Here is a 48,191-nt window from a genome sequence, read left to right as displayed (position 1 = left end):
GAACTCAAGGCTGCTTTTTCGTTTACACCAACTCCGATTGTTTCCTTAACAGTTTTTCCAATACATAACACGTACTTACATTATACTCCTCACCAATGCAAACCTCAATTTATTCTCCATCCTTTTTCCCGTTATTAAGCTTCGGGCAGTAAAATGCCTTTACTTCCACCCCATCTTCCTCCGACTCAATTTCCACATAATAATCCCGGATAAAGTATCCCGCATTATGCTCCTGAATGGCGTACAGCTCCAATGTCTGAAAATCCACCAGTACCAGATCACGGGGCTTGGGTTTTTGCGTTTCCTCACAGAATACCTCCATGCTTTCCACCAGCTTATCCAGGCATTCCTGACACAGATGGTTCTGTACTTTTTTCACATCGAAGATACTATCTTCCCCGTAATCCACCGATACTTCGGAAATCCCGTAATCCGACATCTGCTCCGTATGGAAAAAGCAGCCGCCTTCTCCTGTCCCGGTATAACCCATATGCCCGTTTCCCTGCGGGCCGGTAAGATTCCCGTCCTCATCATGATTCCGGATATGCATATCCATCACATACCAGTGATTGGTACAGATCACTCCCAGATCGTCAAACTTCCGGAAATAATCCATCATACTCCGTTCATCGCTTCCACACAGCCAGCACTGTTTTGGATCTTTCAGCTTGCTTTCTACTGATTCAGGCACCTTTCTTTCTACCGGGTGATATTCCTGCTCCTGTGTTTTTTCAAGATAACCTGTCAGATCCAGCCGGCTGATTCCCAGTCCGATCAGAATTCCTGACGCACATGCCAATAATCCCACATATCCCTTTTTCATATTATAGTCATCCTTTAAGAATTAGTTTTATAATGCTTTTAGGATTACTATATCAAATCTTGCAATCACTTTCATCATAAATCGCATATTTTTATGTGTTTTATTGCATATACAGCTTTCAAAAAAACTGCCTGCGGCAATTTCGCAGACAGCTTCTATTTCATCATCTCTTCAATTATCACATCCAGCATCCGAAGCACGCTTTCCTGCTTCTTCGGTGTGAGCCTTTCCAGCTTTCCTTCCACTACAGAAGTATGTTCCATTCTGGTAAGAGGAATCACTTCCTTCAGCACTTCATTCGGTTCCGCACCTAATACATTCAACAGCTTTACAAATGTTTCCATCGTAGGTGTTTTCACTTCCCGCTCAATCGCACCCAGATGGTTGGTACTGATATCCACCAGTTCAGCCAGTCTCTCCTGCGTAATTCCTGCCTCTTCCCTGTACCTGCGGATTGCCTTTCCCATTCCTTTCACACGCACACCTCCTCCTTCCAGTATTCACTAACGCTTAAAGCATTAGTCATGTAAATCCAGTATAATTGGTTGCAAATCACGCTTACAGTATCCATAAGGATTGCATTTATAACGCTTTTAGCGTTGGTCACATTTTTGGCACTCCATCGTCTGTAACTGGCACAGTCCTGCGATTGTAGCGGTAATTTACCCATGTTAAAATTGATATTGTCAAAATTATATGCAGAACGAAACGCAGCACTGCCGTATGGGAAGCCTCTCCTGCGGCAAATAAGCTGCGTTTTTTCTGTAAGATAGGAGGATCTTTACAATTTCATACTTTGATTTAGGACGCAGCCTGCATTGACCGGGCTGCGTCCTTTCTTGAGGCAGGAAAACCATAAGCAAAGGCAGGGGAGGTAATTCTCCTGCCGCTCTTATAAAAAGGAGGTACTTTTACGTGAAACACAAACTGAAAAACGCTCCGCCGGACACAAAACGGCATGTCAATTATGGCAGATGCCTGTATGCTGCATTTCTGGCTGTCACAGTCCTCTGCGGATACACACAGCCGGTTTTTGCCGCTACCATCTGGACCAAAGCCAATGAGATCATGAAGGATGTCTATAACCAGATTATCCTCATTTCCACCATTGCTGCAGTCGTAACGGCATCGGTTGCCCTTCTGATGATGAATTTTTCCAAAAGCGGAAAAACCGTGGACGAATCACGTGCATGGCTCAAGCGTATCGTCATTACCTGGGCGATCTTAAACGGGCTTGGCTTTATCATGGCTTACATCACCCCGTTCTTTGCAGGCGGAAAATGGAACGGATAGACGAAAGGAGATGCCACTATGGGAATACTTGACGGAATCGTGGAATGGATTGCCGAACAGGTCATGAACATTCTGGATCTGATCACCACTTCAGTCCTCGGTGCTCTGGGCTGTTCCATGGATACGTTTCTTCGCTACTTTCCTGCTGCCGAGACCATGTATCAGGTCTTTCTGGCACTGGGCATCGGGCTGATCCTCTTAAACTGGGTATGGCAGCTCTTTAAAAATTACTTTATGGGAGCCGGTATCGAAGCGGAAGATCCCATTAAGCTGTCCATCCGTTCCTTCCTCTTTATCTTTCTCACCTTCTATGCGAAAGATATTGTGGATCTGCTCCTGAAGATTTCAGGAACACCGTACAACTGGATTCTGACGGAAGACCTGCCGCCTTTAAAATTTGCGGATTTTAACTCCGTAGTCACAGTCATCCTGGGAGTCTGTGCAAATGGGGCGGTAGCCATCATTGCACTGATTCTGGTACTGATTCTGGCGTGGAACTACATCAAACTGCTCTTTGAAGCGGCAGAACGCTATATTCTTCTGGGGGTACTGGTCTACACAGCCCCGGCAGCTTTTTCCATGGGTGCCAGCCAGTCAACCGGAAATATCTTCAAAAGCTGGTGCCGGATGCTTGGCGGCCAGTTCTTTTTGCTTCTGATGAATGCGTGGTGCCTGCGGCTGTTTACTTCTATGGTCGGCACCTTCCTTGCCAATCCGTTATCCCTATAAGAAAGGAGGACCAAAATGAAACTTAGAAAGAAACTCATACCATTCCTGGTACTAACTGCCTGTCTGGTACTGTTTTGCTCCATGCCGGTCTTTGCAGCGGAGCTTACGGAAGCAGACGTGGAAGCGGCAGTTGCCAGTCAGGGAAAGGAAGCGGTAACCGGAAATGTCTTCGTCTGGTTCCTGTGTGCCATTGCCTTTTTAAAGGTATCCCAGAAAATTGATTCTTTTCTGGCATCGCTTGGCATCAATGTCGGCAATACCGGAGGAAACATGATGGCTGAACTTCTGATTGCAGGACGGAGCCTGACCGGTTCCATGCGTTCCCATGGTGGTGGCGGCTACCACAAAGCCTCTTCTCCCGGAAGTGCGGCTGTCGCAGGAAGCTTCCTATCCGGCGGGCTTGCCGGGGCAGTGGGAAGACAGGTACAAAGAGAAGCGGTCAATTCCGCAACCGGTTATACCGAACACAGCAGTATCGGAAACATGCTCTACCAGTCATCCCTGAACAAAGGCGGAGACTTTGCCAATCAGGTCATCAGCAACATTGCACAGGGAAATTACGGTCAGGTAGGTTCCATCAAGGGAGCAGACGCACAGAAAGCCTTTACTTCCTATATGGGCATCAATCCGGGCGGCGGTTCTTCCTATGATAATGTAGAAATCGGTGGCGGAAGGATCACCGGTACCGAAACCGGAAGCTCCGGAAACCGGGATTTTGCCCTGTACCATGCCGACCAGTATGCAGCTCCTACTCAGGGCTCCTACTCTACGGTACAGTCCGTGGATGGTTCCACCTGGTACAAGCAGTATGCACAGGATACGGTCGAAAAAACACCATATACTTCCGGCAGCGGCAAAGTAGCCTACAATGAATCCATTGTCCAGAAACTGCCGCCAGCCCCACAGCGAAAGGAGCGTATGTAACATGCCAAAAACAGCCTTGATGGGCAGTCCTCTTGCTGTCATCGGTACAGTATTCCGGCACAGGCGCACCCTTGCGAAAACTGGAGCAGCCGTCGGCGGTGTACTGATGCTTCCCATTCTGTTCCTTGTCATGCTTCCGGGACTCGTCTTCGGAGACCTCTCTGAAAATACCGGAGCACTGACCAGCAACACGGTAATCAGTGAAAATATCCGGGCTTCCAATCAGGCAATCGTGGAGGTGCTTCAGGAAAGCCATGATGCACTGCTTGCTAAGATCAATGCGGAAATTGCCAGACTCCCGGAAGGAGATACTGCCTCTATCAGCGATCCTTACGCTTCCAGTATCATCGTAAATGCGAACCAGCTCATCGCACAGTTTTGTGCCAGCCAGGATGACTATAAAAATATAAATATCAGCAAACTCAAAAGCCTGATCCGGGAAAACGAGGACGGGCTTTTTTCTTATGACGTTACTTCAGAAACGGCCACGGTGGAAGTTCCGGCGGAAGAGGAAAATGCACCACCCAGAAAGGTTACTTTTACCCGCCATACCTACACGGTCAGCTATGCCGGAGATGCCTACTTTGCAGATCACGTCTTTCATCTGACCGATAAGCAGAAAAAAACGGCAGACAGTTATGTGGAAAACCTGACCATGTTCTTTGGCGGCTCCGCTTCCGGTCTTGCCATGGCGGTAGGTGTCAGCGATGAGGTGCTGGCTTACCGGGCTACCATCCAGCAGGTCGCACAGAAATACGGCATGGAAGCTTATGTGGAACTCCTCATGGCAGTCATGATGCAGGAAAGCGGCGGGCGTGGAAGCGATCCCATGCAGGCGGCAGAAGGCGGCTTTAATAAGAAATACCCCCATGTCCCCAACGGCATCACCGATCCTGCTTATTCCATCGAATGTGGGATTCAGGAATTAAAGTATGCACTGGATAAAGCAGGATGTACCGGACCTACCGACCTGGACCGCATCAAGCTGGCGCTTCAGGGTTACAATTACGGCTCCGGCTATATCGACTGGGCAATGGAACGTGACGGCGGTTATACCAAAGAAAACGCCATTGCTTATTCGGATATGATGTGTGCCCGTCCGAACTGGCATTATGACCGGTATGGGGACAAGGAATATGTGGAGCATGTTCTCCGGTATTATCAGATTACCAATACCGGCGGAAGCTATCCGGCAAACGGAATGCAGATTCCGCACTATCTCCAGACCGATTACGGGAACATTCCTTATGGCGGCGGCTCCATCGCATCTTCCGGCTGCGGGCCTACCAGCTTTGCCATGATCGCCAGCTACCTGACCGGGAATACCATTACCCCTCCGGATGCGGTGGCATGGTGCGGGAATTCCTATTACAAGCCGGGAGTTGGAACCTACTGGAGCTACTTTCAGGCTGCAGCCAGTCATTTCGGCTGTGGCAGCGTCACACAGACCAGCAATGCCAATACGGTACTTCAGGCACTCTCCGAAGGCTGTCCGGTCATCTCCTCTCAGCGGGCAGGACTTTTCACCAGCGGCGGACACTTCATCGTACTCCGAGGTGTTACGGCAAACGGCAAGGTACTGGTCAATGATCCCAATGACAGTGACGCAAAGAACTATATTAACCGTGAATTTGATATGATGTCGGAAATCCATGCTACGGCAAATGCCTACTGGATCTTCGACAAAAAATAAAGGAGCCATTATGAACAGAACAAAAGTGATTCTTTCCATTTTTCTGATGCTGTTTCTGCTGCTTGCCGGACTGGTTCTCCCCAGTTTCTGGAAAAGCCAGAAAAAAGAAGCTTCCGGAAACAAAGGCAGGGAACCGGCAAAGGAAACAACAGAAACAAATTCTGATACCCCCATGCCGGAATATCTGGATTTTGATGCTTTAAAAGCATTTTTCTCCGACAGCCAGATTGCTTCTCTCAAAGGGCAGTTTCCTGTCTACCTAAAAGAGTATGTCAAAAAAGAACAGACAAGCATCACCTTCCTGCCGGAAAAAACCAGCTACCCTACCGAAACAACCGTCTGCCTGATGTTTTCACTTTCCGATCAGGATACGCTTCCGGTTACCTACCACACCCCGACGGGTGTGTTTTTATTTGGAGAAGACGGGGTACAGGTCTCTGCAGATACGACTGTTTACGAAAAGCAAACCGATGATTCCCTGCCGTCCCTGACTTCGCAGGACATTGAACACCTGCAGGAAGGCGGGTATCCGGATACTTCTGACAGCCCGGAAGCTCCGGACACAGAATCCGGCAGTGCCTCTGTGCCTTCCGAAGATGCGAAAGATACGAAAAAGGAGGTGCAGCCATGACACAGCCAGAAGAAACACCGGTTTCCTTTATCCCTTCCAACTTCATTGAGAAAGGCAAGATCCTAAACGGAACTTTTGACATCCGCAATGCCATAGAAAGCATTGTTCTTTCCCTGGCAATCGGTATCCCTGTTTTCCACCTGCCGCTGTCCCTGACTGCCCGCATCATCATTCTCTGCATGACCGCACTTCCAGCGGCAATGGTAGCCCTGATTGGAATCGGCGGGGAGAGCATCACTGCCTTTTTGATGAATGCCCTGCGTTTTGTAGTGAACCGCAGGGTAATCTGGAGGTCCGACAGTCTTCCGGAAGGAAAGCCACGCAGGAAACCACGTTTCAAAGAGCCAAAGACAAAGAAACACCGGAAAGCAGAAAAAATGGCAGAGCCTTCCAAAGTAATGGCATCGGCTCCCCCACAGTCTGAACCGGACGCACCAGCTCCGCCAAAAAGTAAAAAAAAAGAACACCGGCAGTTTGATACCTCCACCAAGCGGGGCATCAAAAAACAGGCAAAGGAAGATATCCGTTATCTGAAGTGGGAGCAGAAAGAAGCCAGCCGACAGAAAAAAGAGGCGGCGAAACAGATAAAAATACAGAAAAAAACGGAAGCCCGGAGACGAAAGGAGGAAGAAAAACGGGCAGTTTCCGAAAAGCGGGCTGCAAAAAAAGAGCAGAAAAAAAAGGTGGTTTCCAAGGAGGACACCTCATCTGCCACGTCAAAACCCGTTTCCCGGAAAAAGCGAAAGAAAGACCAGACCTTGGAGGATTATCTTCCGGTGGAAAAAATCGCAAACGGAATCGTCTATACCACAGACGGACGGTACGTGAAGATCCTGGAGATTGAACCAATCAACTTTCTGCTTCGAAGTGCCAGGGAACAGCAGGGCATTATCTACAGCTTTATCAGTTACTTAAAGATCAGCCCTGTCAAACTCCAGATCAAGATGATCTCCAAAAAAGCAGACATCAATAAGCATCTGGAGCAGTCCCAGCTGGAGCTGGAGCGGGAAACCGATCCCCACTGTCAGGAACTGCAGCGTGACTACATCCAGTTTGTCCAGAACTTAAGTTCCAGAGAAGCAGTATCCAGACGGTTCTTTCTGATCTTTGAATATGAACCATTCAACGCAAACCGAAAGGAAGAGGAACGGGAAATCCTTGCTGCTCTTGAGACAGCCTCCCAGACCGCCAAAACCTTTCTATACCAGTGCGGGAATGAAGTGGTCTCCCATGACAATGAGGATGAATTTACTACGGATGTTCTCTACACCCTTTTAAACCGTACCCTTTGTACGGAGGTTCCGCTTTCGAACCGGATCAGCACTGTACTGTCCGCCTATACAAAGGAAAATCGCATGGAGGAACTGGATCACATCCGGATCAACGAGTTTCTCGCACCGGAAAGTGTGGATTTCAAGCACTCCCATTATGTGCAGATCAATGGGCTTTACCATTCCTACCTGCTTGTGCCGTCTGACGGCTACAAAAACCGGGTAACTCCCGGATGGCTGTCACTCCTTGTCAATGCCGGGGAAGGGATTGATATTGATTTCTTTCTCCAGAAACAGCCAAAGGACAAGATTCAGCAGCGTCTCGGTCAGCAGATCCGTATCAACCGTTCCAAATTAAAGGATGCGTCCGATACCAACACTGATTATGACGATCTGGATTCTGCCATCCGCTCCGGATATTTTCTGAAGCAGGGACTTGCCAACAACGAAGATTTCTATTACATGAATCTTCTCATCACCATTACTGCTTCCACGTTGGAAGAACTGCAGTGGCGGATTCAGGAAATGAAAAAGCTCCTGATCTCGCAGGATATGAACTTACACTCCTGCTACTTTTTACAGGAGCAGGGATTTTTATCCTCTCTGCCGCTGGCAAATCTGGACAAGAAGCTTTTTAAGCTGTCCAAGCGGAACGTACTGACTTCCGGGGCGGCAAGCTGCTATCCCTTCGTCAGCTACAGTATCTGCGATGATAACGGAATCCTCTTTGGGGTAAACAAGCATAACAATTCCCTGGTCATTGCGGATATCTTTGATTCCAGGCAGTACAAGAACAGCAACATCTGTATCTTAGGCTGTTCGGGAGCAGGAAAGACCTTCACCATGCAGACCATGGCACTAAGGATGCGAAGAAAAGGCATCCAGGTGTTCATCATCGCTCCGCTAAAGGGACACGAATTTTACCGGGCTGCAAGGAATGTCGGCGGAGAATTTATCCAGATCTCTCCTGCCAGTAAGAACTGTATCAACATCATGGAAATCCGGAAGGTAGACAATTCTGTAAATGAACTGCTGGACGGACCGACACTGGATGCCTCCGCACTGGCAGGCAAGATCCAAAGGCTTCACATCTTCTTCAGTCTGCTGATCCCGGATATGTCCCATGAGGAGAAGCAGCTTCTGGATGAAGCCCTAATCAAAACCTATGCCAGAAAAGGGATTACACATAAAAATGAATCCCTGACAGATCCGCAGCATCCGGAGCAGTACAAAAAGATGCCCATTCTGGAGGATGTCTACAATGTCCTGCTGGAAAGCGAGGATACCAAACGTCTGGCTCATATCCTGAACCGCCTGGTTCACGGTTCTGCTTCTTCCTTTAACCAGCAGACCAATGTGGACCTGACCAATAAATATACGGTACTGGATATCTCCGAACTGACCGGTTCCAGCGATCTTTTAACGGTCGGCATGTTCGTTGCCCTGGATTATGTCTGGGATAAAGCGAAGGAAAACCGTACCGAAGAGAAAGCCATCTTTGTCGATGAGGTCTGGCAGCTCATCGGTGCATCCAGCAACCGGCTTGCAGCGGAATTCGTACTGGAGATTGCCAAGATCATCCGTGCTTACTCCGGAGCCGGCATCTTTGCCACACAGGATTTAAACGACTTCTTTGCTCTGGATGACGGGAAGTACGGCAAGGGTATCATCAATAACTGCAAGACCAAGATTATCCTGAACATGGAGGATGAAGAGGCACAGCGGGTGAAGACTATCCTGCATCTATCGGAAACAGAAGTAATGAACATCACCCATTTCCAGCGGGGCAACGGTCTGATCTCAACCAACAACAATAACATCACTGTGGAATTTAAGGCTTCCAATCTGGAAAAGGAGCTGATTACCACAGATCGGCAGGAGCTTCTGGAAATCCTTGCGAAACAGAAGAAACAGGCTGTGTAACTTTTGGCAGCACTGACGCTGCCCTTTTCATTTGAACTTCAAGAAGGAGGAGACTTATGTTACAGACATACAAATCCTATACCAGACGGACGCTGGCTATGCTGCTGGCAGTCCTTGTCGCAGTCGGCGCATTGTTTTCCGGCAGTTTTCCGGTTCATGCAGCCGACGGCACCATCAGCTATAAGGCAGGTGCCAATATCCCTTACGGCAGCTATTTTACCTCCCGCATGAGCTTTGACGGGAGCAATACTGCCTACTGCGTGGAACCACTGAAGAAAACACCTTCCTCTGGTTCCTATTCCTATGACCTTTTAAGCCAGAACTCCCCGCTCAGAAAAGCGCTCTACTACTTAAACGGCGGTTACGGCTACGATAAAGTCGTCAAGGATAAATATTTCAGTGGCTGGAGTGATGATAACAGCTATGTCATCGGACATCTGGTTGTCGCTTACATCTATGCCGGTAATTCCGCTGACACCGGAGCTTTCCATGGCGCCCCGCAGTCCTATATTGATAAAGCACTGGAAGTAGCCAGTGCCATTCAGGGACTTCCGAACCCGCCGGAAGGCTTCCGGGCATTCATCGTTCCGGGACAGGGCAGCCAGACCATTGCCGGAAGCTGGTATCAGGTTCCAAACGGCTGGATCGAACTGAAAAAATCTTCTGCCAACGGAAGCGTATCGGACGGGAATCCGAATTACAGCTTAAAGGGTGCTGTGTATGGGATCTATCAGGGTGAGAAGCTCATCCAGAAACTGACCACTGATGAAAACGGGTATGCCAGATCCGGCGAACTGGAGGAAGGCGATTATACCATAAAAGAGCTCTCTGCTTCCAAAGGCTACATTGTAGACACCAAAGCTCACAAAGTCACCGTAAAAGCAGAACAGACTTCTGCTGCAAACGTAACAGATATTCCGCAGAATAATCCCATGAATCTGGTGCTTGAAAAGCTGGATGCCGAAACAAAGAAAGCCTCCCCACAGGGAGCAGCTTCCCTTGCAAACGCAGAATTTACAGTCAAGTTCTATACCGAGCAGTCTGACAGTGATCCTGCGGAAGCTGGAAAGAAACCGGCACGTACCTGGGTATTAAAAACAGATGTTTCCGGAAAGATGCATTTTACCAAAGATTCCTTTGTAAGCGGCGATGCCTTTTACTATACCAGTGATGGCAAGACCGTCTGTCTTCCGCTCGGTACCATAACGGTACAGGAAAGCAAAGCCCCTGCCGGATACCAGCTCAATCCAACTGTCTTCGTACAGAAAATTACAGGTGACGGTAAGCAGGAAATGGTTTCGGTATACCAGTCTTCTACCATAGAAGAATCTGTCATCCGTGGCGGAGTGAAGATCCAGAAACGTGACAGCGAGACCGGAGAAGCAAAACCGCAGGGTTCTGCCACTTTGGAAGGTACTGTCTTTGCGATCACTACGTTAAATGAAAATCCGGTATTAGTAGACGGAACATCCTACACGAAAGATCAGGTTGTCCTTACACTTACTGCCGATAAATCCGGTTCTGCTGCAACTGCAAAAGATGCTCTCCCATTCGGACATTACCGTGTGGATGAAACAACTGCACCTTCCGGTTATCTGAACAGCGGAAAGATCTCTGTAGAATTTGACATCACAGAACAGGGAAAAATCGTGGAACTGACTGCAAAAGACAATTCCATCTCCAATCAGGTCATCCGCGGGGATCTGGAATTTGTCAAGATTGCTGACGGCAGCCAGAACCGTCTGGCAAATGTGCCATTTAAGATCACTTCCAAAACAACAGGCGAAAGCCATGTGATTGTGACAGATGCCAACGGTTATGCCAGCACTTCCTCCAAATGGAACAAACATACCGCAAATACCAACCGGGGTGAGTCTTCGGAAGACGGCATCTGGTTCGGCACCTCCAAACCGGATGATTCCAAAGGCGCTCTCATTTACGATACTTACACTCTGGCGGAACAGCGTTGTGATTCCAACAAAGGCATGGATCTTTTAACCTTTGAAGTCAAGGTTTATAAGGATTCTGTTCTGATACAGGTTGGAACTCTGACCGATGATGCCATTGAGATCGGCACGACTGCTCTGGATGCCGAGACCGGTACACACATGAGCCAGCCGGCAAAAGAAGTGGCCATTGAAGACGTTGTGGAATACGAAGGACTGAAAAAGGGCCAGAAATACAAACTGACTGGAACCTTAATGGATAAAAAAACCGGGGAACCAATCCTTGTGGATGAAAAACCGGTGATTTCTGAAACTGAATTTACTGCAAAGAAATCCTCCGGCTCCGTCAAAGTAACCTTTACCTTTGATGCAACTTCCTTAAAGGGAAAAACAACCGTTGTCTTCGAGGAATTATATCAGGATGAGATGCAGCTTGCAGTCCATACCGACATCAACGATGAAGACCAGACCATCTATTTCCCGGAAATCAAGACTACTGCGAAAGATGCGGACACGAACTCCAATATTTCCTGTGCAAAGGAAGAAATCACGCTGGTGGATACGGTTTCCTTTAAGGGGCTGGTTCCTAACCAGAAATATGAAGTGACTGGAACTCTGATAGATAAAGAAACAAAGAAACCAGTCGAAGCAGACGGAAAACCGGTGACAGCAAAAGCATCCTTCAAGCCAAAAGAATCCGCTGGTACGGTAGATGTTACCTTTACCTTTGATGCCAGCTCCTTAAAAGGGAAAACAGTAGTTGTCTTTGAATCCCTGGCTTACAAAGACAAGGAAGTTGCCGTACACACAGACATTGCGGATGAAGGACAGACTATTTACTTCCCGGAAATCAAAACCACTGCAACAGATGCTGCTTCCGGCACACACTATGCAAAACCGGAAAAAGAACTGACGCTTACAGACCTTGTGGAATACAAAAACCTGATCCCAGGCAAAGAGTACAAGCTGACAGGAACACTCATGGATGCGGAAACCGAAAAACCTTTCGATGTGGATGGCAAAGCTGTGACTGCAGAAACAAGTTTCACTCCGGAAGAAGCTAACGGCAGCGTAGAGCTTTCCTTTACCTTTGATGCCTCTGCACTTTCCGGAAAAACGCTCGTGGCATTTGAAACAATGACTTTTGAAGATCACGAAGTAGCGGTACATGCGGACATCAAAGATGCCAACCAGACCATCTACTTCCCGGAAATCAAAACCACAGCCAAAGACGGCAGTGACGGGGATCAGGATGTCTCTGCTTCCAAGGAAGCGACTATCGTAGATACGGTCACTTATCATGGTCTGATGCCTGGATCTGAGTACAAAGTCATCGGAACCCTGATGAATAAGGAAACCGGAGAGGCTTTGTTAAAAGACGGAAAACCAGTTACCGCTCAGGCAGAATTTAAAGCAGAAAAAGCTGGCGGCTCTGTGGAAGTTACCTTTACCTTCGACGCTTCTGCTCTTGCCGGACAGGATGTGGTTGTCTTTGAAAAGCTCTACTATACAGACGGAAAAACCGAGCATGAGATTGCTTCCCATGAGGATCTGAAGGATGAAGGTCAGACCGTACACATGACGGAGCTTCCGAAAGAACCGGAGACGCCTCCGGTAGCTCCGCCTGTAAAGACCGGCGATGAGACGCCGCTTCTCCTGTATGCCGGAATCGCCATAGCTGCACTTGCAGGTGCAAGTGTCCTGGGCATCGTTTACTTCAAACGCAAAAAGAAACATCAGTAACTCATAACGAAGACTCCTGCAGGCAGCTCCCACATGGAACTGCCTGCTTCTTTAGTAGGTGATGAATATGAAACACCCCCACTGCAAGACAGATGCCAAGCACATCCGTCATTTTCTGAACCTCTGTGAAGGGAACTGGCACTCCTGTATCTACGTCTGGTGCCGCACTTGTAACGCACAGGAAAGCTGTGAGAACTCTGGCTTTTTATTCCATCCGGATGAAACGGGAAGCCCCTGCATCCTCCCTCTTTCAGATGCAGCGCTTTTGTTTCCCCGGATACCGGAGCCAACCGAATGTACCGGAAGCATGAGCATTGCTGCTTTTACAGAGCTTTATCTGCCCTATCTGGCCGCTCAGAAGCTGCCTTTAAAGCCATGTCCCATTCCGGCACTGCTCCGGCTTCAGGAGAACCAGCAATATGACTGGTAACAAAAAGTTGCACTTTCAGGCTCTTATACGTACAGGATATGTAAAGAAAGGAGGCACTGCCTATGTTAAACGTAATTTCAATCATCCAATGTATCGATCAGGTCTTTACGAACCTGATATTTATTCCCATGATTTTTGTCCTGTATGTGAAATTCCGTCCGAAAAAGCCATGGACCAGAAGGCGCAGGAACACTTACCTGCTCTGTCTGGTACTGATCAGCTTATTCCTGCTACGGATTTTCTGTGAGAAGTTCATCTTTACACCGGTTAATTATCCACGTTTCACAGACAGCGGCTTATTCCCGCTCATCCGAGCAATTTTCTATCCCGGCATCTGAAAAATGGGGATTCGTGCCATTTAGTCCGAATCTGGGATCAGTATCCGCTTGCGTCCTATGGGAATTCATCACCTGCTTACTTACAATATAAGTATACAGTACGTACTGGTTATTCACGTACACGTTACGTATCGTGTATGTACAAGCGAGGTGAAAACAGATGAAGAAACCAAAAATCATCCGCTGCCCTTACTGCGGCGGAACAGCAATATTAAGAGATGCATCCTTTGTATATGGAACGCATTCTCATGGCGGACAGGTTTATGTCTGCTCCCACTATCCATCCTGCAATTCCTATGTCGGGGTACATCCGGGAACCAAGATACCAAAAGGAACGCTCGCCAACCGGGAGCTTCGTCAAAAGCGGATTCAGGCACATCGAATTTTCGATCAGATCTGGCAACAGGGCATCCTTTCCAAACCGGAAGCATATCGCTGGGTGGCAGATAAGTTCTGTCTGACAGATAAGCAGGCTCACATCGGACAGTTCAGCAACTATATGTGCGACCAGCTCATTCGGGAATCCGCAGATGTTTTAAAGAACAACCATATTCCCTTCCGCCTCCGGGCAGCCAGCTGAAAGGCGGTGATTGATGATGACCTTACCACTAAATAAAAAGCAAAAACAACTGGTGGAAAAATCCATGGATCTGGTTCCGATCATGATTCGTTCCATGACCCGCACCGCTGCCTATGTAACTGAGGAAGAACAACAGGAATTATGTCAGATTGGATATCTGGCTTTGTGCCGGTCGGCTGTCGGATTTGAGGAAGGAAGATCATTCCAGCCTTATGCCAAAACTATCATCCGTCATGCCATCTTTGACTACTGGCGGAAAATTGCCCGTGACCGCTCCATGCTCTGTTCTCTGGACGAAGCATCATCTGAAGATGAACATCTCCATTATCGTGATTTGTTTTCCTACGAGGATACACAAACAACTCACCCGGAAAAGGACACAAACCAGACCTTGCTTCTTGAGCATTTAACCCAGCTTGGCACCGGACAGTCCTCAACTATTCAGAAGGGAATTGTAGCCCTCTATCTGCAACAGCAGGGATATACCAGCTTTGACTTGGCAAAACACTACCAAGTACCAGCCAATCGTGTACGGGCATGGCAGAGCAAAGCACGGAAACTATTACAGCAGGATGATGCACTCTATGCACTTCTGACTTAACCTTGAAGGAGGGAACTTTTATGCTGACACTTTATACTGCTGTCGGAACCTTAAAATTTCAAAAAACGACAGGCGGAAAATCCATTCCTCTTGTAATCAACGATGGACAAGAATATGGACTATCGGATGACGAGCTGCTGCTCTGGAGCTGTCTTGCCTTCCAGATTCTGACGCTCCATGAACTCCAGGATGCCTATACCCTGCGCCAGATACAGAAAGAAGGTCCGAAAGGCTTATCCTTCCAACACTATCTGAACCGACTTTCCTTACGCGGTCTGGTTGTAAGCGGAATTGGACTGACAGGGGTGGATGCCTTATATCGCCTTCTCGGCAGTCTGACCATTATTCCCTTGAAGGATACCTTTCCCATCCGGCTCTTTGGCTGCGTTCAGCTTTATCTGGAAGGAACTATTGGTGCAAAAGAGTTTGGCAGATATTTAAAGAAGAAACCCTCTTCACCGATGGAAGATACCATTCTGAAGCTGGCTGATAAGGTATCCCTCACGACCGCTGAGCTTGTCACAAGTATGGAGCAGGAAAAAGTAATCCACAACGAATCGGATATTATGGATGAGTTATACACAGAACCGGAGACAACTTACCAAACACTTGTGGATGATGTCCAGATTCACCATACCCAGTATCCAGTGCTGCAGGCTATTGCTAATTTGTACCTGAATAAACAAATCACATTTCATACATGTTAAAGGAAGGAACCTTATGCCAAAACCATTTTTCACAAAGCTGGTTGCCATCAGTGCAATCGGCTTTTTCTGTGTACTTTTTGGGTGCATCTTCGGGATCGCCACCCATGACCGGCTCTTTATCCTCATGAGCCTCCTCATCGGAATCTGCAGCATCTTGCGTGCACTCAGTTTCTACCACCTGATCCATACACATGCTTATCTGTCACTGGACGTAAGCTGCACGAAACGGGAACAGACACTCTTCGGGAAAAACCAGCAATATTGGTTTGCCAGTGATAACGGAAAGGAATACGCCTTCTCACTGGAAAAGAATATCAAACTCCTAGAGGGACATCGGTATCGGCTGTACTTCCGGAAACCACAGCAGGGAACAGGGCAATCGATGCCATGTGCCGGAGATATTCTCGGATATGAAGAACTCACCGATCAACTGCCGGAACTTCCGGATACATCCGTTTAGATAGAAAATGAGCCGCCCGTACTGCATCACCCCTACAGTTCTGGCGGCTCATTTTATTATAAATAACCTCTCTTATTTCTATCAAACAATAGTGTTTGTATCCGCTTCAATGCCATGAGCATTTGCTCCGGGAATGTCTTAGTTAAACTTGAAAGAATTAGATTTTCATTCTCATTACACAAATATTATTAGATAACCAATTCAGAAATATCAATGCTCGTTTTATAGTTTTGTTTTACTCCGCCAGGAGAAGTAATAAAAATCGTAGCATATTCCCCATTTTCATAAAGGGTAATTTCTTTTATATCTTTTTCTTCATCTTGGTTCGTAGTATCGCAATAAAATTTTATGGTATATTTAGGGTTCATACCTATGCTTTTTTCTGTCTCTTTCCATGATTTTATATTTAAAGCAGAAATAACCTTGTCTATATTATGCTTATCATCATACTTTACCAGCAATTCCTTATTTGCGGCATCATATATCTCTATAACTTTTACACCTTTTACATAATTGTCCATTCTCTGCCTTTTTCCGCCCCGCCAGATACCTGTGCCAGTATTTCAGCTCTGCATACTCTGTGATCCGTTTCATGTAGACTGCATCATAAGCTCCGCCTACAGCACCAACCACCGGAATTCCCTGTAAGAACTTCATATACAGAAGCTCTTTTGACAAAGCGCCCGCCGTTTGTTCGATCTGCTCCTTATCCTGATACTCTTCCGGCAGTATTCCGTTTCTGATAAATTCATTTACTTTCCCGTCAATCTCACAAAGTGTATCCCCATAGGATACTGCTCCCCGGATCAATAATAAGATAAAATATTTTTCTTCCCTGCTTTCATAGCTGTATCCATACTGCAGAGCAGTCTCATAAATATTCTTTAAAATCATCCCTGTAAATACCGGAATATCCGGCAGACCGATTCCCAATACGCCCATCCCGATTCCAGACACACCGGATAGCAGTAAATTCTTTGTTCCCGTATCTCTTGCCTTTTTAGAAAAAGAGCGGAGGGATTTGGAATTCTGCTTTACATCCGCCATATACTGCCGCACCTGATAATCCTGCTCCAGTTTTGTCCGCTGATACGTCTTTTCAATAACCCCGGTTCCTTTCTCGAAAATCAGAGCAAATGCCTTCGCAAAAGCGGTATCCAATGTTTTCTGAAGTTTCGGCGGTATCTTTTCCTCCAGTTTCTGATTCAGAATGCTCTCCCTTTTCTCTGAACGCTTCTGAAGGAATCTCTGCTCCTGTACTTCCAGCTTTTCCCACTCCTTCTGAAGCGGTGTCCTTTTATCAAATAATCGCATCTTAATACACCTCCGCACCAAACGGCATCAATGCCAGTTTCGCCAGTTTAAACTGCTGTAAACCAAACGGGATTCCGATAATCGTCACACATAAAGCTGTACCCAACGCCAGATGCTCCAGTGCAAGAGGCAGACCGGATACAATCAGCCAGATGATATTCAAAAGGAACGAACCAGCTCCGCCACCATACTGCACCTCTTTTCCAAAGGGGAAAAAACTAAGCGCCGCAAATTTAAAACACTGCATCCCCACCGGAATCCCCACAACGGTAATACACCAGAGACAACCTGCCAGACACCAGCTCAGCCCACTGACTGCGCCGCCAAACACAAACCACAACACATTTCCCAGGCATCCCATATGCTACACCTCCCCATTCATCCGATTTTTCACATCAGCAAGTATCTTTTCTATCCGGTTGATGGCATCATCCACCTGTTCTCTTGCATCTGCAATCTTGCTCTGCACCATATAATCTGCCACCAGCCCGTCCAGAAAGAAATCCGCAAAGGAAAGGAAGCTGCCGATTTCCATGCGCAGATCCAAGGAAACCTGCACATCTCTTAATTCTCTCTGAAAACGCTGAATATCGCTTTTCGCCTGTTCCATCAACGCAGCTGCGTCATTCATTTTAGAATGCTTCACAAAGTCACTGATAAAGCCTCCTCCAAGCATATCAAAAATGCCCCAGTTTCTCGCACTTCCCAACTTATCCCTTGCTGCGTAAAGGCTCTGAAGCGCCCGCTCCCCTGCCTGTACTGCTTCCTGCATTTCCCGTTTCATCATTTCGTTACTCATCGTTTATCCTCTCTTTCTTTTTAGCAGACTATTGCGGCAGATTTTCTATATTTCATAATAAAAAAAGACTCCTATCATGACCTCTGCCACAATAAAAGTCTTGCTATCTCATTTGCTACGGGTATCTCTCGATACCGGTTGTCGGTTACAAAACCACCTCTTTCAAGGCGTTCAGCTACTCCCTTTTTTGCTTGAGATGAATATAACATATTGGAAATAATTTGTCAAATCATGCATTTTTCTTTTCCAACCGTTCCGCTTCTCTGGCAAATACATGCGAGATATCAAACAGTTCCGGTACATCTGATATGGTACACACATTCACACAATAATTGAGCCATGGAAATTCTTTTGTCATCTGATAAATAACTGCCATGGCTTTTGCTTCTGACATTGCTTCCACCGAATGATATCCCGATCCCTGAATATGCTCAAATCCGTTTGCTTCAAAAAAGTCCCTTACATCCGCATATGCATTATGCCAGTCACCTTTCGGATAATATTCCTTTAGTGCTTGTGTATTCAGGTCAAAATTGATGCCTTTCCTCTGTAAGCTGTCCATCTGTTAGTTCCTTATAAAGTCTGTAATCAGGTTCTCCTTTTCTGTTCCGTTATACCAGAAACACTCTAACAAATTCTCTGCAATTCCTACGGAGTTTTTCAACTGAAAGATTGCTGCCCAGAATCTTCCATAGTCCTGCTTGCGTCCCCGGTCAAGATAAATCCTGCTTCCAAGGGCTTTGACTGCACAGCTTAAATCCTCCTGCTCAAAAATCTGATCTGCCTGTTCACACATCTGATTTACCGTTTCCGGAGCGAGCTTGCTTGTATCAAATTTAAGTTCTACTTTATACATTATACTCATCCTTTCATACAACAAATGACTGAGTGACTCTTCTCTTTCTACTGTAATTCTACCATGAAACCTATATAAAGTCATTCCCCATTTTCACTTGCTTTAATATAAATTTTTCCTTTTATTTTGGAAACACAATCTCCACACAGAACTCATTCCCTTCTATCCGGGCGCTGATTTTCCCATCCATACGAAGTACCAGCTCTTTCGCAATTGATAAGCCGAGACCGCTGGAAGTCTTACTGCGTGCTTCATCCGCTTTATAAAACCGTTCAAACACCTGATCTACATTTATTTTTTCCACATGACATACTTGATTTTTTATCTGTATCCGGATGTTGTTTTCAACTTCTTCCAGTGAAATACTGATTTTCTTCTCCCCGTGATCCAGTCCGTTTTTTATGATATTCTGAAAAATTCTCTGGATTCCCTGTTCATTTCCGTTCATAAACAGCAGTTTATCTGTAATCTGTATCTCCGGTTCAATTCCTCTGCCCGTCCATTCATCGTAGTAGGAAAATATGGTATCTTTCAAAATCTTGTTGATACAGCAGGATGACATTTCCAGATGAAAAGAATCGTTTTTAAGTTTTGTAAAAGTAAATAATTCTTCCAGCATTTCTTTCAGGCTGCCGATTCTCTCCTGTATGATCTTCATATACCGTATCTGCTCTTCCTGGTCTTCACAGGTTTCCATTAACTGAAAATATCCGTCAAGGGATGTCAAAGGAGTACGGATATCATGTGAGAGATTTGTATATGTATCCGAAATCATCTCCTCTTTCTTCAAGTATTCCTTCTTTTCCCTTCGCTTCAGTTCCAGCCATTCGTTTAAAACATCTGCCAACTCACCAATGCCTCCAAAATCCATTTCTCTGGTAATCAGCATGTTGCTGTCGTGCTTCATCAGAAACGACAACTGGCGGCAGATGTCTTTCACCTGCCGCTGGTATTTCCAAAATAACATTCCTTGTACCAGTATCACTGCTATCAATAGCACGAACCCTAGTTTTATCATTTAGATATCTCTCTTTCTGAATACCCATGCTGTCAGTAATGTAACCACGATTCCGAACGCCGCCGCAATCACAACTGCCGTCAGGCATTCCTTATTGGTCGGTGACATGGATAAAAGTGCAATCTTTCCTGTCACTGTATATTTCAAAATCTGGAAATTCTCCACACCTGCCTTCTGGATCAAATGATTGATCACTCCGTATAAGACAATCATGGTATTCATGCACAGGCAGATAACAATCGTCATGCTGAACACGTTGCTGTTCAAAACCACCGCAATCGCCATACTGATTAGTACCAGTGCATAATGAAGCAAAATCTGAATACCAAAGTATCTCAGCAACTCGCTTCCATTCCCCCACTCCAGATATCCGAAGTACATCTGCTGTGCAATAATCTGAATGATGAAATAAAGCAGCATGGTAACAGTCGTATACACAAACAACACGGAAGCTTTGGAAAAGATCAGGTTTCTCCGGCTCCTTACCTGCCCGCCGATATTTTTAATATAACCGCTTCCTATATCTGCACTGGAAAACAGCACTGTAAAAATCACCAGAAACAACGCCACAAACTTCGCCTGCAGGTTTGCATATACCTGATCAAAGACCGTTACTTTTTCTCCCGGCTGTGTCGGCAGGAATACGGACATTCCCATATTGATGGTTTCTGGTTTCACTGTTTCTGCAATGCTTTCTGTCTGCTGTTGTTCCGCTTCCTTGTTCATCGTATCAATATCCAGTTTCGACATGGATGTGGAGAAGAATATAGCTGCCGCCATCACAATCCATACCACATACATACTTTTTGTCCGGACCATCCGGTACAGATCCATTTTTATCATATTAAGCATTTTGATTCCCTCCTGTCAGATTCAAGAAATAGGTTTCCAGTTCTTCACTGGTAATGGAAATTCCATTGACCAAAATTCCTGCTTTTGCCAGTTCCATATTGACATTGGCGCTTTCATTCAATCGTTCAAATATATGGATATGGCTCTTATCTGTAACCTGATAGTTGGTAAATCCCATTCTGTCCAGAATCGGGACTGCCTGCTCCGGATGGATTAACTCTATTTCAATCCGTTCACTGCAGCGTTTCATCAGTTCTTCGCTTGTCAGCTCCTGCAGAAGACTTCCATTATGGATAATTCCATAATCCGTTGCAATCTTAGATAATTCCTCTAAAATATGACTGGATATCAAAATCGTCATATTCCGTTCATCTCGCAGTCTCTGTATGGTATCACGCACCTCTGCAATTCCCTGGGGATCAAGCCCATTGATCGGTTCATCAAGGACCAGGAGATCCGGCTCCCCGACCAGTGCCAGCCCGATTCCGAGACGCTGCTTCATTCCAAGGGAAAAATGTTTCGTTTTTTTCTTTCCGACACCTTCCAGTCCGACCGTCTCTAAGATATCTTCGATGTATCCCTTTTTCCGAATACCAAACAATTCACATTTTATTTTCAGGTTTGTATATGCATTCATGTTGCCATACAGCCCCGGTGCTTCAATCAGACACCCCACACGAGAACGAATCCTCTCCAGTTCTTTTCCTTTACACCCGAACATCTCAATCTCTCCGGCTGTCGGTCTTGCAAGTCCACTGATCATCTTCAGGCAAGTCGTCTTTCCCGCACCGTTCCGTCCGATAAATCCATAGATAGCACCCTTTTTTATGTGAAGGTTTACTTTATCCACTGCCTTATGATGACCATACTGCTTCGTCAATCCATTTGTACTTAATAACAATTCACTCAATGCTTTCATCTCCTTTTCTTATCTGCTGTTATCATATCGGATAAATCCTAATCAAACGCAAATAAATAGTAAAAAAAGAGTAAAGATTAAGAATGCAGACGGTAGCCGATTCCCCATACGGTATCAATATATTCCTCCTGCGTTACTGCTTTTATCTTTTTCCGGATATTGCTGATATGTACATCCAGTGTCTTTGTCTCTCCCATATAGTGTTCATCCCACGCATATTCAAAAATCTCTTCTTTGCTGAAGACCTGTTTCGGATGCTCCAGTAAAAGCTCCAGAATTGCAAATTCCTGCTTTGTAATTTTGGGAAGCAGCACTCCGGCAATCCGGACTTCAAAGCGCTCACGGTCCAGTTCCAGGTTTTTATATGACACGCTTTTATGTTCCGGCTCCTGCTGCATATGGCGGAGCTGAACCTGAATCCGGGCAAGCACCTCCTGTATCTCAAACGGTTTTGTAATGTAATCATCTGCCCCACTGGTAAGAAGCCCGATTTTTTCATCCAATCCGTCTTTGGCTGTCAGGACAATAACCGGCGTATTGCCCTGTTTCCGAATCTGGGCAAGCACCTCTTCTCCTGAAATTCCCGGAAGCATCAGATCCAATAGAATCAAAGAAAAGCCCGCCTTATCCATCTGGAACAGCATCCTCGCTTCCGTCCCGGAAAAAGCCTGTACCGTTTCATACCCTGCTTTCTGTAATGCCGTATATAAAAGATTATTGATATCCGTATCGTCTTCTACAATCAGAATTCTGTTTTTCTGCTCCATTTTTCTCATCCTTCCATTTTCCGATTTAAACAATATTATATTGCACTTTTATAACTATGTCCAAAATTCTTTTGATATTATCCTTCCGCCTCGTCTACATATGCTATATATAGTTCCAATTCTTTTGACATATGCTATATCTTGTGTTAATATAATCTTGTATTTAAGTTTTTGTGCTGTCCCGTCATGGGAGTCTGGACCATTCATCCAGAAGCATATGCAGTTTAAGTTTGGAAAATCGTGTCATTATACTGCCGTTTTATACGGTGCTATAATGGCACTTTTTTTATTTTAATCTATTTTAACGCCCAAAGAGGCAGAAAGGAGAATTTTTATGTCAGCAATTTTAACAATTTTAGGGAGGGCCACAAGAGATCCTGAGATGCAGCAAGGAAAAAATTCCGGTACGGAATATGTTTCTCTGGACATTGCAGTTTCACAGCGAGGCCAGGATGGAAAGGAAGAAACCATTTACTATCAGTGCTATTTTAACAAGTTCCTTGCAGAACGCTTAGCAAAAGCAGGCGTAAAGAAAGGAACCGGGCTGATGATCTATGGTGATCTGGAGCTTCATCCGTTCATTTATCAGAAAGGAAAGAATGCGGGGCAGGCAAATGCCGGTCCGAGGATCAATGTCAAGGACTGGCACTTTGTACCATCCAACCGTTCTGACAGCAATACCGGACATCCGGGTGCAAACCAGAACAGCCAGCCGAATGGTGGTGCGGCAACGCCCGGTGCAGCCGGCAATGGCAGCTACCCAATGCAGGGAAATCCCAATGGCAGCTACCAGAATCAGGCAATGCCTGGCGGCTATCCACAGCAGGGAATGGCTCCTGCTAACGGTGCCTACACGCCTCCTGCAAATGGCGGACAGTATCAGGCTCCGCCAAACGGAACCGGTCAGCCACAGAGCAGCTACCCGCCGCAGGGCAGTTATACCGGAATGCCAAATTACGGAGGTATGCCGGGCAGTCAGCCAACTGACGGCTTTCAAAATGTGCCGGAACAGATGGCATCCCAGTTGCCCTATTAACTCTCAAGGAACCCTATGTTGAGGAATTGCATTTATCATCTTTGTGATGATGCAGTTCCTCTTTTTCATGTCCGGAAGCGGCGATTTCCCATCCAGCTTCCGGGCTTGTCTAAGAATCATGAATCAGAAAGGAATCAGCTCATGAAAAAATCAAATCGAAAAAAATTCTTACAGTTTGTCGTGCTTGTACTGTTTCTTGCAGCACTTTTCGTACCACAGGATGCCAACCGGCTTCTGATTGCAGGCATTGCCCTGATCGGTATCGGAGTCACGCTGTTCAGTTATCTTCTCCCGCTTTTCACGGAACGCCTGAAAAACAGGGAGCATAAGCTACGAAAACGCCCAGAAAGAACTCGTCATCTGGAAGGAACACCTGATCTGGAAACCATTCTCTGGAGACAGATCAAATTCCAGATTACCGGAAAGCTCAAGGAAGCCTTCCCGGATGCCACATGGGATTTTGTGAAAGAACCACCGCTCTCCCAGATACTGGATGGGGAACCATTACGGATTCGCACACGGAATACCGGAAGTTATAATTTTGCGGAAATTCTCATGGATGCCCGTGGCAGTCTGACGCTTCAGATGATGACCATTGAATCCTTACATAAAAAGGAACCGTCAGAAGGAAATCCGGATTCCAGACCAGCCGTTAATCCCAAATCATGGTATTCCCTGATTGGGAAACCGCTACTGATGGAATTGGTCGGTGACTTACAGGCAAGGGGCTATGAAAAGCTGTTTATCAACGAGCAGGGAGATGTCTATATTCTGAACGGCACTGAACCGGAAGTCCGGGGAAAGCTGGAACATTTCCCGCCCAAAGATTACTGGGGCGAATTGACGGAGATTTTTACTGAAGATGAATTGACCACAGAAGAGACCGAGCAGGCACTGGAACTGTCCTGGATCTCATAAGAAGGAGGAACGAATCATGGCAAATAACATCGTAGCAACCTGGGGGTTCAAACGCAAACTCCCGGAACCATTTGAGGATTATACGGACCATGCAATCTTTGATGACATTGCATCCAAATACTGTACTCAGCCACGGAAAAAATCCACGCTTCATGCAGCTACCCTGCGGGCAGTCCTTGCTTATCTGGAGCTGGAAAACCCGGTTGGCAGTACCCCGCCGGAAAAGCTTGGGGCGGTCGGTACCCAATCCAACAATTTTGTTGTGGCGGAATATCCGAGCAAAACCGGTGATCTTCAGGTGGTTGTCTACAACCAGCTAAACGGAAAGTTTTACGGAGGCTGCTATACTCCTCCGCCGGATGTGGAAAGCACACCGGAAAAATACGAATTTAAAGACTCCAAACAGTCCGGTGCGGCTCTGCTGTTCGCACTGATGCCGGTTTTTCTGGCAGATGAAGAGTGTAATGAAAAGTATCAGGAATTAAAAGCGCACCGGGACAACGGTTATCCCGATCTGGACGCCGCTGCGGAAACAGCAGCCGTTCTCTGCGACAACATTTACCGGAGAACCCGCTATGCATCAGGTCTCCCGACCGGTGGTGTTAAGATTGACCTTCCGGCAAACGGCGTATTGTCGCTGATCAAACCGTTAAATATCCAGAAGGGGGTCTATGCACCAACCGAAGTGCTCCATGGAGACTTTCAGGTGTTACGTCCAGGAAGTGGATTTAAGAAAGCACAGGCAGCCATTTCCAGAGATGATTTTGTTGGGAAATTTATCCTGACCGCATCCCGAAGGCTGTCTCCGGAAGAGGAGGTATCTGTTCCGACATTGGCAGAGTGGTACATCATCCCTCCGGAAATCAAACGGATCTGCGAACACGCAAAACTGACAACGGATACCACACAGCCGATGCGGAATTTTCTTTTACGGGGACCGGCAGGTACCGGAAAGACCGAAGGAGCCAAAGCCATTGCTTCCGCACTTCACCTTCCTTACCGCTGCATTACCTGTTCCGCAAATACAGAGGTATTCGACCTTTTAGGTCAGATTCTTCCGGATGTGGACGGAAAACGCACCCGGCTTCAGCGGCAGTACCCGTCTTTTCAGGAAATCCAGTTAGATCCCTCCGGTGCCTATCAGAAGCTGACCGGAAACTATGATGAAGAAATTTCTGCCGAGGACACCTACCAGAAGCTGATCGATACGATTTTTGATGAAATGCACAGCTATTATAAGGAACACACCTCCGGACAGAACTTCCAGTATGTGGATACGCCTCTAGTCGAAGCCATCCGCTATGGGTATATTCTTGAGATACAGGAGCCTACGGTCATTGCTAATCCCGGTGTACTGGTTGGACTTAACTCCCTTTTAGACCGCTGTAACAGCGTATATCTTCCAAACGGAGAAACCATCCACCGTCATCCGGATACGACCATCGTAATCACCACAAACAATGACTATGCAGGCTGTAAACAGATGAACCAGTCTGTCATTTCCCGAATGAACCTTGTGATTGATCTGGATGAACCGGATGAGGATACACAGGTAGAACGTGCCATGGCTGTTACCGGATGCAAGGATGCAAAAACGGTACGTCTGATGACACGCATTGTCAAATCCATGGCTGTCTACTGCCGGGAAAATCTCATTACAGATGGCTGCTGTGGCATGAGGGAGCTGATTTCCTGGGTGCAGTCCTACATGGTCTGCGGGGATATCCGGGAAGCGGCCCGTTACACGGTGCTTGCCTCTGCCTCTGCCGATGCTGAGAACCGTACGGAAGTGGAAGAAAGCTGTCTGGATACTGTGCTTGCTGCGTAGGACACGCCTATGAGAAAAGCAGCACTCACAGAAGCCCAGATCCAAAAGCATCTGGCAGATAATCTGTCTTATCTCCGGCAAGCCAAAACACCGAAGTTATCACAAAAGGCAGTTGCCAGAATCTTAAATCTTCCCCCGAAAACCATTATGAATTATGAAAATGCAAACTCCTCCCCGATGGCTTATGCCGTCCTTCGCCTTGCTGTGTATTACGGCTGCACGATGGAGGAACTGCTGACAAAAAATCTAAGAAAAGAAAGGAAGAATATCACGTGAATCACAGCCAAAGAAATTTAAAGAAACTAATCCGGGCAAAAGAGGATTCCATTGCGGATGAGGAGTTATTCCTCTCCGCTGCCTATCAGAAGTACCAGACCTCCCTTGCCAGAGCCGTTACCGGACGTTACCGGTATGGACTGCAGGTACTGCTGGACTGGGACATTTCCGAACAGGCAGGCGTTGCATATACCGACAATTATAAGGTACATCTCAACGCAGCGAACCCGATCACCCAGTCTTTCCCCACCCGTTTCTTACGTTCCCAGAGCCTGACAGGGCTCACCGGGCATGAAGTGGGGCACTTACTCTATTCTGATTTCACAGCCCACGCTGTTCATCTGAGGAGTCTGGAAAACGGTTCCTTCTATCCGAAGGAGCCGGAGCTATCCCTTCCAGCTTATCAGACAGCACTGGAGGAGATCAAAGAAGTGTTAGAAGAAAAGGACAAAGCCGGATGCCTGACACTGGCACGATGCGCCGCAACTTTTCAAAACATTCTGGAAGACATCCATATTGAAGACCGTATGTGTGAGGAATTCCACGGCACCTTCCGACAGGGGATTGAACTCAATAACCTGCGTATGTCCGAACAGATTCCTTCCATACAGGAACAAATTGACAAAGAATACCAGCCATTTTCCATCATTGCCAACCTGATCCTTTCCTATTGCCGGACCGGAAACATCAACAATCCCACCGGCTATCAGGGGGATTATCTGGATACCATTTCCGATTGTACCGATCTTCTGGATACGGCAATGGAATCGGAAAAAGGCACTGACCGGATGCTGGTTTCCAATGCGCTCTTAGCCCTGACCTGGAACTATATCCAGCCGCTCATCGAAAAAACACGGGAGGAATTGGAAATGCATGGCGAGGATTCCGCTGCCGATGCTCTGGAAGATCTTCTAGGGGATGAAGTCAGCAGCGGCGCTCCTCTTCCGACCGGAAAAAGCGGTGCCATTCCAAAGAATATCAAACCAGCTTCCCCAAAAGGAAGCGGGAATGATGAGGGCAATGCTCCTTCCGGTCCACGTACCAAAGAGGATGCTATAGAGGAAGCCAAACAGGTGCTTTCGGAAGAAGGCGGGCGCATCGCTCTTACAAAGACCAATACCATTCTGGATGAAAACAACCCCGGCGTCACTTATGTCAGTCAGTATCAGGGCAGCGGCTATGAGCATGCTGCAGAGGATCTGTTCCGGATCTTGAACGATGTGGCTGCAGAAAAGGTGCAGGAAGACTGTCAGACGGAACTGACCGAGGAACTGCAGAAAACAGCCAATGATATTCATTACGGCAATGCCCATGCAGGCATCCATGTTACCATCCATCGCCTGACCAGTGTTTCCGATTACCTGAAGAATGAATACCAGACAGTTGCTCCCCCGCTCCTGCGGGCTTCCAAAAAGCTGCAAAGCACCATCCTGCCGCTTTTGAAAGAAGAACAGCAAGGCGGAAAGCAGAAGAATCTCCTGTTTGGAAAACGTCTGGACTCCCATGCTCTCTATAAGACAGACGGAACCATCTTTACCAGAACCAGACTTCCAGGAGAGGAAAAACGTCTGGCTGTTGCCCTCCTGATTGACGAGAGTGGTTCGATGGGTTGGGGTGACCGGATGACACATGCAAGAAAGACTGCCATTGTCCTTTATGATTTCTGTAAAAGCCTCGGTATCCCTATCACCATTTACGGGCATTCCACGGATGCAGGCGGCGTTGCTCTTTACTCCTATGCAGAATTTGATTCTGTGGACAATGAGGACTGTTACCGGCTGATGGATATGTGCGACCGCAACGGGAACCGGGACGGCGCAGCTCTCCGCTTCGTAGCAGAGCATTTGTGCACACGCCCGGAGCTTCAGAAGCTGCTGATCCTGATTTCTGACGGTCAGCCAGCCGATTACGGCTACAGCGGAACGGAAGCAGAGGCAGATCTGCGGGGCATCAAGAAAGAATACGAAAAACGGGATGTCATCCTGTTTGCGGCTGCCATTGGTGACGATAAGGAAAATATCCGCAGGATTTACAAGGACGGATTCCTGGATATCACGAAACTGGAAGAGCTTCCAAAGAATATGGCACAGCTTGTCAAACAGCATCTCAAATAAAGGAAGGTGAATACTCATGAATGAAACTTATCAAAACCGGATTACCGACCAGATCTGCAAGATCCAGAATGACCGGGCACTCATTGCCTTTTATGACCGGCTCCGCTACGCACCACTCGGCAACTATGCACAGCTACATGCCAAAGGGGAATATCAGGAAAACGGGCATAAAGTACATTCTTTAATCTGCATCACCATTCAGGATTATTCCAACGGTACCGGAGACCGGAATATCATCACCCGTTTCAACCTGGCACCGGAACAGATCCAGTTCCTCTTAACCCGGATCACTTCCGGTTTTCAGGAATTTGAATGGAGCCAGAGCAAGATCTACGGCAATCCCGATCAGAACGGTTATTCCACAGCCCAGATGTTTTATATCTCCAGACATCCCTATGATTCCAAAGGGCAGCCTATGAAAAGCCCATGGAAAATCCAGATTGTAAATGGGAAAGGCATCAAAGCACAGAATAAGAACGGTGGTTCCTACATGCAGCCACGCAGCTTCCAGTCCGAAAAGACGACAGCCATCCAGCTTACCGACATGGATCTGTTCACGCTTCTGAAGCGGACGGATTCCTATATTTCCAACTGGGAAACGGTGATTGCTGCATCACTGATCAATAACGGAAAACGGATGCTGGCAGACCAGCAGAACAGTCAAATGCAACAGACAGCACAGGCTCCGCCTTACGCTGCCTAAATTTTCAGAAGAGAAGCGGTACTTTACTGCTTCTCCTCTTTTTAAGAAAGGAGACTTTAGTTATGAATATTGCACTCATCCGGACCATGGACTCTCAGGGGCGTATCGTCATCCCTGCAGAAATCCGGAAACAAATGAAGCTCTCAGACGGAGATGCACTGGAACTGGAAAATGTGGGAATGGAGCTGCTTTTACGCAAATGCCCTACCCACTTAAACGGAAAAGAGGAAATGGCTTCCTATCTTTCCGTCCTCTACAGTGTCATCCACTGTGGTATCGCAATTTGCAGTGAGGCTCACATACTCGTATCTGCGGGCATCTATCTTCCGGAAGGCACTCCCGTTACAGAAGAACTCGCCGAATTGGTTGCGGACGGCCAGGAACTGATCTCTGCTGAGAACTACCCTGTCTACCCGGTATCCAACACCCGTCAACCGGTTTGTGCTTTTTTCCCGATTTTAAGGGAAGACAGAGAGCCGCTGGCACTTCTTCTCTGTTCCAGAACCGGACAGCATTTATCCGAGATGGAATTGGGATGCGCTAAACTGGTCGCTGCCGTAATTGCAAACAAAATTAAGTAAGGAAAGGAGCGTGAAATCAATGAAGAATACAAATATAACCTTACACACCACCCAAAAGAAAGAATATGTCCTCACCGGAATCCTGTCCCTGCCCCTCCATCTGGGAGAACGGGCGTGGATCTATAGTTATAACCAGACCTTTGCTACCAGTCCGGTGCAGAGTATTCTGGAAGTATCCGAAAACGGTGTGGTATTTGAGACCTGCAACAGTATTTACCGTCTCAGCTACACCCGTGTTCCGATGGAGCTGGAGGCGATGTGTGCTTGACAAGAATGGAAGAACTGGAGAGCTGCCTTTCGGGGCTCCTCTCCACCTTAAAGAAGAACCGGGAACATGTGCCTCTGGAAGTGCTGAAGACACAGTATAAGCAGCCGTATGAAGAACTGGTCAGAAACATCAACCTGACCGCTTCTGCCTATGCAAAATCTGTGCTGCTCCACCGGCTGGTCCTGAATCCGGATGCAGATGTGGAGGAACAATGTACCGTCATCAACCAGATGATACAAACTTCCGGGATGCTGAAGAAAATCAGCTCCTGCATGTCCAAAACCTATGATGTAGGACAGATATATCCTCTGATACTGGAACTACGCCATATGGTCGAACAGGCACTCTGGCCCTATGTGAATCAGGCAACTTGTCTGGTCGCAGATCTGGATGATATAGAAAAAGAACCGACAATTTACAATTTTTTGACACATGAAGTTTATGAAAATGATACCTGGATTCACCGAGAAATCGACCTGCGCTGGAAACTACTGGTACATCTTACTCCCGAACAAAGAGAATCCGTACCACCAGCCAATCATAGTATGAATGGAGGAATTTACCATGAAAGAACAACCATCTAATCCTTGCGAGAAAGTCTCATTTATTTTGACCTATGACCAGCTTGAAGCTGCTTATAACATCTACCGGGAACAATTTATTTCCTGCGACTTCATCCGCCGCTCCATGGAACGTCTGGAGGAAAGAATCGGACTCTGCAACCTTCCATATGAAACGCTGCGTGATGATCCAAGCCTTCTTCATGAAGCATACCTGCAGTTTCTCCGACTGGAAGACTGCAATGTGGCTTATAACGACACGCTGGAGCAGGTAATTGATGCAATCGAACAATGGCTTGCCTCTGGCACCTTATCCCCTGTAAACCTTACGGTTTCCAACCAGAATATGGGTGAAACTTTTGGAACGGAGGTGGATGTGTAATGGCAAATATCTGCTGTGATGATGTGATCTTTTATACAGAAGGAAATCCGGAAGGACTATATGACTTGTGGGAGGACCTGGAAACCTACATCATTCTGAACCAGAATCCTGATTTATGCTGGATTGGCAATTTATTTTCCCACAAGAAAATAGATTCCACCGGAATATCTCTTCGTGGAAATGTCAGCTACATGGAATGGAATGATACGTATATTCTACTTTCTTTAGAGACAGCATGGACTCCACTTTATGAAGCATATCAGGCGATAGCCGCTGCATATCATGTTCCCTTTGTGATGCAAAGCATAGAACCTGGAGAACGAATTTATTATAACACGGATGAAGCACACCTATTTTTCCCTGACCGATATTGTGTCCGCTTATATGAAGAAAGCCTATTGACTCCATGTGGCTTAATAATCGGAGAAAAGCTGGAAGACGGTGAACCATTTGAAACGGAAACAGACGTATTAGAACGATTCAGAGATTGCGGATATCCAGCAGCTACACTAAAAGAGTTGGAGCTCATGTTCGATGCGGATGAACTTATTATTTTTGAATTTACAAATCCATATTTGGATCTGGAGCAGAAAAATGCTTGTGCATGAAACTTCTCCCCTCCACACCAAAGACGATTATCATCAGATTTAAAGGAGGAACACCATGACTGATTTGGAACTGGATGTCTGGGATGCATGGCTCAGGGAACGTCAGGAACATCTGGAAGAAACCCTGTCCAATATCTCACCATCGGAAGAACCCTGCAGATATTACCTGCTAACCGGATATATTCAGGGAATGCTAGAAGCTCTTACCATGCTTACGACTGTTGAGGATGGGAAACGCTTCAAGATCAAACTGGAGCAATTTCGCCAGAATCTGCTCCTCTCTGGAGATTACGATGCTACCGGTAACTATAAACAGGCAGTGAAGAAAACTGCTGTTTAAATACTTCGAGCCGCCCAATCGGACGGCTCTTTTTATGCCCGAAAACGGTAGCCTACACCACGTATCGTTTCTATGTAGTGCGGTTCTTCCGGATTTTCTTCTATTTTCTTTCTCAGATTCTTGACTAACCCATAGACACGGTTATCCACTTCTGACTCCACATCCTCATAAATATGCTGGTAAATCTGTTCTTTTGTAAATACCCGATTGGGGGATAAGGCCAGATAAAAAAGCAGGTCATATTCATGTCTGGTAAGTTCCACAACCTTACCATCTTTGATTACGCTCCGCTGAAGCTGGTCTATTTCCAAACCTTGGAATGTCAACTTTTCAGAATTTGTAATCTCCATAACTTCTAACGTACTTTCGCAGGCTAGAACTGATTTAATTTTATTCAGGATTCCCTCTTCGGAATCAGAAATGGTAAGAATCATCACTTTCCCATAACATCACCTGCTTTTCTTAGCATTTAGCTTTCACTCCTCATTAACAATGTTTATCGATTGGTTACATAGATATATGCATCTTCCAAAGTTACGTCACAAGCTATACATCCACTTTCTGACGGCATATTCTCCCCTAACAGTCTTAATCTAATTCCTTCCTCCGTATACTGCTTACTGGAAATATGATATTTTCTTTCTAATTCTCTTGCAAGGCTTTCGTCCTCTGTACAGCATTCCCATACATGCCCTCTTGCCTTATTCAATAATTCCCTCATTGTTCCTGTATAAAGGAATCTACCTTTTTTCATAACCGCAAGCTGATTACAGGTTGCCATCAGATCCTCCACCACATGCGTTGAAAATAATACGGTGCGTTCTTCTGCAAAATCTACCAGTAAATTACGGATACGGATGCGTTCCTCCGGATCGAGCCCTGTTGTTGGTTCATCCACAATTAAAAAATCCGGCTCATGGAGTAATGCCTGCACTAATCCAACTCTTCGCTTCATTCCACCTGAAAGCTGCCGCATTTTCTTTTTCTGATGGTCTGCAAGACTGGTCTTCTCCAGATAGTAATCAATCCTTTTCTTGCTTTCTCTTTTCTCAATTCCAGCCAGATCTCCCATATACTCCAGACATTCTCGAACAGTCAAAGACGGATACAGATCAATTTCCTGTGGCAGATACCCAATCTTTTTCTGTATCTTTTCGTAATTTGCTTCGCAATATAGCGTACCATCTAACAGAACTTTTCCACTTGTGGGTGCAAGCACCGTTGTAAGCACCCGCATCAACGTTGTTTTTCCTGCACCATTTTCACCTAACAGACCAAATATCCCATGTGGGATTTCCAGATCCACATGATCTACCGCTGTCACTCCATTTTTAAATGTTACTGTTAAATCGTCTATTCTTATACTCATAATCTTACCCTCTCTTCTTTAATATCTTAGGAACAAATGCAAGCATCATCCCCGCAAATACCACGCACAGCACCTTCCCGCCAAGCCATCTCCACTCTGTCAGCTTACCGAAATCACAAGTTCCGTAGGAAAATGGTCCCCAGTTTTTCAAAAACTGAGTTGCCTTTCCGGAAATAGAGAAAAACCAGAAAAGCAGCACGACACCCATACCAATCCATCTGTTTCGAACCAGATTGCTGACAGTTACGGAAAGCACACTCCAAAACAAAACAGTTCCGGGAATCGCAATACAATAAATTCCAAACAAGGCACCGCCATCTAATTCTTCTGTCAGATTCACCGGTTTCTGCCAATAAAAGAGTCCATATGCCAACAAACTGATTCCAATCAGATAAGCTACCTGCACAAATAGTCTTTTATAAACTACCCCTGCCTGCTTTTTTAGATTATAAAGGCAGAATACTTCCGAGCGTTTGCTCTGCACTTCCACCAGATAAGTATCTGCACAGAAAACGACTGCCAGAAGCGAAACAGCTCTTTCTACTGCCTGCCCGATTTCATTCGCATATACAACAGGCTGGATTGCACTCAATATCACAACAAAAGCGATTGAATATGCAATTTTATAATATGGCATACATATTTTTACTTCTTTCTTCAATATACTCTCCTCCTTTTCCACATCCACACCGCTATAAACATGAGCAGTATGGATGCTGCCACAAGAAGCAGTTGATTGAGATATACCTGATGTGGCAATTCCGTTTCAAAAAAATTCCCCGGAAATCGAACCATAATAGAGAATGGTCTTGCATGACACTGTCCTTTGCTATCCCATGTCAGCATATTAGAATAAATGATATAAAGAACCAGCGCCGGAACCGCTGGAAGCGGATTCTTAAACAGCAGCGCTGTAACCGCATACACACAGCAGATCATCAGGATGTTCGGCAGGACATACAGGATCGAATTCTGAACAAAATCCAGTATGTTCATAGCAAATCCTGATTTTACTGCCGTGGCGTAACACAAAATGATAAATACGATATTCATAATGACCAGTGCCGCCGTCATAATGAGAAATCCACTGCTTATTTTCCCGGCAATATATTGAAAAGCCGTCATCGGTTTGGTGTGCAGCAATTCATAAGTATTTTTCCTCATATCCTGGAAAAATAAAAACGCCAGCAGAACCGTTGCAAAGAATGCCATATGCAGGCTTGCAAAATCTGTAAATTTTCTTCCGAAATAATAGGAGAATGGATGTTTCTCAAGATTTTCTCTGATATACCGGTTGACTTCCTCCGGGCTTCCCTGATACCATGAAACGTCCTCATACACATAATTGGCACCATTAAAGTGGTATTCCGTTTTCAGATACTGACACGCCTCCGTAATCTTCATCTGTTTCATCTCAGATATCACTGCCTCCGCCTCTACTTCCGACATGCCAAACCCATTCTCTGTGTCCTGAAGTATCTTTACAATCTCTTTCTCCCACAGTTCTCTCTCCTTATCCGGTGTTGCCGGAATACATCCCTCCATAACATCCCCATCGGAGGCCATTTTTACCTTCCTGAAGGTTTCATCCGACTTCACGTAATGAATGGACAGATAGGGTGCAAGTGTCTGGTACATACTGATTAAAACAACAATCAAACCGATCCAGAATATCGGATTTTTAAGATAATTTTTCAGATTCCTTTTTATGATTGCTTTCATAAGTCATCCCGCCTTTCTTTTTTCTACAAACAGCATAGCCTACAAATCACAACAAAAAAACAACAGCCATTTATTTCTGCTGTTGTTCTTCTAATACATAATTTTTAAACACTGCCTCAACTTCCGCACCGCCATCTGCTACATTTTTTATCAGCAGTTTCCCACCATGCCGTTCGCAGTAGATACGGCTGATATACATACCCATTCCAAAATGCTTTAAGTCATCCTGTGGATTCTCATGATAAAACGCCTGTGTCACCCTGTCGATATTTTCCTGAAATCCAATTCCGTCATCCCTGATACTCATTTTCAGATATTGGGGTGTCACTGTCAGCTTCAGCCTAACTTCCTGATTGGCATAGCGGAATGCGTTAGCCAACAGATTATCCGCTACTTCCATGATGATTTCCTCATCCGCAGTCAGTATTTCAGATTCTCTCACTGTCGTCACTGTAAAATTCTTTTCTGATTTTTCCACCACGACTTCTGCCAGAGCTTCTATCTGGTTTATCAACTGCCGGATATCTACCACGGAACAGTTTAATTCCCGTTCTTCCAATTTCGTCATCTTCCTCATACTATCAATAAAATGGTTCATCCGTTCAATCTGAAGCATACCGCCCCTTAACATCTCCATCATTTTCTCTTGATCAAGCATATCTTCCGGAACAAATTCCAAAAGCATTTCCTGATATCCCCGCATGATTGCAAGCGGCGAGCGGATATCATGGGCAATCGCTGCACGCAGTACCCGCTCATCTTCGATCATCTGCCAAAGTCTACGGTTATTTTCTTCCAACTGCCCACGCATCCTTTCAAATTCCCTGCACAGCATCCCCATCTCGTCCTCGTTCTCATAAGCCATATGAAAATCCAGATCTTCCTCCGCAATCATCTGTGATGCCATCTTCAGTTCCTGAATCGGTCTCTTTAATTTATTTTTGTAAAACAGGCTGACCGCAATTCCACATCCGGCAAAAGAAAAAAGCAATACTCCGTACGTCTGAAGGAAATCACAGGTTTCTGAAATATGCCAGTCCATTCTGCTCATTTTACTCTGATTCGGTCTCGGTACCACTACCTCAAAATTTTCATTGCGGTCATTCATTGCCTGATAATACTCGTCCTGATCCACGTACTTCCACCAGACCTCCTCCTGTATCTGCCCGGCAATCTCAATAATTGACACAGAAAGAAAAAAAGTGACAATCAAGCTGAGTATCGTATATAAAACCATTGTCTTTTTCAAGGATAAATTTCTTATCTTTTCCATCGATACCCCATCCCCCATACTGTCTCAATGTATTCTGTCTGCGTATATTCCGCCAGTTTCTTTCTCACTCTCCGGATCAGTTCCGTAACAACACGGCTGTCACCTTCCGCATCATAACCACACACCTTTTCGTATATCCGCTCCCTGTCAAAAACCTGTCCTGGATTCATGGACAAAAACTCAATGATTGCATATTCCAGCTTCGTAAGCTCCAAATCATTTTCACCGATCTGAACCCTCTTTGCTCCATAATCAATACTGAGGTCTCCGTGGAATCTGTATTCAGACTTCCCTTTATGACGCTCCTCACGCTTCAAATGTGCAATAATACGAGCATCCAGTTCTTTCAGACTAAACGGCTTCAGTATATAGTCATCCCCACCGGATAAAAGCCCGTTTACCCTGTCCTGCTCCTCCACTTTTGCCGTCAGGAAGATAATGGGACAAGTTACTTTGCCCCGGATACGTCTGCATACTTCTAATCCGTCTATTTTAGGCATATTGATGTCCAGCAAGATAATATCCGGTTTCTTATGGATTTTTTCCAAAGCATCTGTGCCATCTTCTGCCATCATTACATCATATCGTTTGATTTCAAAATAGTTCTTTAACATCTTTAATAATTCGATGTCATCATCCACGATCAAAATTCTATATGCCACTTTTATCACCTCGTTTTATCAGTATACAACGAAAAAAACAATAAATAAACAACAAGAGAAACACTTCGAGCCGCCCATTGCCGGACGGCTCCTTTTATGCCCGAAAGCGATAACCAACACCACGTATCGTTTCTATGTAGTGCGGTGTTTCCGGATTTTCTTCTATTTTCTTTCTCAAGTTCTTAATCAGACCGTAAATTCGGTTATTCACTTCTGACTCCGCTTCCTCATAGATATGCTGATAGATCTGTTCTTTCGTGAATACCCGATTAGGAGATAAAGCAACCACAGCGATTTGCTTCAAAAGTCTCTTTCGCCTGGTATACCGTTTATAACTTCTCATGTTTATCACCTTCAATCTGCTTTCAAATTTAATAATCTATATTTTATGACAATTCAGCATATAGAAAAGTTAGTTATTCGTGAAAATTATTTTTAAATTTAGAACTTGCATAACCACTACGATGTAAAAACAGTTTAGAGGCATTTATGACAGAGATTGATTTTATCTGGTTTTCGACTTTCTCCACGAAAGTGGCAAAAAATACCTGGCTACGAATTCCTTCGCTTAGGGCAAATCTGAAATCCTGAACGCTTTTATTCCTGTAGCCGACAAATTTGTCATCAACATAAGGCAAAAGCTTCATTGAGGAATCTATTTCATTTGACATATACTACATCTAGTGTTATACTGTTCTTATATCAATTATTTGTGTCAATCCGGAAAGGATTTATCACACGCAGTTTAGGTTTGAAACGTAGTCAGGAGTTTTCCTATGCCCAACAAGCAGCAGGGACTTCTGGCTTTTTTTATTTTGCAGGAAACTACATCTATTTTGAGAATGAACATAAGCGTCATTCTCTTTTTTTATGCCTGAACGCAGGGAAAGGAGGATTACGGAAACAAATGATTCCGGAACTGGCACGCCACAAAAGAAAGGAGACTCTATGTCAGTCAAAAGAATTAAGAATCTTGTAAAACAACTCAATGAATACCGTCATGCCTACTACAATCAGGATGCCCCTCTGGTATCTGATGCCGAGTATGACCGACTCTTTGACGAACTGAAGGAACTGGAGGAACAGACTGGTTTCATCCTGTCAAATTCTCCGACACAGACGGTTGGATATTATCCGGTCAGTGAACTTGCCAAAGTCACCCATCCGATTCCACTGCTCTCGCTTGAGAAAACAAAACTGATTTCAGAGCTTTTAGATTTCATGAAAGGACAGGAAGTTCTCTTTATGCTGAAACTGGACGGTTTGACTACCAAACTCATTTACGAAGATGGCAGACTGATTCAGGCTTCTACCCGTGGAGATGGTGAAGTGGGGGAAGATATTACACACAATATCCCGGCATTTTTAAATGTACCGCTTACCATTCCACACAAAGAACGTCTGGTCATTACCGGTGAGTCTTTTATACCAACCAATGATTTTGAACGTCTGAAAGATACTCTGCGTGATGGAAATGGAAAACCTTATAAAAACGGACGTAATTTTGCTTCCGGATCAGTACGAAGTCTTGATCCGAAGAACTGTATCGGACGTTGTGTTCGCTTTCTTCCGTTCAATGTATTAGAAGGAATGGAGGATGTTCCCTTCCCGGACAGCAGAGCCTGCAAATTAGAAGGTTTAACACACCTGGGCTTTGGTTACTGCCCGTTTTTCTCAATTTCAGGAACCGGACTTTCAAAAGAATATGCGGAGAAATTCATTCAGGAATTGGTATCCACAGCAGCAAATTTACATCTTCCTATCGATGGCATTGTCATGATTTTTGACAGTCTCAGCTACTCCAAAAGCTGCGGAAAAACCGGACACCACTATAAGGACGGCCTCGCCTATAAGTTTGAGGATGATACCTACGAAACTTTCTTGCGTGAAATTGAATGGACACCGACCAGATTCGGAGAGATTGCTCCGGTCGGCATCTTCGATACCGTGGAGATTGACGGCTGTGATGTTTCCAGAGCTTCCCTTCATAATCTGACCTTTATCAAAAATCTGGAGCTTGTACCCGGATGCCGGATTCTTGTTTCCAAACGAAACATGATCATCCCACATATAGAGGATAATCTGGATCGTGGAAGGTATACCGACATCACGCCTCCGGTCTGCCCTTGCTGTGGTTCCAAAACCAGAACCTACAGCCGTAAGACCAGCGACGGTCGCACCGTAGAAACTCTGCATTGTGATAATCCGCAGTGCGACAGCCAGATCACAAGAAGGTTTGTCCATTTTGCCAGCAAGAAGGCAATGAACATCGAAGGACTGTCAGAAGCCACTTTAGAAAAATTCCTGAATCTGGGCTATCTGCACTCTTTTCAGGACATCTATCATCTGGAGGAACACCGGGAAGATATTGTGGCACTGGACGGATATGGTGAGAAATCTTTCGACCGCTTGTGGGAATCCATCAACGCCAGCCGGAGGACCAGCTTTGTCCGCTATCTGGTTTCCATGGATATTCCTATGATCGGCAGAACCAAAAGCCGGATTCTGGACACCGTATTTTCCGGAAATTTAACTGCATTTGAACAGGCGGCTGTCGGAGATTACGACTTCACTCAGTTAGAGGATTTTGGCGAAATCTTAAATCACAACATCCATTCCTGGTTTGCAGATGAAGCAAATCTTGATTTATGGAAAAACTTACAGAACGAATTCACATTTGAACAAAGAAAGGAAGAGACCATTATGACAAAAGAAAACAAATTTACAGGATGTACCATCGTAGCAACAGGGAAACTGGAGCATTTTACCAGAGACGGTATCAACGATAAGATTCTGGAGCTTGGTGCCAAACCTGGCAGCTCTGTAACAAAGAAAACCGATTACCTGATCTGCGGGGAAAAAGCCGGCAGCAAACTGGCAAAAGCCCAGAGCCTTGGTATTCCAATTCTTACAGAAGCTGAATTTTTGGAGATGATTGCATAACCATCTCTGCAATAGATGAGAATTATTTTGAGGTGTGGCTGAAAGGCCGCACCTCTTTTACAAAGGAGGAATTTATAATGAATCAAACAAATACAAGCAAGCGCATACCTACACAGATCAATGAATTTCGGGGAGATTATGCTTTTCTAAGCAATTTCTATCCGGCACCGGTCTCTTACATGGGACAAACCTATGCAAATAATGAAGCTGCTTTTCAAGCGCAGAAAACACTCTCTGCGAGAGAGCAACGCAAATTCTGTATTTTTCGGATGCATAATCCTTCTGATGCAAAGAAACTCGGCAGAGATCTTACATTACGCCCGGACTGGGAAAAAGTGAAAGTCCGGCTCATGTATGAAATCTGCATGTGCAAATTCATGCAGAACCCGGAACTCCGGGATAAACTTCTTGCAACCGGAGAGTCCACACTTATTGAAGGAAACAACTGGGGTGACTATTTCTGGGGCAAAGTCAATAACTGCGGAGAAAACCAGTTAGGAATCATCCTGATGGATGTACGTGCGAAGCTGCAGTGGAATGCAGAAACAGCGCCCAATAATATACCTCAATGTCTGCAATAAAGGAAAGGATGGTCTAATAGAATGAATGAAAATGCAAAAACAAAATTAGTGCTTGAGTATACTGGCATGGATGATTTTTCCTGTCCGGTATATAAGGACCAATTCGGAAAGTTGTGGAAGGATATTGACCTTGGCAAAGAGCCTGAACCGAATCTTTATTCTTTATCTTTTAACCATATTGATGGAGAACCTTCCCATCCCATACAGCAGGAGTACACATTTCATCCGGCTCCGTATCAAAGAAGTTCCTATGAATTCGAGTACCGGATGTTAAGTAAATTACAGTCTGACTGTGAATACTATCTGGGCTACGGAAATCGCAGTCCGTCTATCCTATGCAATCATAGCGTTCAAAACCATATTGCCCGTATGAAAGAATTATGGAATGGTTTTCCCACAGATCAGAAACCGGAATGGCTGACCTGGGAACAGCTTCTTCAGTACGAAAAAGTAATGACAGAAACCGGAATACCCGTGAAGAACTGCTCAGACTAGACAATTCATCATTTATCAGAAATTACCCTCTATATTATCCATTCATATTTTGATATAATAGGAACAGTTGAAAGAAAGGAGCATTTCCCATGTATCTGAAAAGAAAAGTTTACGATCAGCTTCTGGATTGGAAAAACGATACCGTCCACAGCACCTTGGAAGTGAATGGTGCCAGACAGGTCGGAAAAACATATATTATCAATAAATTTGCGGATGAGAACTTCAGGCACAAGATCTACATTAACCTGTTTGATTTGTCCGGCAAACAATTTATGGAATGTTACAAAAAAGCCACAGACTGGACTCCCGGTACAAAACGACCGGAGCAGCCGCTTCACGATGCTTTTAAACTCTTCGATCCGGATTTTGAAGATACCAACGATACAGTCATCATTATTGATGAAATTCAGGAATCCTCAGAGATATTCAACCGTATCCGAGAATTTACCCGCTATTTTCAAGCGCATTTCATTGTAACTGGAAGTTATCTGGGACGTGTACTGGAACCGGAATTCAAATTCTCCAGTGGAGATATTACCAGTATCCGTATTTATACCCTTTCCTTTAAAGAGTTTTTGGAAGCATTGGATGACCAGCTTTTTCAGAAGTATCTATCACTTCCACTGGATCATGCAGATGACACCGTACCGGAACTATATGACGAATTAAAGAATGTTTACGACATCTATAGACAGATTGGCGGCTATCCAAAGGTTGTGGAAACATACCTTAACACAAAAGACGTGGAAGCAGCTCAAAAAGAGCTTGTTAGAATCATCCGCATTTTCTTAAACGAATCTATGCGGTACTTTGATGACATCACAGATATTAGTGTTTTTACCAACATCTTTTTAAGCATCTGCCGTATTCTGCTTCGTGAAAAGAAAGGATTAGATGAGGACAGTATAAGTGAAGAACTGCAAAAGCTCGTTACAAAGAATTACTCCAGTAATCTTTCTAAAGCAACCTGCTATCGTGCTATCAACTGGCTTTACCATTCTGGAATCATCGGTTTCTGTGGCAAAATCACAGAACTGGACATCTTGAATTTCAAACCGGGAAGCCGCTGCTTCTTCATGGATCTTGGAGTTGCATATTATTATCTCTCCAGAACTGGTGCTACTGTATCAACTATGGATGGCTCATTGAACGAAAACTATGTTTACATTAACTTGTCCAAACGCCAGGAATTCCCGGAAGAAATTATCTTTGAGACACCGGCTTTTGCTACTTATAAAGGTGGTGAAATTGATTTTGTAGCTCAGACATTGAAAACTCACATCCGCTATCTGATTGAAGTTAAAGCCGGTAAGGGAACTGCATCTACTGCCTTGAAGGCATTGGAACAGGGGAAGGCCAATAAACTACTATATCTGAAAGGTGATACCAAAGGCGGAACCGTTGGAAACGTACAAACACTTCCTATCTATCTGCTAGAACAATATCATTTTTAATCAAAGAAAGAATACTTCGAGCCGCCCATCCGGACGGCTCTTTTCATCTATATTCTTGTATATTTATTTTACTAACAGCGCATCATTCTTTGAAAGAAGATATATACAGTATTGATTCATACTGATGCCTTCTTTTTTTGAGTGTTCCGCCAGATCCCGGTGTAAGCTGCGTGGCATCCTTATTTTAAACTGTCCCGAATACTCTTCCAGGCTTCCCGGTTCGTGAATCTCAATCCCTTCTTCCAGTGCAGCTTCTAACCATGCTTTTTTTGCATCCGCTGCATTTTCAACTGCCCTTTCTATCGTCTCTCCACAGGTGATGCATCCCGGCAGTTCCGGATAAGAAACCACAAATCCACCTTCATCCTTATCTTCCACAATTTCCATGCGATAGGACATTGCCAAATAATCATTCAGTGTCTTCATCGTTTTTCGCCTCACTTTCTACAATCTGCTTTACCATTTCAACATAAATTTTCTTGATTGGTTCGTGTTTCGGTATTGTTATCGGCTGGCATCCCGCTTTACGGAATGTATAATGGCTGCTCCCACTTCTCGGAGCATTTATCTCATATCCATAACTTTCTAATACTTTTCTTAGTTCATCAAAACGAAGGTCTTTCGATAATGAGCAAATTCTTGTCAATAGTTTATCCCATTTCGACATCTTTAATGCCTCCTATCTATAGTATATGTGGTGTCATATGTGGTGTCAATCTGTTTTTCATCTTTCTTGGTCAAATAAGGCTGCAGCTCTTTCTTAGCAGCCGTCACAAATTCTTCTTTTCTCGAACTTACCATATAAATCTTCCAGAGCATCAGATTCAGCTTTTCCGCATCCACTGCTTTGCATTTCTTTTTAATCATGCGGATAAACGGATAGATTACCGTATCCGATAACTTGTTCCCAGCAATCAACATCGTTCCATCCGTTCCATATACCTCATACAGACATTCCAAAATACTCCCCAAATCTGTCACCAATCGGAATGCCGGCTTTTCATATTTCTTTTTAGCTTCCATCATATGCTCCTCCTACATTCGAACCGTCAGTCCACTGAGACTCGTCTTAGGAAGCCCTACCAGATACCAGTCTTCATCCATTTCAATCCGAACCGGAATCCATGCATCCTTTACCTTCACATCAAAACATTCTCCGCAATGAAGACCTCCATAATAAGATTCAATCCCAAACCGGATATCAAATCTTCCCATTGATGGATCATAAATTAAAGTACCTATTCTCTTTTCACTCATATTTCTTTCCTCCTGAAATTCTTTGGTCTATATAAGTAATAGGACTTTAATTTGCAGAATTTGAAAGTTCCGGGTATTTTTCATAAAAAGTTTTTCGATAGCGATAAAAAGTTGAGTGCGTCATTCCCAAATTTTTACGAAGCTGTGTAGGTGTCGTTTCTCCAGAAACTACGCTTTGAAAGTTCTCATCAAAAGTTTCCTGCTTCATCACACTTGGTCTTCCATAATCATCCCATTCGCCCCGCAATTTCTTCGCTTCTATCCCTTCCCGCTGTCGCTTCTCCTTTTTCTCCAGCTCTGCCTGCGCCATAGAAGCATAAAGCTCCAGCATCATGTTATTGATTGTTTCCAGCATCATCCTTGCCATCGCATTATCCATCACAGATAAATCCATAAGCGTAGTCGGCAGTTCCAGAACCATAAGCCGCACTCCCATGTTCTTAATCCGCTGGATCTGTTGCATGGTGTCATACTTGTTTCTTCCCAGTCTGTCCAATTCTGTAACAATCAAAATATCTCCCGGCCGCAGGACATCCTCCACTAAAACGGTATATCTCGGACGATTAAAATTCTTCCCTGTCTCCTGATCCGTAAAAATATTCGTAAGTGCCATCTCATGCTCGTTACAGTACCGCTCAATTTCCTGTATGCCACGGTCAAGATGCTGCTCCTTTGTACTGGTACGGTGATATCCATATATCTGCATCCACATTTCTCCTTTCCATGTCCCAAAATATCCACACTTTTATTGGTATATTTCAAAACTGTGTGTGTAACCTTTTTGAAATATAATCCCTCTTTCCGGAACGTACTTCTAAAATGTATACATTTTGGGATATGTTTCTTTTCTATTTCTGTACGTACCAGAGCCGAAAAGTGCAACAAATATGACAAAAAACTCCCAGAGGATGTTACTCCCCTGAGAGTGGTTGAAACTTATAGCCCACACCTCGGACGGTGCGGATGTAATTCCAGTTCCGTGAATCTACTTTTAACTTTTTACGAAGCTGGCTAATGCAGCACATAACCGCATTAGCACAGTCAATCGGTTCTTCCTTCCAGACATTACGATAAATCTCCTCGTGAGAGAATACCCAGCCAGGATGTTCTGTTAGATATTTTAGTACCGTAAATTCTTTCAGACTCAATTCAATCTTTTGATCATTCATAAAAACAGTATGACAGCGAATATCTATCTGTAGGTTTTTGTCTTTGTAATGCAATTTACTTTCCTCCTAATCTGTTTCACCTTATCACAGCTAATCTAAAATGCTATTATTAGACTGCCAAAACTCAAATTCAAAACCAGAGCAATGCTTTACCTGCAAATAGTCTGGTAATAGACCAGTAGAATCGCAATAGCTGCAAGAGCCAGAAACGGCAAACACATAATTACCGGGGCAGAGTGAAGTGATAAATAAGAACCACTGATTTTTTAGCATTTCAGCCGGATATACAAGCCATCCCCATAGATTGGTGACCGTTACTGTTAAAATTACAGCACTGCCTATATATGTGGCAGCTCCTTTCCGGGTAAAGTTAAAGTCGCAGACCTTTACGACCTACGGCTTAATAGTACGAAAAGACATTAACTTTTCTGTAAAAGAATTTGATGTACTTTATATGCTATATTCTAATCCAGGGATGGCTTTTACTAAACAACAGATTTATGAAGCAGTTTGGCATGAAAAAGCAAATGGTTATTTCCACGCCGTGGAAAACACTATTTTTCAAATACGCAAGAAGATAAAAAAGTATTCCAGCGACAAGAATTACATAAAAACAGTAGTTGGATATGGGTATAAATTTGAAGTTTAATCTGCAGGATATAAGGAGCACCGGGTTTGAGGGAGATTCCCCACTAAGAAAATTTCTATGTTCTGGCTACAAAGCCGGAACATAGGTCGGCATCCATCCCTGTTTCTTCCCAATCCTGCAGACCTAATAAGAAATCAGCTAGTGACTTCTTCATCAAAAGTCTTTTTTTAGAGAAATAATCCATTTTTCAATAGCATCCGCCAAAACTATCTGCTGTTGCAATACTGCCATACCAGTCTTAGGGATTTCCGGATCATTCTCTTTCTCTCGAAGATTTTCCTCCAGATAAGTTTTTAATATTTCAATATTTTCCTCAATACTGGCAATACATGATTGTTGACTTTCAGGCGGTAACTTATCCAAATTTACAATTACTGCATTAAAATCTAAAAAAAAGTGAATGGGTTTAGAGGCTGTTTCCATCATAAGCTTTACAAATTCTTTTTCGCCTTCATCTGTTAATGAATAAACTGCTTTTTCAGGCATCTTACCTTCTTTCACAATTTCTCCTTTAATGAAGCCTTTTTCCTCCAACTGAATTGCTTTTTTGTAAATGGATGGTGTACTGATTTTTACCCATTTTGATATATTACGATATTCCACTAATTTTTGAATATCATAGGCTCCCATCGGTTCCTTTTTCAATATTCCTAACACAATTAAATCTATTGTAGCCATAGTTCACCCACTTTCTATATCCACGAAAGCTATAAAATACTTACGGTTATATATACTGTAATTTATAGTATTTGATTTTATACCTCTTGTCAAGGAAATTGCAGGATACACGCTTGACAACTACTATAAATTATAGTAGTATTCTCTCACGTAGTATACTATAATTTATACTACTATAATTTATATTCTTAATTGAAAGGAGTATTTGAAATGAACAAGAATAACAACAAAATGGATTTATTAGGAAATGCACCTGTTCCCCAAGCACTAATGGCTCTTGGTATACCGATAATGATTGGTATGCTTATTAACGCTCTCTACAATTTGGTGGATGCTTATTTCATAGGAGGACTTGGCGAGAGTCAAATGGGTGCAATTTCCATTGCGTTTCCTTTAGGACAAGTAGTTGTTGGTTTAGGTCTGATGTTTGGCAATGGTGCCGCCTCCTACTTATCAAGACTTTTAGGGCGAGGAGATAGGGAAGCTGCAAGTAAAGTCGCCAGTACTGCATTATACAGCAGTGTTTGTATTGGCGCAGTTATTATTATCGGAACTGCAATTTTTTTGAAACCTATTTTAACCATGTTAGGTGCAACAGACACGATTATGCCATACGCCCTTTCTTATGGAAGAATCTATGTTATTTCATGTATTTTCAATGTATTTAATGTAACGATGAACAATATCGTTGCAAGTGAAGGCGCCGCAAAAACAACTATGTGTGCATTATTATTAGGAGCTGTATTGAATATTGGTTTAGATCCTATTTTCATCTATACTCTCGACATGGGGGTTGCTGGTGCGGCAATCGCTACAGCAATTTCTCAAATGGCTTCTACTCTTGTATATTTAATTTATGCATTACAGAAAAAAAGCGCTTTTACATTTTCCATTAAGGAATTTTGTCCTTCTAAGCAGATCATAACTGAAATTCTGAAAATCGGTATACCCACATTGACTTTCCAGCTTCTTACAAGCCTTTCTATCGCATTCATAAACCGGGAAGCTAATATCTATGGAGATGCTGTTATCGCCGGAATGGGCGCTGTTACAAGAATCACTTCAATGGGAACTCTGGTTGTGTTCGGCTTCTTAAAAGGTTTCCAACCAATTGCCGGCTTTAGCTATGGTGCCAAAAAGTTTGATCGGCTCAGGGAAGCAATTAAAACTTCTATCTTATGGTCAACAATATTTTGTGTAGTTGTGGGATTGACAATAGCCCTATTTTCCACACAGATTATTTCGCAATTTACAGAAGGCAATACAGAGATGATTTCTGTAGGTCAAAAATCGCTAATGGCAAATGGATTTTCCTTCTTCGTATTTGGATTTTACACAGTGTATTCTTCTCTGTTTCTTGCACTTGGAAAAGGCACCGCCGGATTCGTTCTTGGGGCTTGCCGACAAGGTATTTGCTTTGTTCCGATCATTCTGTTGCTCCCATCATTCTGGGGCATAAATGGAATACTATATGCACAACCGATTGCCGATGTAATTTCTGCTATTGTTACTGTGTTTATGGCTCTACATCTTCATAAAGAACTGGCAACAACAAAAGAGCATTAAAGCATCAGGCAACATAATAGATCAACACCGTCTGCCGCTTCGAACTGAGGCAATATCACCCTTCAAAAAACAATCACTCCCAGAGGAGAGTGTGTGAAACTTTTTCTGTAAATAGCTAATAACAGCAAGGTCTTCTATGGTA

The 48,191-nt window shown here is 44.6% G+C and carries 58 protein-coding genes; 31 read left to right on the top strand and 27 right to left on the bottom strand.

Annotation, left to right across the window (positions count from 1 at the left end; translation table 11 throughout):
* Window positions 1-109: 109 nt before the first annotated feature.
* Together G5B11_RS13580 and G5B11_RS13575 are read right to left on the bottom strand one after the other, a co-directional pair.
* On the bottom strand, window positions 110-823 hold the full coding sequence (locus tag G5B11_RS13580; RefSeq protein ID WP_005333529.1) for a hypothetical protein: 714 nt from the start codon (window positions 821-823) through the stop codon (window positions 110-112).
* A gap of 155 nt (window positions 824-978) precedes the next feature.
* Window positions 979-1,290, bottom strand: coding sequence for a helix-turn-helix domain-containing protein (locus G5B11_RS13575; protein ID WP_179960461.1), 312 nt, complete (start codon window positions 1,288-1,290; stop codon window positions 979-981).
* 448 nt (window positions 1,291-1,738) lie between these two features.
* Here G5B11_RS13575 and G5B11_RS13570 point away from each other — a divergent pair, with 448 nt between their 5' ends.
* From G5B11_RS13570 to G5B11_RS13510, 13 genes are all read left to right on the top strand, one after another.
* On the top strand, window positions 1,739-2,116 hold the full coding sequence (locus G5B11_RS13570; protein WP_005333524.1) for a hypothetical protein: 378 nt from the start codon (window positions 1,739-1,741) through the stop codon (window positions 2,114-2,116).
* Window positions 2,117-2,134: 18 nt separating this feature from the next.
* Window positions 2,135-2,845, top strand: a complete 711-nt coding sequence (locus G5B11_RS13565; protein ID WP_005333522.1) for a hypothetical protein — start codon at window positions 2,135-2,137, stop codon at window positions 2,843-2,845.
* A gap of 15 nt (window positions 2,846-2,860) precedes the next feature.
* A complete protein-coding gene (locus tag G5B11_RS13560; RefSeq protein ID WP_005333520.1) occupies window positions 2,861-3,769 on the top strand; it encodes a hypothetical protein in 909 nt (302 codons plus the stop codon).
* A gap of 1 nt (window position 3,770) precedes the next feature.
* Window positions 3,771-5,462 carry a lysozyme family protein gene (locus tag G5B11_RS13555; protein ID WP_005333517.1) on the top strand — a complete coding sequence of 564 codons (1,692 nt, stop codon included), beginning with the start codon at window positions 3,771-3,773 and terminating at the stop codon, window positions 5,460-5,462.
* A 10-nt stretch (window positions 5,463-5,472) separates the two neighbouring features.
* Window positions 5,473-6,093: a DUF5038 domain-containing protein gene (locus G5B11_RS13550; protein ID WP_023921583.1), complete on the top strand. Its 621-nt coding sequence runs from the start codon at window positions 5,473-5,475 to the stop codon at window positions 6,091-6,093.
* A complete protein-coding gene (locus G5B11_RS13545; RefSeq protein ID WP_023921581.1) occupies window positions 6,090-9,287 on the top strand; it encodes a TraG/VirB4 family ATPase in 3,198 nt (1,065 codons plus the stop codon). The genes G5B11_RS13550 and G5B11_RS13545 overlap by 4 nt, the downstream gene beginning before the upstream one ends.
* Before the next feature lie 56 nt (window positions 9,288-9,343).
* Complete coding sequence (locus G5B11_RS13540) at window positions 9,344-12,976, top strand: VaFE repeat-containing surface-anchored protein (protein WP_244093016.1); 3,633 nt, start codon at window positions 9,344-9,346, stop codon at window positions 12,974-12,976.
* Between the two features lie 67 nt (window positions 12,977-13,043).
* Entirely contained in the window at window positions 13,044-13,406 is a 363-nt protein-coding gene (locus G5B11_RS13535; RefSeq protein WP_040015509.1) for a hypothetical protein, read from the top strand.
* Window positions 13,407-13,468: 62 nt separating this feature from the next.
* On the top strand, window positions 13,469-13,744 hold the full coding sequence (locus G5B11_RS13530; protein WP_008373818.1) for a hypothetical protein: 276 nt from the start codon (window positions 13,469-13,471) through the stop codon (window positions 13,742-13,744).
* A gap of 160 nt (window positions 13,745-13,904) precedes the next feature.
* Window positions 13,905-14,324 carry a DUF3268 family zinc-finger domain-containing protein gene (locus G5B11_RS13525; RefSeq protein ID WP_005333505.1) on the top strand — a complete coding sequence of 140 codons (420 nt, stop codon included), beginning with the start codon at window positions 13,905-13,907 and terminating at the stop codon, window positions 14,322-14,324.
* 13 nt (window positions 14,325-14,337) lie between these two features.
* The gene (locus G5B11_RS13520; protein WP_005333504.1) at window positions 14,338-14,925 is read left to right on the top strand and encodes a sigma-70 family RNA polymerase sigma factor; all 588 of its coding nucleotides are present in this window, start codon (window positions 14,338-14,340) and stop codon (window positions 14,923-14,925) included.
* 20 nt (window positions 14,926-14,945) lie between these two features.
* Window positions 14,946-15,632, top strand: coding sequence for a hypothetical protein (locus G5B11_RS13515; RefSeq protein WP_005333502.1), 687 nt, complete (start codon window positions 14,946-14,948; stop codon window positions 15,630-15,632).
* A 13-nt stretch (window positions 15,633-15,645) separates the two neighbouring features.
* Window positions 15,646-16,092 (top strand): hypothetical protein, encoded by a 447-nt coding sequence (locus G5B11_RS13510; protein ID WP_005333500.1) that lies wholly within the window; start codon window positions 15,646-15,648, stop codon window positions 16,090-16,092.
* Window positions 16,093-16,280: 188 nt separating this feature from the next.
* Here G5B11_RS13510 and G5B11_RS13505 read toward each other — a convergent pair whose 3' ends face one another.
* The 10 genes from G5B11_RS13505 to G5B11_RS13460 form a co-directional block, all read right to left on the bottom strand.
* On the bottom strand, window positions 16,281-16,613 hold the full coding sequence (locus G5B11_RS13505) for a DUF5301 domain-containing protein (RefSeq protein ID WP_005333498.1): 333 nt from the start codon (window positions 16,611-16,613) through the stop codon (window positions 16,281-16,283).
* Window positions 16,570-17,406 carry an EcsC family protein gene (locus G5B11_RS13500; RefSeq protein WP_148462129.1) on the bottom strand — a complete coding sequence of 279 codons (837 nt, stop codon included), beginning with the start codon at window positions 17,404-17,406 and terminating at the stop codon, window positions 16,570-16,572. The genes G5B11_RS13505 and G5B11_RS13500 overlap by 44 nt, the downstream gene beginning before the upstream one ends.
* Before the next feature lies 1 nt (window position 17,407).
* Window positions 17,408-17,767 (bottom strand): YccF domain-containing protein, encoded by a 360-nt coding sequence (locus tag G5B11_RS13495; RefSeq protein WP_005333494.1) that lies wholly within the window; start codon window positions 17,765-17,767, stop codon window positions 17,408-17,410.
* 3 nt (window positions 17,768-17,770) lie between these two features.
* Window positions 17,771-18,205 (bottom strand): hypothetical protein, encoded by a 435-nt coding sequence (locus G5B11_RS13490; protein WP_005333491.1) that lies wholly within the window; start codon window positions 18,203-18,205, stop codon window positions 17,771-17,773.
* Between the two features lie 229 nt (window positions 18,206-18,434).
* Complete coding sequence (locus G5B11_RS13485; RefSeq protein WP_005333489.1) at window positions 18,435-18,767, bottom strand: hypothetical protein; 333 nt, start codon at window positions 18,765-18,767, stop codon at window positions 18,435-18,437.
* 3 nt (window positions 18,768-18,770) lie between these two features.
* A complete protein-coding gene (locus tag G5B11_RS13480; RefSeq protein ID WP_022415108.1) occupies window positions 18,771-19,061 on the bottom strand; it encodes a hypothetical protein in 291 nt (96 codons plus the stop codon).
* 121 nt (window positions 19,062-19,182) lie between these two features.
* The gene (locus G5B11_RS13475; RefSeq protein WP_173728594.1) at window positions 19,183-20,079 is read right to left on the bottom strand and encodes a sensor histidine kinase; all 897 of its coding nucleotides are present in this window, start codon (window positions 20,077-20,079) and stop codon (window positions 19,183-19,185) included.
* On the bottom strand, window positions 20,080-20,931 hold the full coding sequence (locus G5B11_RS13470) for an ABC transporter permease (RefSeq protein ID WP_008373910.1): 852 nt from the start codon (window positions 20,929-20,931) through the stop codon (window positions 20,080-20,082).
* Entirely contained in the window at window positions 20,924-21,850 is a 927-nt protein-coding gene (locus tag G5B11_RS13465; RefSeq protein ID WP_008373911.1) for an ABC transporter ATP-binding protein, read from the bottom strand. The genes G5B11_RS13470 and G5B11_RS13465 overlap by 8 nt, the downstream gene beginning before the upstream one ends.
* A 77-nt stretch (window positions 21,851-21,927) precedes the next feature.
* On the bottom strand, window positions 21,928-22,626 hold the full coding sequence (locus G5B11_RS13460; RefSeq protein WP_005333481.1) for a response regulator transcription factor: 699 nt from the start codon (window positions 22,624-22,626) through the stop codon (window positions 21,928-21,930).
* 325 nt (window positions 22,627-22,951) lie between these two features.
* Here G5B11_RS13460 and G5B11_RS13455 point away from each other — a divergent pair, with 325 nt between their 5' ends.
* The 12 genes from G5B11_RS13455 to G5B11_RS13400 all read left to right on the top strand — a co-directional run bounded on the left by G5B11_RS13455 (window position 22,952) and on the right by G5B11_RS13400 (window position 32,231).
* Window positions 22,952-23,653: a single-stranded DNA-binding protein gene (locus tag G5B11_RS13455; RefSeq protein ID WP_005333477.1), complete on the top strand. Its 702-nt coding sequence runs from the start codon at window positions 22,952-22,954 to the stop codon at window positions 23,651-23,653.
* A 141-nt stretch (window positions 23,654-23,794) separates the two neighbouring features.
* On the top strand, window positions 23,795-24,571 hold the full coding sequence (locus G5B11_RS13450; RefSeq protein ID WP_022415111.1) for a hypothetical protein: 777 nt from the start codon (window positions 23,795-23,797) through the stop codon (window positions 24,569-24,571).
* 16 nt (window positions 24,572-24,587) lie between these two features.
* Window positions 24,588-26,399 (top strand): AAA family ATPase, encoded by a 1,812-nt coding sequence (locus G5B11_RS13445; protein ID WP_005333473.1) that lies wholly within the window; start codon window positions 24,588-24,590, stop codon window positions 26,397-26,399.
* 9 nt (window positions 26,400-26,408) lie between these two features.
* Window positions 26,409-26,675, top strand: coding sequence for a helix-turn-helix domain-containing protein (locus G5B11_RS13440; protein ID WP_173728592.1), 267 nt, complete (start codon window positions 26,409-26,411; stop codon window positions 26,673-26,675).
* Entirely contained in the window at window positions 26,672-28,789 is a 2,118-nt protein-coding gene (locus G5B11_RS13435; RefSeq protein WP_005333469.1) for a vWA domain-containing protein, read from the top strand. The genes G5B11_RS13440 and G5B11_RS13435 overlap by 4 nt, the downstream gene beginning before the upstream one ends.
* Before the next feature lie 16 nt (window positions 28,790-28,805).
* On the top strand, window positions 28,806-29,492 hold the full coding sequence (locus G5B11_RS13430) for a hypothetical protein (RefSeq protein WP_005333468.1): 687 nt from the start codon (window positions 28,806-28,808) through the stop codon (window positions 29,490-29,492).
* Window positions 29,493-29,554: 62 nt separating this feature from the next.
* Window positions 29,555-30,073, top strand: a complete 519-nt coding sequence (locus tag G5B11_RS13425) for an AbrB/MazE/SpoVT family DNA-binding domain-containing protein (RefSeq protein WP_173728590.1) — start codon at window positions 29,555-29,557, stop codon at window positions 30,071-30,073.
* 19 nt (window positions 30,074-30,092) lie between these two features.
* Window positions 30,093-30,341: a hypothetical protein gene (locus G5B11_RS13420; protein WP_005333464.1), complete on the top strand. Its 249-nt coding sequence runs from the start codon at window positions 30,093-30,095 to the stop codon at window positions 30,339-30,341.
* Window positions 30,342-30,346: 5 nt separating this feature from the next.
* Window positions 30,347-30,925: a hypothetical protein gene (locus tag G5B11_RS13415; RefSeq protein ID WP_005333462.1), complete on the top strand. Its 579-nt coding sequence runs from the start codon at window positions 30,347-30,349 to the stop codon at window positions 30,923-30,925.
* Window positions 30,906-31,283, top strand: coding sequence for a hypothetical protein (locus G5B11_RS13410; protein WP_005333460.1), 378 nt, complete (start codon window positions 30,906-30,908; stop codon window positions 31,281-31,283). The genes G5B11_RS13415 and G5B11_RS13410 overlap by 20 nt, the downstream gene beginning before the upstream one ends.
* Window positions 31,283-31,891 carry a hypothetical protein gene (locus G5B11_RS13405; RefSeq protein ID WP_005333458.1) on the top strand — a complete coding sequence of 203 codons (609 nt, stop codon included), beginning with the start codon at window positions 31,283-31,285 and terminating at the stop codon, window positions 31,889-31,891. The genes G5B11_RS13410 and G5B11_RS13405 overlap by 1 nt, the downstream gene beginning before the upstream one ends.
* Before the next feature lie 55 nt (window positions 31,892-31,946).
* Window positions 31,947-32,231 (top strand): hypothetical protein, encoded by a 285-nt coding sequence (locus G5B11_RS13400; protein WP_005333456.1) that lies wholly within the window; start codon window positions 31,947-31,949, stop codon window positions 32,229-32,231.
* 32 nt (window positions 32,232-32,263) lie between these two features.
* On the opposite strand, the gene G5B11_RS13395 is transcribed toward G5B11_RS13400, so the two are convergent.
* The 8 genes from G5B11_RS13395 to G5B11_RS13360 all read right to left on the bottom strand — a co-directional run bounded on the left by G5B11_RS13395 (window position 32,264) and on the right by G5B11_RS13360 (window position 37,928).
* On the bottom strand, window positions 32,264-32,665 hold the full coding sequence (locus G5B11_RS13395; protein WP_005333454.1) for a winged helix-turn-helix domain-containing protein: 402 nt from the start codon (window positions 32,663-32,665) through the stop codon (window positions 32,264-32,266).
* Window positions 32,666-32,727: 62 nt separating this feature from the next.
* Complete coding sequence (locus G5B11_RS13390) at window positions 32,728-33,600, bottom strand: ABC transporter ATP-binding protein (RefSeq protein ID WP_005333452.1); 873 nt, start codon at window positions 33,598-33,600, stop codon at window positions 32,728-32,730.
* A gap of 4 nt (window positions 33,601-33,604) precedes the next feature.
* On the bottom strand, window positions 33,605-34,261 hold the full coding sequence (locus G5B11_RS13385) for a hypothetical protein (RefSeq protein WP_022415113.1): 657 nt from the start codon (window positions 34,259-34,261) through the stop codon (window positions 33,605-33,607).
* Window positions 34,258-35,322 (bottom strand): ABC transporter permease, encoded by a 1,065-nt coding sequence (locus tag G5B11_RS13380; RefSeq protein WP_005333443.1) that lies wholly within the window; start codon window positions 35,320-35,322, stop codon window positions 34,258-34,260. Before G5B11_RS13380 ends, G5B11_RS13385 begins: the two co-directional genes overlap by 4 nt.
* A 70-nt stretch (window positions 35,323-35,392) precedes the next feature.
* On the bottom strand, window positions 35,393-36,595 hold the full coding sequence (locus tag G5B11_RS13375; protein ID WP_055155762.1) for a HAMP domain-containing sensor histidine kinase: 1,203 nt from the start codon (window positions 36,593-36,595) through the stop codon (window positions 35,393-35,395).
* Window positions 36,583-37,257, bottom strand: a complete 675-nt coding sequence (locus G5B11_RS13370) for a response regulator transcription factor (protein WP_023921570.1) — start codon at window positions 37,255-37,257, stop codon at window positions 36,583-36,585. The genes G5B11_RS13375 and G5B11_RS13370 overlap by 13 nt, the downstream gene beginning before the upstream one ends.
* 94 nt (window positions 37,258-37,351) lie before the next feature.
* Window positions 37,352-37,600, bottom strand: a complete 249-nt coding sequence (locus G5B11_RS13365) for a winged helix-turn-helix domain-containing protein (RefSeq protein ID WP_005333437.1) — start codon at window positions 37,598-37,600, stop codon at window positions 37,352-37,354.
* Between the two features lie 73 nt (window positions 37,601-37,673).
* Window positions 37,674-37,928 (bottom strand): hypothetical protein, encoded by a 255-nt coding sequence (locus G5B11_RS13360; protein WP_005333435.1) that lies wholly within the window; start codon window positions 37,926-37,928, stop codon window positions 37,674-37,676.
* Between the two features lie 277 nt (window positions 37,929-38,205).
* Between G5B11_RS13360 and ligA the strand changes: the two genes are divergently transcribed.
* From ligA to G5B11_RS13340, 4 genes are all read left to right on the top strand, one after another.
* A complete protein-coding gene (gene ligA, locus G5B11_RS13355; RefSeq protein ID WP_040015507.1) occupies window positions 38,206-40,200 on the top strand; it encodes an NAD-dependent DNA ligase LigA in 1,995 nt (664 codons plus the stop codon).
* A gap of 77 nt (window positions 40,201-40,277) precedes the next feature.
* On the top strand, window positions 40,278-40,781 hold the full coding sequence (locus G5B11_RS13350) for an NADAR family protein (protein ID WP_023921566.1): 504 nt from the start codon (window positions 40,278-40,280) through the stop codon (window positions 40,779-40,781).
* Window positions 40,782-40,802: 21 nt separating this feature from the next.
* Entirely contained in the window at window positions 40,803-41,276 is a 474-nt protein-coding gene (locus G5B11_RS13345; RefSeq protein ID WP_005333427.1) for an LPD11 domain-containing protein, read from the top strand.
* Between the two features lie 89 nt (window positions 41,277-41,365).
* Window positions 41,366-42,730 (top strand): ATP-binding protein, encoded by a 1,365-nt coding sequence (locus G5B11_RS13340; protein WP_005333425.1) that lies wholly within the window; start codon window positions 41,366-41,368, stop codon window positions 42,728-42,730.
* A 63-nt stretch (window positions 42,731-42,793) separates the two neighbouring features.
* Here the strand turns inward: G5B11_RS13340 and G5B11_RS13335 are convergent, their stop codons facing one another.
* The 6 genes from G5B11_RS13335 to G5B11_RS13310 all read right to left on the bottom strand — a co-directional run bounded on the left by G5B11_RS13335 (window position 42,794) and on the right by G5B11_RS13310 (window position 45,210).
* Window positions 42,794-43,156 (bottom strand): type II toxin-antitoxin system HicB family antitoxin, encoded by a 363-nt coding sequence (locus tag G5B11_RS13335; protein ID WP_005333424.1) that lies wholly within the window; start codon window positions 43,154-43,156, stop codon window positions 42,794-42,796.
* A complete protein-coding gene (locus tag G5B11_RS13330) occupies window positions 43,140-43,397 on the bottom strand; it encodes a type II toxin-antitoxin system HicA family toxin (protein WP_005333422.1) in 258 nt (85 codons plus the stop codon). Before G5B11_RS13330 ends, G5B11_RS13335 begins: the two co-directional genes overlap by 17 nt.
* Window positions 43,398-43,399: 2 nt before the next feature.
* Window positions 43,400-43,756: a hypothetical protein gene (locus tag G5B11_RS13325; protein ID WP_005333420.1), complete on the bottom strand. Its 357-nt coding sequence runs from the start codon at window positions 43,754-43,756 to the stop codon at window positions 43,400-43,402.
* 9 nt (window positions 43,757-43,765) lie between these two features.
* Window positions 43,766-43,987 carry a DUF5348 domain-containing protein gene (locus G5B11_RS13320; protein ID WP_005333419.1) on the bottom strand — a complete coding sequence of 74 codons (222 nt, stop codon included), beginning with the start codon at window positions 43,985-43,987 and terminating at the stop codon, window positions 43,766-43,768.
* A 46-nt stretch (window positions 43,988-44,033) separates the two neighbouring features.
* Entirely contained in the window at window positions 44,034-44,693 is a 660-nt protein-coding gene (locus G5B11_RS13315; protein WP_040015506.1) for a recombinase family protein, read from the bottom strand.
* Between the two features lie 205 nt (window positions 44,694-44,898).
* Window positions 44,899-45,210, bottom strand: a complete 312-nt coding sequence (locus tag G5B11_RS13310) for a winged helix-turn-helix domain-containing protein (protein WP_023921561.1) — start codon at window positions 45,208-45,210, stop codon at window positions 44,899-44,901.
* Window positions 45,211-45,463: 253 nt separating this feature from the next.
* Between G5B11_RS13310 and G5B11_RS19615 the strand changes: the two genes are divergently transcribed.
* Window positions 45,464-45,805, top strand: coding sequence for a winged helix-turn-helix domain-containing protein (locus tag G5B11_RS19615; protein ID WP_005333412.1), 342 nt, complete (start codon window positions 45,464-45,466; stop codon window positions 45,803-45,805).
* 153 nt (window positions 45,806-45,958) lie between these two features.
* On the opposite strand, the gene G5B11_RS13300 is transcribed toward G5B11_RS19615, so the two are convergent.
* Window positions 45,959-46,483 (bottom strand): PadR family transcriptional regulator, encoded by a 525-nt coding sequence (locus G5B11_RS13300; protein WP_005333410.1) that lies wholly within the window; start codon window positions 46,481-46,483, stop codon window positions 45,959-45,961.
* Between the two features lie 210 nt (window positions 46,484-46,693).
* Here G5B11_RS13300 and G5B11_RS13295 point away from each other — a divergent pair, with 210 nt between their 5' ends.
* The gene (locus tag G5B11_RS13295; RefSeq protein WP_005333407.1) at window positions 46,694-48,049 is read left to right on the top strand and encodes an MATE family efflux transporter; all 1,356 of its coding nucleotides are present in this window, start codon (window positions 46,694-46,696) and stop codon (window positions 48,047-48,049) included.
* The last annotated feature ends 142 nt before the right edge of the window (window positions 48,050-48,191 follow it).

This window comes from Blautia glucerasea, from assembly GCF_013304385.1.
GTDB classification, from domain to species: domain Bacteria; phylum Bacillota; class Clostridia; order Lachnospirales; family Lachnospiraceae; genus Blautia_A; species Blautia_A ammoniilytica.
The sequence above is the reverse complement of the archived record's forward strand: the minus strand, read 5'-3'. Positions and strand labels throughout refer to the sequence as shown.

Excerpts from the sequence above, each read along its gene's own strand:
- G5B11_RS13580 (WP_005333529.1), bottom strand. The coding sequence starts at position 823 with ATGAAAAAGGGATATGTGGGATTATTGGCATGTGCGTCAGGAATTCTG.
- G5B11_RS13575 (WP_179960461.1), bottom strand. The coding sequence starts at position 1,290 with ATGGGAAAGGCAATCCGCAGGTACAGGGAAGAGGCAGGAATTACGCAG.
- G5B11_RS13565 (WP_005333522.1), top strand. The coding sequence starts at position 2,135 with ATGGGAATACTTGACGGAATCGTGGAATGGATTGCCGAACAGGTCATG.
- G5B11_RS13560 (WP_005333520.1), top strand. The coding sequence starts at position 2,861 with ATGAAACTTAGAAAGAAACTCATACCATTCCTGGTACTAACTGCCTGT.
- G5B11_RS13555 (WP_005333517.1), top strand. The coding sequence starts at position 3,771 with ATGCCAAAAACAGCCTTGATGGGCAGTCCTCTTGCTGTCATCGGTACA.
- G5B11_RS13550 (WP_023921583.1), top strand. The coding sequence starts at position 5,473 with ATGAACAGAACAAAAGTGATTCTTTCCATTTTTCTGATGCTGTTTCTG.
- G5B11_RS13545 (WP_023921581.1), top strand. The coding sequence starts at position 6,090 with ATGACACAGCCAGAAGAAACACCGGTTTCCTTTATCCCTTCCAACTTC.
- G5B11_RS13540 (WP_244093016.1), top strand. The coding sequence starts at position 9,344 with ATGTTACAGACATACAAATCCTATACCAGACGGACGCTGGCTATGCTG.
- G5B11_RS13535 (WP_040015509.1), top strand. The coding sequence starts at position 13,044 with ATGAAACACCCCCACTGCAAGACAGATGCCAAGCACATCCGTCATTTT.
- G5B11_RS13530 (WP_008373818.1), top strand. The coding sequence starts at position 13,469 with ATGTTAAACGTAATTTCAATCATCCAATGTATCGATCAGGTCTTTACG.
- G5B11_RS13525 (WP_005333505.1), top strand. The coding sequence starts at position 13,905 with ATGAAGAAACCAAAAATCATCCGCTGCCCTTACTGCGGCGGAACAGCA.
- G5B11_RS13520 (WP_005333504.1), top strand. The coding sequence starts at position 14,338 with ATGATGACCTTACCACTAAATAAAAAGCAAAAACAACTGGTGGAAAAA.
- G5B11_RS13515 (WP_005333502.1), top strand. The coding sequence starts at position 14,946 with ATGCTGACACTTTATACTGCTGTCGGAACCTTAAAATTTCAAAAAACG.
- G5B11_RS13510 (WP_005333500.1), top strand. The coding sequence starts at position 15,646 with ATGCCAAAACCATTTTTCACAAAGCTGGTTGCCATCAGTGCAATCGGC.
- G5B11_RS13505 (WP_005333498.1), bottom strand. The coding sequence starts at position 16,613 with ATGGACAATTATGTAAAAGGTGTAAAAGTTATAGAGATATATGATGCC.
- G5B11_RS13500 (WP_148462129.1), bottom strand. The coding sequence starts at position 17,406 with ATGCGATTATTTGATAAAAGGACACCGCTTCAGAAGGAGTGGGAAAAG.
- G5B11_RS13495 (WP_005333494.1), bottom strand. The coding sequence starts at position 17,767 with ATGGGATGCCTGGGAAATGTGTTGTGGTTTGTGTTTGGCGGCGCAGTC.
- G5B11_RS13490 (WP_005333491.1), bottom strand. The coding sequence starts at position 18,205 with ATGAGTAACGAAATGATGAAACGGGAAATGCAGGAAGCAGTACAGGCA.
- G5B11_RS13485 (WP_005333489.1), bottom strand. The coding sequence starts at position 18,767 with ATGGACAGCTTACAGAGGAAAGGCATCAATTTTGACCTGAATACACAA.
- G5B11_RS13480 (WP_022415108.1), bottom strand. The coding sequence starts at position 19,061 with ATGTATAAAGTAGAACTTAAATTTGATACAAGCAAGCTCGCTCCGGAA.
- G5B11_RS13475 (WP_173728594.1), bottom strand. The coding sequence starts at position 20,079 with ATGATAAAACTAGGGTTCGTGCTATTGATAGCAGTGATACTGGTACAA.
- G5B11_RS13470 (WP_008373910.1), bottom strand. The coding sequence starts at position 20,931 with ATGCTTAATATGATAAAAATGGATCTGTACCGGATGGTCCGGACAAAA.
- G5B11_RS13465 (WP_008373911.1), bottom strand. The coding sequence starts at position 21,850 with ATGAAAGCATTGAGTGAATTGTTATTAAGTACAAATGGATTGACGAAG.
- G5B11_RS13460 (WP_005333481.1), bottom strand. The coding sequence starts at position 22,626 with ATGAGAAAAATGGAGCAGAAAAACAGAATTCTGATTGTAGAAGACGAT.
- G5B11_RS13455 (WP_005333477.1), top strand. The coding sequence starts at position 22,952 with ATGTCAGCAATTTTAACAATTTTAGGGAGGGCCACAAGAGATCCTGAG.
- G5B11_RS13450 (WP_022415111.1), top strand. The coding sequence starts at position 23,795 with ATGAAAAAATCAAATCGAAAAAAATTCTTACAGTTTGTCGTGCTTGTA.
- G5B11_RS13445 (WP_005333473.1), top strand. The coding sequence starts at position 24,588 with ATGGCAAATAACATCGTAGCAACCTGGGGGTTCAAACGCAAACTCCCG.
- G5B11_RS13440 (WP_173728592.1), top strand. The coding sequence starts at position 26,409 with ATGAGAAAAGCAGCACTCACAGAAGCCCAGATCCAAAAGCATCTGGCA.
- G5B11_RS13430 (WP_005333468.1), top strand. The coding sequence starts at position 28,806 with ATGAATGAAACTTATCAAAACCGGATTACCGACCAGATCTGCAAGATC.
- G5B11_RS13425 (WP_173728590.1), top strand. The coding sequence starts at position 29,555 with ATGAATATTGCACTCATCCGGACCATGGACTCTCAGGGGCGTATCGTC.
- G5B11_RS13420 (WP_005333464.1), top strand. The coding sequence starts at position 30,093 with ATGAAGAATACAAATATAACCTTACACACCACCCAAAAGAAAGAATAT.
- G5B11_RS13415 (WP_005333462.1), top strand. The coding sequence starts at position 30,347 with ATGGAAGAACTGGAGAGCTGCCTTTCGGGGCTCCTCTCCACCTTAAAG.
- G5B11_RS13410 (WP_005333460.1), top strand. The coding sequence starts at position 30,906 with ATGAAAGAACAACCATCTAATCCTTGCGAGAAAGTCTCATTTATTTTG.
- G5B11_RS13405 (WP_005333458.1), top strand. The coding sequence starts at position 31,283 with ATGGCAAATATCTGCTGTGATGATGTGATCTTTTATACAGAAGGAAAT.
- G5B11_RS13400 (WP_005333456.1), top strand. The coding sequence starts at position 31,947 with ATGACTGATTTGGAACTGGATGTCTGGGATGCATGGCTCAGGGAACGT.
- G5B11_RS13395 (WP_005333454.1), bottom strand. The coding sequence starts at position 32,665 with ATGATTCTTACCATTTCTGATTCCGAAGAGGGAATCCTGAATAAAATT.
- G5B11_RS13390 (WP_005333452.1), bottom strand. The coding sequence starts at position 33,600 with ATGAGTATAAGAATAGACGATTTAACAGTAACATTTAAAAATGGAGTG.
- G5B11_RS13380 (WP_005333443.1), bottom strand. The coding sequence starts at position 35,322 with ATGAAAGCAATCATAAAAAGGAATCTGAAAAATTATCTTAAAAATCCG.
- G5B11_RS13375 (WP_055155762.1), bottom strand. The coding sequence starts at position 36,595 with ATGGAAAAGATAAGAAATTTATCCTTGAAAAAGACAATGGTTTTATAT.
- G5B11_RS13365 (WP_005333437.1), bottom strand. The coding sequence starts at position 37,600 with ATGAGAAGTTATAAACGGTATACCAGGCGAAAGAGACTTTTGAAGCAA.
- G5B11_RS13360 (WP_005333435.1), bottom strand. The coding sequence starts at position 37,928 with ATGTCAAATGAAATAGATTCCTCAATGAAGCTTTTGCCTTATGTTGAT.
- ligA (WP_040015507.1), top strand. The coding sequence starts at position 38,206 with ATGTCAGTCAAAAGAATTAAGAATCTTGTAAAACAACTCAATGAATAC.
- G5B11_RS13350 (WP_023921566.1), top strand. The coding sequence starts at position 40,278 with ATGAATCAAACAAATACAAGCAAGCGCATACCTACACAGATCAATGAA.
- G5B11_RS13345 (WP_005333427.1), top strand. The coding sequence starts at position 40,803 with ATGAATGAAAATGCAAAAACAAAATTAGTGCTTGAGTATACTGGCATG.
- G5B11_RS13340 (WP_005333425.1), top strand. The coding sequence starts at position 41,366 with ATGTATCTGAAAAGAAAAGTTTACGATCAGCTTCTGGATTGGAAAAAC.
- G5B11_RS13335 (WP_005333424.1), bottom strand. The coding sequence starts at position 43,156 with ATGAAGACACTGAATGATTATTTGGCAATGTCCTATCGCATGGAAATT.
- G5B11_RS13330 (WP_005333422.1), bottom strand. The coding sequence starts at position 43,397 with ATGTCGAAATGGGATAAACTATTGACAAGAATTTGCTCATTATCGAAA.
- G5B11_RS13325 (WP_005333420.1), bottom strand. The coding sequence starts at position 43,756 with ATGATGGAAGCTAAAAAGAAATATGAAAAGCCGGCATTCCGATTGGTG.
- G5B11_RS13320 (WP_005333419.1), bottom strand. The coding sequence starts at position 43,987 with ATGAGTGAAAAGAGAATAGGTACTTTAATTTATGATCCATCAATGGGA.
- G5B11_RS13315 (WP_040015506.1), bottom strand. The coding sequence starts at position 44,693 with ATGCAGATATATGGATATCACCGTACCAGTACAAAGGAGCAGCATCTT.
- G5B11_RS13300 (WP_005333410.1), bottom strand. The coding sequence starts at position 46,483 with ATGGCTACAATAGATTTAATTGTGTTAGGAATATTGAAAAAGGAACCG.
- G5B11_RS13295 (WP_005333407.1), top strand. The coding sequence starts at position 46,694 with ATGAACAAGAATAACAACAAAATGGATTTATTAGGAAATGCACCTGTT.